Annotated in this window: 35 protein-coding genes and 1 pseudogene (2 of these 36 only partly in view); 29 read left to right on the top strand and 7 right to left on the bottom strand. The window is 65.9% G+C overall.

Annotated elements, in window-relative coordinates; all coding sequences use genetic code 11:
* The 4 genes from SB771_RS14880 to SB771_RS14865 all read left to right on the top strand — a co-directional run.
* A protein-coding gene (locus SB771_RS14880) for a (2Fe-2S)-binding protein (RefSeq protein ID WP_011658833.1) crosses the window boundary here: on the top strand, positions 1 to 322 show its 3' portion. The gene continues 134 nt to the left of window position 1, outside the view; the window shows 322 of its 456 coding nt (coding positions 135-456); the start codon falls outside the window, past its left edge; it ends in the stop codon at positions 320 to 322.
* A gap of 1 nt (position 323) precedes the next feature.
* The gene (locus SB771_RS14875; RefSeq protein ID WP_175659232.1) at positions 324 to 2,546 is read left to right on the top strand and encodes a xanthine dehydrogenase family protein molybdopterin-binding subunit; all 2,223 of its coding nucleotides are present in this window, start codon (positions 324 to 326) and stop codon (positions 2,544 to 2,546) included.
* Positions 2,547 to 2,561: 15 nt separating this feature from the next.
* Positions 2,562 to 3,899, top strand: coding sequence for a c-type cytochrome (locus tag SB771_RS14870; protein WP_244096717.1), 1,338 nt, complete (start codon positions 2,562 to 2,564; stop codon positions 3,897 to 3,899).
* 161 nt (positions 3,900 to 4,060) lie between these two features.
* Positions 4,061 to 5,506 carry an NAD-dependent succinate-semialdehyde dehydrogenase gene (locus tag SB771_RS14865; RefSeq protein ID WP_175659231.1) on the top strand — a complete coding sequence of 482 codons (1,446 nt, stop codon included), beginning with the start codon at positions 4,061 to 4,063 and terminating at the stop codon, positions 5,504 to 5,506.
* Between the two features lie 174 nt (positions 5,507 to 5,680).
* Here SB771_RS14865 and tagH read toward each other — a convergent pair whose 3' ends face one another.
* Both tagH and SB771_RS14855 read right to left on the bottom strand, forming a co-directional pair.
* A complete protein-coding gene (gene tagH, locus SB771_RS14860; RefSeq protein ID WP_175659230.1) occupies positions 5,681 to 7,096 on the bottom strand; it encodes a type VI secretion system-associated FHA domain protein TagH in 1,416 nt (471 codons plus the stop codon).
* A gap of 47 nt (positions 7,097 to 7,143) precedes the next feature.
* The gene (locus tag SB771_RS14855; RefSeq protein ID WP_175659229.1) at positions 7,144 to 7,530 is read right to left on the bottom strand and encodes a TssQ family T6SS-associated lipoprotein; all 387 of its coding nucleotides are present in this window, start codon (positions 7,528 to 7,530) and stop codon (positions 7,144 to 7,146) included.
* Between the two features lie 630 nt (positions 7,531 to 8,160).
* Here SB771_RS14855 and tssJ point away from each other — a divergent pair.
* From tssJ to SB771_RS14755, 20 genes and pseudogenes are all read left to right on the top strand, one after another.
* A complete protein-coding gene (tssJ, locus tag SB771_RS14850) occupies positions 8,161 to 8,676 on the top strand; it encodes a type VI secretion system lipoprotein TssJ (protein ID WP_175659228.1) in 516 nt (171 codons plus the stop codon).
* Complete coding sequence (tssK, locus tag SB771_RS14845) at positions 8,673 to 10,055, top strand: type VI secretion system baseplate subunit TssK (RefSeq protein ID WP_175659227.1); 1,383 nt, start codon at positions 8,673 to 8,675, stop codon at positions 10,053 to 10,055. Before tssJ ends, tssK begins: the two co-directional genes overlap by 4 nt.
* A 15-nt stretch (positions 10,056 to 10,070) precedes the next feature.
* The gene (locus tag SB771_RS14840; RefSeq protein WP_175659226.1) at positions 10,071 to 11,396 is read left to right on the top strand and encodes a DotU family type VI secretion system protein; all 1,326 of its coding nucleotides are present in this window, start codon (positions 10,071 to 10,073) and stop codon (positions 11,394 to 11,396) included.
* A gap of 1 nt (position 11,397) precedes the next feature.
* Positions 11,398 to 15,027 carry a type VI secretion system membrane subunit TssM gene (gene tssM / locus SB771_RS14835; protein WP_175659225.1) on the top strand — a complete coding sequence of 1,210 codons (3,630 nt, stop codon included), beginning with the start codon at positions 11,398 to 11,400 and terminating at the stop codon, positions 15,025 to 15,027.
* Positions 15,024 to 15,701, top strand: coding sequence for a type VI secretion system-associated protein TagF (tagF, locus tag SB771_RS14830; RefSeq protein ID WP_410721188.1), 678 nt, complete (start codon positions 15,024 to 15,026; stop codon positions 15,699 to 15,701). Before tssM ends, tagF begins: the two co-directional genes overlap by 4 nt.
* Positions 15,702 to 15,751: 50 nt before the next feature.
* A complete protein-coding gene (locus SB771_RS14825) occupies positions 15,752 to 17,833 on the top strand; it encodes a serine/threonine protein kinase (RefSeq protein ID WP_410721805.1) in 2,082 nt (693 codons plus the stop codon).
* Entirely contained in the window at positions 17,820 to 18,920 is a 1,101-nt protein-coding gene (tssA, locus tag SB771_RS14820) for a type VI secretion system protein TssA (protein WP_175659222.1), read from the top strand. Before SB771_RS14825 ends, tssA begins: the two co-directional genes overlap by 14 nt.
* Before the next feature lie 63 nt (positions 18,921 to 18,983).
* Positions 18,984 to 19,538 (top strand): type VI secretion system contractile sheath small subunit, encoded by a 555-nt coding sequence (gene tssB / locus SB771_RS14815; protein WP_175659221.1) that lies wholly within the window; start codon positions 18,984 to 18,986, stop codon positions 19,536 to 19,538.
* Positions 19,531 to 21,048 (top strand): type VI secretion system contractile sheath large subunit, encoded by a 1,518-nt coding sequence (gene tssC / locus SB771_RS14810; RefSeq protein ID WP_175659220.1) that lies wholly within the window; start codon positions 19,531 to 19,533, stop codon positions 21,046 to 21,048. Before tssB ends, tssC begins: the two co-directional genes overlap by 8 nt.
* A 59-nt stretch (positions 21,049 to 21,107) precedes the next feature.
* Positions 21,108 to 21,599 carry an Hcp family type VI secretion system effector gene (locus tag SB771_RS14805; protein ID WP_057927224.1) on the top strand — a complete coding sequence of 164 codons (492 nt, stop codon included), beginning with the start codon at positions 21,108 to 21,110 and terminating at the stop codon, positions 21,597 to 21,599.
* A gap of 16 nt (positions 21,600 to 21,615) precedes the next feature.
* Positions 21,616 to 22,164, top strand: coding sequence for a type VI secretion system baseplate subunit TssE (gene tssE / locus SB771_RS14800; protein ID WP_175659219.1), 549 nt, complete (start codon positions 21,616 to 21,618; stop codon positions 22,162 to 22,164).
* Between the two features lie 4 nt (positions 22,165 to 22,168).
* Entirely contained in the window at positions 22,169 to 24,040 is a 1,872-nt protein-coding gene (gene tssF, locus SB771_RS14795; RefSeq protein ID WP_175659218.1) for a type VI secretion system baseplate subunit TssF, read from the top strand.
* Entirely contained in the window at positions 24,037 to 25,170 is a 1,134-nt protein-coding gene (gene tssG, locus SB771_RS14790; protein ID WP_175659217.1) for a type VI secretion system baseplate subunit TssG, read from the top strand. The genes tssF and tssG overlap by 4 nt, the downstream gene beginning before the upstream one ends.
* A gap of 12 nt (positions 25,171 to 25,182) precedes the next feature.
* Positions 25,183 to 27,849, top strand: a complete 2,667-nt coding sequence (tssH, locus tag SB771_RS14785; RefSeq protein ID WP_175659216.1) for a type VI secretion system ATPase TssH — start codon at positions 25,183 to 25,185, stop codon at positions 27,847 to 27,849.
* Positions 27,846 to 30,050: a type VI secretion system tip protein TssI/VgrG gene (gene tssI, locus SB771_RS14780; RefSeq protein WP_175659215.1), complete on the top strand. Its 2,205-nt coding sequence runs from the start codon at positions 27,846 to 27,848 to the stop codon at positions 30,048 to 30,050. The genes tssH and tssI overlap by 4 nt, the downstream gene beginning before the upstream one ends.
* 15 nt (positions 30,051 to 30,065) lie before the next feature.
* Positions 30,066 to 31,331: a hypothetical protein gene (locus SB771_RS14775; RefSeq protein WP_175659214.1), complete on the top strand. Its 1,266-nt coding sequence runs from the start codon at positions 30,066 to 30,068 to the stop codon at positions 31,329 to 31,331.
* Between the two features lie 14 nt (positions 31,332 to 31,345).
* Positions 31,346 to 35,812, top strand: coding sequence for an RHS repeat-associated core domain-containing protein (locus SB771_RS14770; RefSeq protein ID WP_175659213.1), 4,467 nt, complete (start codon positions 31,346 to 31,348; stop codon positions 35,810 to 35,812).
* A 12-nt stretch (positions 35,813 to 35,824) separates the two neighbouring features.
* Positions 35,825 to 36,214: a DUF2750 domain-containing protein gene (locus SB771_RS14765; protein ID WP_175659212.1), complete on the top strand. Its 390-nt coding sequence runs from the start codon at positions 35,825 to 35,827 to the stop codon at positions 36,212 to 36,214.
* A gap of 87 nt (positions 36,215 to 36,301) precedes the next feature.
* Complete coding sequence (locus SB771_RS14760; protein WP_341770270.1) at positions 36,302 to 36,421, top strand: MbtH family NRPS accessory protein; 120 nt, start codon at positions 36,302 to 36,304, stop codon at positions 36,419 to 36,421.
* Positions 36,422 to 37,010: 589 nt separating this feature from the next.
* A pseudogene (locus SB771_RS14755) lies at positions 37,011 to 37,405 on the top strand (helix-turn-helix domain-containing protein); the annotation flags it as partial.
* A gap of 140 nt (positions 37,406 to 37,545) precedes the next feature.
* Here the strand turns inward: SB771_RS14755 and SB771_RS14750 are convergent.
* Positions 37,546 to 39,258 (bottom strand): YadA family autotransporter adhesin, encoded by a 1,713-nt coding sequence (locus tag SB771_RS14750; protein WP_175659211.1) that lies wholly within the window; start codon positions 39,256 to 39,258, stop codon positions 37,546 to 37,548.
* Positions 39,259 to 39,642: 384 nt separating this feature from the next.
* On the opposite strand from SB771_RS14750, the gene SB771_RS14745 reads away from it, so the two are divergent.
* Positions 39,643 to 40,089 carry a hypothetical protein gene (locus SB771_RS14745; RefSeq protein WP_244096715.1) on the top strand — a complete coding sequence of 149 codons (447 nt, stop codon included), beginning with the start codon at positions 39,643 to 39,645 and terminating at the stop codon, positions 40,087 to 40,089.
* A gap of 611 nt (positions 40,090 to 40,700) precedes the next feature.
* The gene (locus tag SB771_RS14740; RefSeq protein ID WP_175659210.1) at positions 40,701 to 42,398 is read left to right on the top strand and encodes a M4 family metallopeptidase; all 1,698 of its coding nucleotides are present in this window, start codon (positions 40,701 to 40,703) and stop codon (positions 42,396 to 42,398) included.
* Between the two features lie 207 nt (positions 42,399 to 42,605).
* Here the strand turns inward: SB771_RS14740 and SB771_RS14735 are convergent, their stop codons facing one another.
* On the bottom strand, positions 42,606 to 43,178 hold the full coding sequence (locus SB771_RS14735; protein WP_175659209.1) for a YbhB/YbcL family Raf kinase inhibitor-like protein: 573 nt from the start codon (positions 43,176 to 43,178) through the stop codon (positions 42,606 to 42,608).
* A gap of 734 nt (positions 43,179 to 43,912) precedes the next feature.
* Here SB771_RS14735 and SB771_RS14730 point away from each other — a divergent pair.
* Both SB771_RS14730 and SB771_RS14725 read left to right on the top strand, forming a co-directional pair.
* Complete coding sequence (locus SB771_RS14730) at positions 43,913 to 45,070, top strand: alkene reductase (protein ID WP_175659208.1); 1,158 nt, start codon at positions 43,913 to 43,915, stop codon at positions 45,068 to 45,070.
* A 66-nt stretch (positions 45,071 to 45,136) separates the two neighbouring features.
* Positions 45,137 to 45,886 carry an SDR family NAD(P)-dependent oxidoreductase gene (locus SB771_RS14725; protein ID WP_175659207.1) on the top strand — a complete coding sequence of 250 codons (750 nt, stop codon included), beginning with the start codon at positions 45,137 to 45,139 and terminating at the stop codon, positions 45,884 to 45,886.
* A 298-nt stretch (positions 45,887 to 46,184) separates the two neighbouring features.
* On the opposite strand, the gene SB771_RS14720 is transcribed toward SB771_RS14725, so the two are convergent.
* Both SB771_RS14720 and SB771_RS14715 read right to left on the bottom strand, forming a co-directional pair.
* Positions 46,185 to 46,847, bottom strand: coding sequence for a hypothetical protein (locus tag SB771_RS14720; RefSeq protein ID WP_175659750.1), 663 nt, complete (start codon positions 46,845 to 46,847; stop codon positions 46,185 to 46,187).
* A 736-nt stretch (positions 46,848 to 47,583) separates the two neighbouring features.
* Complete coding sequence (locus SB771_RS14715) at positions 47,584 to 49,671, bottom strand: hypothetical protein (RefSeq protein WP_175659206.1); 2,088 nt, start codon at positions 49,669 to 49,671, stop codon at positions 47,584 to 47,586.
* A 246-nt stretch (positions 49,672 to 49,917) separates the two neighbouring features.
* Here SB771_RS14715 and SB771_RS14710 point away from each other — a divergent pair, with 246 nt between their 5' ends.
* Positions 49,918 to 51,036 carry a helix-turn-helix transcriptional regulator gene (locus tag SB771_RS14710; RefSeq protein WP_175659205.1) on the top strand — a complete coding sequence of 373 codons (1,119 nt, stop codon included), beginning with the start codon at positions 49,918 to 49,920 and terminating at the stop codon, positions 51,034 to 51,036.
* A gap of 38 nt (positions 51,037 to 51,074) precedes the next feature.
* Here SB771_RS14710 and SB771_RS14705 read toward each other — a convergent pair whose 3' ends face one another.
* On the bottom strand, positions 51,075 to 57,671 hold the 3' portion of the coding sequence (locus tag SB771_RS14705; protein WP_175659204.1) for an LWXIA domain-containing protein. Its footprint extends 5,778 nt past the window's final position; the window shows 6,597 of its 12,375 coding nt (coding positions 5,779-12,375); the start codon falls outside the window, past its right edge; the stop codon is at positions 51,075 to 51,077.

Below are 57,671 nucleotides of genomic sequence, written 5' to 3'. Positions count from 1 at the left end.
GTGCACCGTGCATCTCGACGGCGTCGCCGCGCGCTCGTGCGTGCTGCCGGTCGCGGCCGTCGCGGGCCGCAAGATCACGACGATCGAAGCCGTCGGCGCGACGCCGGCCGGCCAGAAGGTTCAGGACGCGTGGCGCGAGCTCGACGTCGTCCAGTGCGGCTACTGCCAGTCCGGACAGGTGATGGCGGCCACGGCGCTGATCGCGTCGAACCCGAGCCCGAGCGATGCCGACATCGACGCGGCGATGGCCGGCAACATCTGCCGCTGCGGCACCTACAACCGGATTCGCGCGGCCGTGAAGCACGCCGCGAAGGGGAGCTGACATGTCGCGAGGACTGATCGAAGCAGGTCGGGCCGGCGCGGGCGTGTCGCGCCGTTCGTTTCTCAAGGTGGGCATGTCGCTCGGCGCGGCGGCGGGCGGCGGCCTGCTGCTCGGCTTCAGCATGCCGGCGGCCGGCGATGACGCGCGGCGGCGTTCGGTGATCGGCGGCGATGCGGACGAAAACGCGCGTGCCGGCGTATTCGCGCCGAACGCGTTCGTGCAGATCGACCGCAGCGGCAAGGTCACGCTGGTGATGCCGAAAGTGGAAATGGGCCAGGGCGTCTACACGGCGCTGCCGATGCTGATCGCCGAGGAACTCGAGGTGCCGCTGTCGAACGTCACGCTCGATCATGCGCCGCCGAACGAGAAGCTGTTCCTCGATCCGCTGCTCGGCGGCCAGCTGACGGGCGGCTCGACGTCGGTGCGCTACGCGTGGGAACCGCTGCGCCGCGCGGGCGCGACCGCGCGCACGCTGCTGGTTGCCGCGGCGGCCAAGCAATGGAACGTCGATCCGGCCACCTGCCGCGCGGAAAACGGCGAAGTGCAGCACGCGCCGAGCGGCCGGCGCGCATCGTACGGCCAGCTCGCCGATGCCGCGTCGAAGCTGCCGGTGCCGAAGGACGTCGCGTTGAAGCAGCCGGCCGATTTCAAGCTGATCGGCAAGCCGGTGAAGCGGCTCGATTCGCCGGAGAAGGTCGACGGCACCGCGCAGTTCGGGCTCGACGTGCGCCTGCCCGGCATGCTGTACGCGGTGATCGTGAACAGCCCGGTGTTCGGCGGCACGGTTGCGAGCGTCGACGATACGGCCGCGAGGAAGATTCCCGGCGTGCGTCAGGTGGTGCGCGTCGACAACGCGGTCGCGGTGGTCGGCGATCACACGTGGGCCGCGAAGCGCGGCGCGTCGGCGCTCGTCGTCAAATGGAACGAAGGCGCGGACGCGAAGGTGTCGACGAAGGACATCGTCGCCGATCTCGCGCAGGCCGCCGCGAACGGCAAGGGTGCCGTCGCGCGCAAGGAAGGCGACGTCGGCCGCGCGTTCGCGAACGCGAAGACGCGCGTCGATGCCGTCTATGAGCAGCCGTTCCTCGCGCACGCCACGATGGAACCGGTGAACTGCACGGTGCAGGTGCGCGCCGACGGCTGCGAGATCTGGGTCGGCACGCAGGTGCCGACGCGGGCGCGCGATACGGTGCAGCAACTCACGGGGCTCGCACCCGAGAAGATCGTCGTGCACAACCATTTGCTCGGCGGCGGCTTCGGCCGGCGGCTCGAGACGGACATGATCGGACAGGCCGTGAAGGTTGCCAAGCAGGTCAACGCGCCCGTGAAGGTCGTGTGGACGCGCGAGGAAGACATCCAGCACGACATGTACCGGCCGTACTACTACGACCGGATCTCGGCCGGCCTCGACGCGAACGGCAAGCCGGTCGCGTGGCAGCACCGGATCGTCGGCTCGTCGATCATCGCGCGTTTCGCGCCGCCTGCGTTCAAGAACGGCGTCGATCCCGACGCGGTCGAGGTTGCCGCCGAATTGCCGTACGACCTGCCGAACCAGCTCGTCGACTATGTGCGGCAGGAGCCGCGCCACATCCCGACCGCGTTCTGGCGCGGCGTCGGCCCGACGCGCAGCACGTTCGTCGTCGAGAGCTTCATCGACGAGCTGGCGGCGCAAACCAAGACCGATCCCGTCCAGTATCGCCGCGCGCTGCTCGACAAGACGCCGCGTGCGCGCAACGTGCTCGACGTCGCGACGAAGGCGGCCGGATGGGGCACGTCGCTGCCGAAGGGGCAAGGGCGCGGCGTATCGGTGATGCACGCGTTCGGCAGCTTCTTCTCGATCGTCATCGACGTCGCGGTGGAGGAGGGCGAAGTGCAGGTCAAGCGCGTCGTGTGCGCGGTCGACTGCGGGATGGCTGTGAATCCGAGCACGATCGAGGCGCAGGTGCAGGGCGGCATCATCTTCGGGATCACGGGCGCGCTGTATGGCGAAATCACGATCGAGGACGGCCGCGTCGTGCAGAGCAACTTCACCGACTACCGGATGATGCGCATCAACGAGACGCCACCGATCGAGGTTCATCTCGTGAAGAGCGCCGAGGCGCCGGGCGGCATCGGCGAACCGGGCACCGCTGCGACTGCGGCGGCCTTGTCGAATGCGATCTTCGCGGCGACCGGCAAGCGGCTGCGCAAGCTGCCGGTCGGCAGCCAACTGAAGACGGCCTGAGGGGAGGGACGAACCATGCGAAACCTGAACCTGAACCTGAACCTGAACCGGAACCACTCGAATCGCGTCGCGCGTACGTTCGGCGCATCGTTGATCGCGCTGTCCGCGCTGACGGCCGGCACCGCGGCGCATGCCGCGCAAACGGCGCCGGCCGATAGCGCGCTGGTCGCACGCGGAGCGTATCTCGCGAAGGCGGGCGACTGCGTGGCGTGCCACACCGCGCCGCGCGGCGCGCCGTTCGCCGGCGGCCTGAAGATGGTCACGCCGATGGGCGCGATCTATACGACCAACATCACGCCCGACCCCGAAACCGGCATCGGCGGCTATACGGAAGCCGAGTTCGCGGGCGCGTTGCGCGCGGGTGTTGCGAAGGACGGCCATCACCTGTATCCGGCGATGCCTTATCCGTCGTACGCAAAGCTGCGCGACGACGACGTGAAGGCGCTGTACGCGTACTTCATGCACGGCGTCGAGCCGGTGAAGCAGGCGAACCGTGCGTCCGAGATTCCGTGGCCGCTCGGCATGCGCTGGCCGCTGGCCCTGTGGAACGCGGTGTTCCTCGACACGAAGCCGTACGCCGACAAGCCGGCCAAGGACGCGGCGTGGAACCGCGGTGCGTATCTCGTGCAGGGGCTCGGGCATTGCGGGTCGTGCCATACGCCGCGCGGCGTCGGCTTCCAGGAGAAGGCGCTGGACGAAGGCGGCGCGGCGTTCCTGTCGGGCGCGCCGATCGACAACTGGTTCGCGTCGAACCTGACCGGCGAGCACAATACGGGGCTCGGCCGCTGGAGCGACGCGGAGCTCGCGCAGTTCCTGAAGACCGGCGCGAACCGCCATGCGACCGCGTTCGGCTCGATGGTCAGCGTGATCAACCACAGCACGCAGGAACTGACCGACGACGATCTGACGGCGATGTCCCGTTACCTGAAGTCGCTGCCGGCGGCGGGCGGCACGGGCGCGCCGCCTTACCGTTATGATCCGAAGGCGACGCAGGTCTCGCTTGGCCGGCCGGCGAACGATCCGGGCGCAAAGGTGTATAACGCTTACTGCCTGCATTGTCATGGCGTGGACGGCCGCGGCTACGCGCCGCTGCTCGCGCCGCTCGCCGGCAATCCGAACGTGCTCGAGGCCGATGCATCGTCGCTGATCAACGTGACGCTGAACGGCAGCGAGTCGCTCGTGATCGGCGGCGTGCCGTCCGCGTATCCGATGCCGGCGTTCTCGAACCAGTTGAACGACCGCCAGATCGCCGACGTGCTGACGTTCATGCGCGCCGGCTGGAACAACGGCGCGCCGGCCGTGCAGCCGGCGGACGTCGCGAAACTCCGCAAGGCGACGGCGGCCACGCGCTGAGCGCGGCCGACCGTGGCGGATGACGACGGGCATGCGTGCCGCTTGCCCGTCGTCGAACATTGCCGGGTGCATCGCGCCCGGCAACGCAGCGCTTTCTGTCAACCGGCGCGCGGCCATTCGCGGCAGCGCGCGTTTTATCGACGCAAAGTAGGGGTGTGTGGATGGCTAACGTGACTTATACGGATACGCAACTGCTGATCGACGGCGAGTGGGTCGACGCCGCGAGCGGCAAGACGATCGACGTCGTGAACCCGGCGACGGGCAAGGCGATCGGCAAGGTGGCCCACGCGGGCATCGCCGATCTCGATCGCGCGCTCGCTGCGGCGCAGCGCGGTTTCGAGGCATGGCGCAAGGTGCCCGCGAACGAGCGCGCGGCGACGATGCGCAAGGCCGCGGCGCTGGTGCGCGAGCGCGCCGACACGATCGCTCAGCTGATGACGCAGGAGCAGGGCAAGCCGCTGACGGAAGCGCGTGTCGAAGTGCTGTCGGCAGCCGACATCATCGAATGGTTCGCGGACGAAGGCCGCCGCGTGTACGGCCGGATCGTGCCGCCGCGCAATCTCGGCGCGCAGCAAATGGTCGTGAAGGAGCCCGTCGGCCCCGTCGCGGCATTTACGCCGTGGAATTTCCCGGTCAACCAGGTCGTGCGCAAGCTGAGCGCTGCGCTCGCGACCGGCTGCTCGTTCCTCGTGAAGGCGCCGGAAGAAACCCCGGCGTCGCCGGCCGCGCTGCTGCGCGCGTTCGCCGACGCGGGCGTACCGGCCGGCGTGATCGGCCTCGTGTACGGCGATCCGGCGGAAATCTCGTCGTATCTGATCGCGCACCCGGTGATCCGCAAGGTGACGTTCACGGGTTCGACGCCCGTCGGCAAGCAGCTCGCCGCGCTCGCCGGCCAGCACATGAAGCGCGCGACGATGGAATTGGGCGGCCACGCGCCGGTGATCGTCGCCGAGGATGCGGACGTCGCGCTGGCGGTGAAGGCCGCCGGTGGCGCGAAGTTCCGCAACGCGGGCCAGGTGTGCATTTCGCCGACGCGTTTTCTCGTGCACAACAGCATCCGCGACGAATTCACGCGCGCGCTGGTGCAGCACGCCGAGGGGCTGAAAATCGGCAACGGCCTCGAGGAGGGCACGACGCTCGGCGCGCTGGCGAACCCGCGCCGGCTGACCGCGATGGCGTCGGTCGTCGAGAACGCGCGCAAGGTCGGCGCGAGCATCGAGACCGGCGGCGAACGGATCGGCTCGGAAGGCAACTTCTTCGCGCCGACCGTGATCGCGAACGTGCCGCTCGAAGCGGACGTGTTCAACAACGAGCCGTTCGGTCCGGTCGCGGCGATCCGCGGCTTCGACAAGCTCGAGGACGCGATCGCCGAAGCGAACCGTCTGCCGTTCGGGCTGGCCGGCTATGCGTTCACGCGCTCGTTCGCGAACGTGCACCTGCTGACGCAGCGCCTCGAAGTCGGGATGCTGTGGATCAACCAGCCCGCGACGCCGTGGCCGGAAATGCCGTTCGGCGGCGTGAAGGATTCGGGCTACGGGTCGGAAGGCGGACCGGAAGCGCTGGAGCCGTATCTCGTCACGAAGTCGGTGACGGTGATGGCGGTCTGACGATCGTTCGAGCGCGTGCGTGCCGCTGGTTGTGCGGCGCGCATGCTGTGTTGGCGAAGGCCGGGCGTTTTGCCCGGCCTTGTTGTTTCCGGTCCTTTCTGCTTCGTGCGCTGTCGGTTTTGCCCGGCAATGGCGGTCGGTCCCGTCGAGCACGGGACATACGGCGCCCGCCGCTCAATGCCGGCTGCTGCCGCGATAGCTTTCCACTTCCGCGTCGTACGCCGCCAGAAACGCCTTGCCGAACACCGACGAGAAATCGTCTTCGATCGCGAACACCGTGTCGCGATGGGTCGCCGCGTAGCGATCCCACATCCTCGCCTTGTACAGCGCCGGCACGCGCTTCTCGTACCAGCGCATCGCATCGTCGCGTTCGCGCAGCCGTTGCGGCGAAAAGCGCGTCAACAGGTCCATCAGCGCGGCACGCATGCCGGCGACCATGCCGATCTGGTGCGCATGCAGATCCTGGAACGCGTCGCTGACCGCGCTCTGCGGCGACATGAAGCCCGGCAGCGGCAGCCCGAACATCTGGCGCAGCACGGCGCCGCCGTCCGGCAGCAGCTTCAGCGGATTGTTCTCGCGATCGAGCAGCATCGTCATGTGCGCCTTCACCTCCCGCTTCAGGATGCTGCGCGACGACAGCAGCTCGACCGTGCCGTGCGCGAACAACGCCAGCAACTGTCCCGCGATGTAAAGCTGTTCGGCCGACCACTGATGCGATTCGGCGGCCGTATCGAGTCCTGCGCCCTCGAAGAACGCGTTCAGCAATTCATCGGGCGTCGGCACGTGGTTCGGCCGCGGCGCAGGCTCGTCCGCCGGCCGCGGCTCGGTGTGCGTTGCCGCCGGTTGCACGCGCACGTGCTGCGTCCACTCGGGCGCGTGGTCGGCCTGCGTCTCGAACGACGCGCCGCGATCCGCATGGCCGGGTTCGGCCGGTGATGCCGAACCCGGCCGACCGATATCGGGCGACGACTGCGCGAACAGGTCGAGCGGATCGATCGACAGCTGATTCAGGTCGCGCTGCGACGGCACCGATGGCGCGGCCGGCGCGGTGCGGCTTGCCGGCTGCGCAGCGTCCCTGCGCGCCGTGCCGGGCCGGTTGCCGGCGTCCGCCGCCTTGCCGCGCGGGGCGAGGCGATCCTGCAGCAGGCTCCATAAGCGGTTGCCGGCGCCTTTCGTCTCGCCGGTTGCACGAGCAGCAGGCTCCGGCGCACGTCGCGGGTCGGCACTCGCGTTGGCAGCGGAGGGCATGTCGACGACCGGCGCCTCATGTCCGTCGTCACGTTCGGCGCGCAGCACGTACGGCCCGATGCGGATGATGTCGCCGCTATTGAGCGGCCGCTCCTGTGCATAGCCGACCGGCTCGCGATTCACCTCGATGGTCGACACACTGCTCAGGTTCTTCAGCAGGCACGCGTCGTCACCCACCTGCAGCAGGGCCTGCAGCCGGGAAATCTGCCGGCTGTCGTCGCGCAGCACGAGATGATTGTCGGTGGCCCGGCCAATGGTGCCGCCGGGCGGGTGGAACACGACAGCGTCGTAGGAGTCGCTTTCGACCGGCTCGCCGGCATGTTCGATCACGATCAGTTGCATGTCATACGTCGCTCGGTGGTGAAGCGCTCGCGGGGAAACCGGTTCGGTCAGGACGACGACGCATGTCTGCGGCGCGCCGATTCGAACGCGGGCCCCCAGATCGGATGCCCCTTCTCGGCGGGGGACAAGTCGAAGCGCGGGTTGAGGTCGAGACTCTTCGAGAACTCGGCGCGGCACTGCGCGATGCGGTTCGTCACGCAATAGCTGAACGCGAGCAGCTTGTGCGCGGCGACCTGCGTGTCGGTGTCGGCGCCGTCGATCTCCTTCGCCCGGTTCAGGATCGCGATCGTGCGGCCGTAGTCGCCCGCACCATAGGCCGCACGCGCGCTGTCGACCGCGGCGCGCGCCGCAGACTGCGTGGGGGACGTGCTGCACGCGCCGATTCCCAGCAACAAGGCGCCGAGAAAAATCACGATCAATGAACGGCCTTTCATTTTGGAATGAAATACTTGCGTAATTGGAAGGTGTCGCACAAGCGCTGTTGGATTCTAGTGCCAATCATGCCGGCCGATGTCGCCGTTACGTTTTGTTTCAATTGGGAAATTGCGTTCGAGTTACCACTCAAATCCATTCCCGGTTTTTGACTTGTTAATCCATAAAATCGATTCTATAGTTCGCTGTGCTTTTTGGATTCGTCAGTTGTTTGCCCGCCACCCGTCAATGGCCGGAAAAACGGGCCGTCCGTTCGGGCAACGCAAACAGCCTGGCACAACCCACAGGGCGGGACCGCCCACCGCCGACGGCTGGCAGGCTTGGGTTCAGCGTCCATACAGCAAGTGTCCATGCAATAGAACCGGGCCGCCGCGGCGAACCGGTCGGATTAACACGTCTTCTCGAAATGACCGAAATCAATTCAATTCATCGTCATCTCCCCAATTTCGATCCAGGCTCGTAATGGGCGATTTGACCCGGCTTTTTACCCGAATAAATTGCCGCATGAAATTTCAATGGAAGGGCATGCACGCCACACAATTACCGGTCAATTAATTGTCCCTTTTTAATCCTGAGCTCCGATTTCGCTTATGTAAATCGGCGGGGGAATCATTGCGCTGCGAGGGTGAAATATGCGTCGGAGGTCCAGCGGGTTCATCGTATTGGGATGTGCATTGCTGTTGCCCGGCTGCGGAGCCACGGAGCGTGCCGCCGCGGTGCCGTATGCGATCGCGGTCGACGTGGCGCCCGACGTCAACCCGGACCTCAACCGCAAGCCGTCGCCGATCGTGTTGAAGGTGTTCCAACTGCGCGCGGCGTCGGCGTTCGATGGCGCCGACTTCTTCTCGCTCCAGGACAAGCCCGAGAACATTCTCGGCGCAGACCTGCTCGGCACCGACCGCGTGATCCTGCGGCCGGGCGAGTCGCGCACGCTGCACTACCGCGGCAATGTCGAGGCCGGTGCGATCGGCGTGATCGCCGAGTACCGCATGCTCGACAGGAACCGCTGGCGCCTGACGGTGCCGCTGCCGCGCGCCAGGCAGCTCAACGTATACAAGTTCTGGCAGACGTCGCCCGGCGAGCTGAAGCTGTCGATCACGGTCAGGAACGGCGGTCTCGCATTGAATGACACGCGGGGGCGCCCATGACGGAACCGACGATGTCCGCGACGCCGGTCGCCGCATTGCGCCAGCGGGTGGTGTGGACCGAAGGGATGTTCCTGCGGCCGCAGCATTTCCAGCAACTCGAACGGCACTGGGAACGCTATGTCGCGCTGCGCTGCCTGCCGCTGCAGGGGTTCTACTGGGGCTTCGATACCCTTGAGATCGATCGTGAGCAGCTGGCGCTCGGCAAGGTCGCGCTACGTGCGGCGGCGGGCGTGATGCGCGACGGTACGCCGTTCGACCTGTCGCATCCGGACGATCTGCCCGAACCGCTCGACGTACCGGCCGATGCGAAGGACCGGCTCGTCGTGCTCGCGCTGCCGCTGTGGCGCGGCGGCGGCGAGGAGGTGGCGTTCGGCGCGGACGCGGGCGGCAGCGGCAACGCGGACGTCGCCCGCTACGTCGTGCGCGAATACGAAGTGGCCGATGCGAACGCGGTTGCGCTCGGGCCCGCGCTGCTGCAAACGGGGCGCCTGAACGTCCGGCTGATGCTCGACACCGAGCTGACCGGCGACTGGCATGCGCTCGGCGTCGTGCGGATCGTCGAGCGGCGTACCGACGCGCGGCTGCTCGTCGACGACGGCTACATTCCGCCGCGTCTGGTCGCGCAACGCGACTCGGCTTTGCTCGCGTACACGCGCGAACTGCATGGACTGCTCACGCAGCGCAGCGACGCGCTGGCCGAGCGCCTGTCGGAACCGGGGCGCGGCGGCGTATCGGAGGTCGCGGATTTCCTGCTGCTGCAGCTCGTGAACCGCTATCTGGCGCTGACCTGGCACGCGCAGCAGGACGTCGCGACGCATCCGGAGGCGCTGTTCCGCGACTGGCTGAAGCTCGCGTGCGACCTCAGCACCTTCACGGCGGCCGGCCGGCGCCCGCAATCGCTCGCGGTCTACGTGCACGACGACCTGCGCACGAGCTTCGCCGAGCTGATGACGGAGCTGCGCCGGTCGTTGTCGACGGTGCTGGAGCAGAACGCGATCCAGATCGAGCTGCGCGACGCGGGTAACGGCATCCGGGTCGCGACGCTCGCCGATCCCGCGCTGCGCGACACGGCCGGTTTCGTGCTCGCGGTGCGCGCGGACATACCGGCCGACAGCCTGCGCGCGCGGTTTCCCGCGCAGGCGAAGCTCGGGCCCGTCGAGCGGATCCGCGACCTGGTCCAGTTGCAGCTGCCGGGCATCACGATGCGCCAGTTGCCGGTCGCGCCGCGGCAGATCCCGTATCACGCGGGACATACGTACTTCGAGATCGACAAGGGCGGCGACCTGTGGAAGCAGCTGGCGCGCTCCGGCGGTCTGGCATTTCATTTCGCCGGCGAATTCCCCGGGCTCTCGATGGAGTTCTGGGCGATACGCGGGTGAGGGCGGGACAGCGCGATGAATTCTTCCTCCGATTCGATCTCCGCCGGCGCAGGCGGATTCGTGCCGCCGAATCCGGGCGGCATGCATCCGGCCGCGGCGTCCGCTGCGGCCGGCCCGACGGCCACGCAACCGCGCCCCGGCCGCTGGGCCGCGAGCGGCACGAACCCGCTTGTCGCGGCCGCGAACCCGCTGCTCAATCTCGTGCCGCAGATCCGTTCGACCGTCCATCATCCGAATCCGGCGTGGCTGCGCGAGCATCTCGTCGTCGAGATCCGCCAGTTCGAGGCGCGCGCGCAGGAAGCCGGTGTGCCGTCGGAGGCGATCATCGGCGCGCGCTACTGCCTGTGCACGGCGCTCGACGAAGCGGCCGCGCTGACGCCGTGGGGCGGCAGCGTGTGGTCGTCGCACAGCTTGCTCGTGTCGTTCCACAACGAAACCTGGGGTGGCGAGAAGTTCTTCCATCTGCTCGAAAGGCTGTCGCAGCAACCGCGTCAGCACCTCGATCTGCTGGAGCTGCTGTATTTCTGTCTCGCGCTCGGTTTCGAGGGCCGCTATCGCGTGCTCGACAACGGCCATGCGGAGCTCGACGCGCTGCGCTGGCAGCTGGCCCACACGATCCGTTCGGTGCGCGGCGAATTCGATCCCGCGCTGTCGCCGCACTGGCGCGACGTCGTCACGCGCGACGTGTCGCGCCGCTTCGTCGTGCCGCTGTGGGTCTGCGTGGCGCTCGCGCTGCTGGTCGGCTTCGGCGTGTTCGTCGGGCTGCGCCTCGCGCTGGCCGGGCATTCGGACCGGCTGTTCGCGTCGATCGATGGGCTGCACGTGCCGAGGCTGCAGCCCGCGCAGGCGCCGCCGCGCCCCGCGCCGGGGCCGCGGGTCGCGAAGTTCCTGGCCCCCGAGATCGCGGCCGGCCTCGTGTCGGTGCGCGACGACGCCGATCGCAGCGTGATCGTGCTACGCGGCGACGGGTTGTTCAAGTCAGGTTCGACGTCGGTGATCGACCGTTACGCGCCGGTGCTGGCGCGGGTCGCGGATGCGCTGAACCAGGTTCCCGGCAACGTGCGCGTGACCGGCTATACCGACGACACGCCGGTGCACACGGCACGTTTCGCGTCGAACTGGGATCTGTCGCGCGAACGTGCCGAGGCCGTGCGCAGCATGATCGCCGGGCGCCTCGATCATCCGGAGCGGCTCGCGGCCGAAGGGCGCGGCACGCTCGATCCGGTCGCGCCGAACGATACGCCCGCGAACCGCGCGCTGAATCGGCGCGTCGAGATCACGCTGCTGCCGGCGCCCGGCAGCGCCGCCGTCGGCGCGGGCGCGACGCAGGGGGCCAACTGACATGAACCAGGCTGTCGCGCGTTTCGTCCGGCCGTTGCCGTCGCGGGAGATCTGGACCTTTGCCGGTCTCGTCGTGCTCGCGTGCTTCGTGTGGCTTGCCGGGCCGCTGTTCGCGTTCGCCGAGGTCCGACCGCTCGAGAGCGGCTGGGCGCGCGCGGCGGCAATCGCGGTGCTGTTCGTCGCGTGGGGCGCACGCGTGGCGTGGCGCAGCTGGCACGCAAGCCGCCTGAACGCGCAGTTGCTGAACCAGCTGCGCGAAGCCGCGCCGGGGCCGGCCACCGCCGACGATCCGGCCAAGGCCCAGCTCGACGAGCTGCGCAGCCGCTTCGACGAGGCCGCGACGCTGCTGAAGAAAGTTCGCTTCGGCCAGGCGGACACCGCGCGCAAGGGGCCGGCGCGCTGGTTCGACCGGATGTCCCGCCAGTATCTGTACCAACTGCCGTGGTACGTGTTCATCGGTGCACCGGGCTCGGGCAAGACGACCGCGCTGGTCAATTCCGGGCTCAGTTTTCCGCTTGCCGAGCAGTTCGGTCGCGCGGCGATTCGCGGCGTGGGCGGCACCCGGCACTGCGACTGGTGGTTCACGAACGACGCCGTGCTGATCGATACGGCCGGCCGCTATACGACGCACGAGGGCAACCGCGCACTCGACGAAGCCGAGTGGAAGGGCTTCGTCGAGCTGCTGAAGAAGTACCGCACGCGCCAGCCGCTGAACGGCGCGATGCTGACGATCAGCGTCGCCGACCTGGTCGGTGCGTCGGAGCCCGAGCGCACGCAGCACGCGATGGTGCTGCGCAAGCGGTTGCTCGAGCTGCGCGCCCAGCTCGGCATCCGGTTTCCCGTCTACCTGCTCGTGACGAAGGCCGACCTGCTGGCCGGTTTCGCCGAGTATTTCGGCACCTTCGGCCGCGCGGAATGCGCGCAGGTGTGGGGCTTCACGTTTCCGCTCGCGCAGAGCGAGGCGCCCGGCTTCGACCTGCGCGCCGCATTCGACCGCGAATACCGGCTGCTGCACCAGCGGCTGAACGACGGGCTGCCCGAGCTGCTCGCGACGCAGACGGATGCGCGTCAGCGCGAGATGGCGTACCTGCTGCCGCAGCAGGTCGCCGACTTGCAGGACATGCTCGGCCAGTTCGTTGCCGAGGTGTTTTCCGTGTCGAGCTTCGAGCCGATGCCGATGCTGCGCGGCGTGTACCTGACGAGCGGCACACAGGAGGGCACCGCGTTCGACCGCGTGATGAGCGGCATCAAGCGCTTCCTGAAGATCGAGGGCGTGCCGCCCGTTGCCCAGGTCGGCTCGACCGGGCGGAGCTTCTTTTTGAAGTCGCTGCTGCAGGAGCACATCTTCCGCGAAGCCGCGCTCGCCGGCAGCGACCTGCGCTGGCATCAGAAGCGGCGCGTGCTGCAGATCGCCGGCTACGCGCTGCTCGCGATCGTGAGCGTGGTCGTGCTGGCCGCGTGGCTGCGCAGCTACTCAAACAATCGTGCGTATCTCGATCGGATCGCGCAGCGCGTGCCCGCCGTCGATGTGCAGATCGCCGGGGCGAGGTTCTCGGATGCGGCCGACATCGCGCGGCTGCTGCCGGTGCTCGATGCGCTCGGCGGGCTCGCGAATGCCGGCGGCGTCGACCGGTCGCATCCGCCGCTCGCGTACCGTTGGGGGCTCTTTCAGGGCGAGAAAATCGACGAGGCCGTCGACGCCGTGTACCGTCGCGCACTCGACGACGTGCTGCTGCCGATCGCCGCGCGCCGGATGGAGGCCGCGCTGAGCGATGCACGGCCCGACGAAACCGACTACGCGTATGCGGCGCTGAAGGCCTATCTGATGCTGTACGACAGCGCGCACTATGATCCCGCGTTCGTGCAGGCCGTCGTCGACCTGGAAATGGAGCGCGCGTTGCCGTCCGATTTCTCGCCGGCCGAACGCTCGGCGCTGCGCGCGCATCTTGCCGCGTTGTTCGGCAACCGGGTGGCCGTGTCGCCGTATCCGATGAACGAGCGGCTCGTGGCCGACGTGCGCGACCGGCTGCGCCAGGTGCCGTTCTCGCAGCGGCTGTACCGCCAGCTCACGCGCACGCTGCGGCCGGCGACTTCCGCGTTCGATTTCAGCGTCGCGCGCGCGGTCGGGCCCGACGCATCGCTGGTGTTCCGCCGCCAGAGCGGCAAGCCGCTGTCGGAAGGCGTGCCGGGCCTGTATACGCGCAACGGCTATCGCAACGTGTTCTCGCCGCGCGTTGCCGGCGAGGTCGACGCGTACGGGCGCGAGGAGGTGTGGGTGCTGAACCTCGGGCTGTCCGAGATTCCCGGGCCGAACGATGCCGCCGCATGGGCGCGAGACATCCGCCAGCTGTACCTGAACGACTACCTGAAGATCTGGGACGACCATCTCGCCGACATCAAGCTGCAGCGCACCGCGACGCTCGCGCAGAGCATCCAGGTCGCGCGTGCGCTGTCGTCGGCGGATTCGCCGCTCACCCGCCTGATGATCGCGCTGGCGCGTGACACGGCGCTCGGCGATACGCCGGGCGGCGCGCGCAATCTCGCGTCGCGCGCACAGGACAAGGTCGACGAGGCGCGCAGCTCGCTGTCGCAGATCTTCGCGGGGCAGCGCGCAAGCGACGCGAATCCGTCCGCGGCGACGCCCGCGAGCCCAGAGCAGGTGGTCGACAGTCACTTCGCCGGGCTGCGCGCATTTGCGCCGGGCAGCGGCGATCAGGCGCAGGCATTCGATGCGGTACTGAAGTCGATCGACGCGCTTTATACGTACCTGACAGCCACCGACGATGCGCTGAGGAGCGGCGCGCAGCCGCCGCCGTCCGACGCGCCCGCGCGGCTGCGCGCGCAGGCCGGCCGGCTGCCGACGCCGTTCCGCGAGGTGCTCGACGACCTGTCGAACGTCGCGAACGGCAGCGTCGCGACCGTCGAGCAGCGCAGCGTCACGACGCGGGCCGGCGCGAACGTCGGCGACTTCTGCCGGCAGGCGATCGCGGGCCGCTATCCGTTCACGCGCGGATCGTCGCGCGACGTCGCGCCGGCGGACTTCGCGCAGATGTTCGCGCCGGGCGGCCTGATGGACGATTTCTTCCAGAAGAACCTGCAGTCGATCGTCGATACGACGTCGCACCCGTGGCGTTTCGCGAACCGCAACGCGGACGCCGATCCGGCGGCGGCCGCGATGCTTTCGTCGTTCGAGAAGGCCGCGGTGATCCGCGACGTCTATTTCGGCGGCGGCGCGCGCACCGCGCAACTGAAGGTGCAGGTCCAGCCGCTCGAAATGGATCCGTCGATCACGGAGATGGTGCTCGACGTCGACGGTCAGATCGTCCGCTATGCGCACGGCCCGCTCGTGCAGAGCGCGGTGGACTGGCCGGGCCCGCGCGGCAGCAGCCAGGTGCGGCTGCAGGTGTCGGGGCAGGCCGGCGCGACCGACGGCTTCACGACCGGCGGCCCGTGGGCACTGCACCGGCTGTTCGACCGCGCGGCCGTGTCGGCCGGACGCGGCTCGGACCAGATGGTCGCGCGCTTCACCGTCGATGGCAAACCGCTCGTGCTGCAAGTGAACGCGGGCAGCGTCCGCAACCCGTTCCGGCTGCCCCAGATGGAGTCCTTTACATGCCCTCCGAAGCAATGAGTCGCATCCCGCCGCTCACGCGCGCCGATGGCGACGCACCGGCCTGGTACGGAAAGATTCCCGGCGCCGGCGACTTCGTGAACAGCCGGCTGCCGCATGCGCTCGCGCTGTGGTGGGAACGCTGGCTTCAGCAGGGGTTGGCCGCGATGCGCCAGCGCGGCCCGGACGAGATCACGCGCCACTACACGGTCGCGCCGGTCTGGAATTTCCTGGTGCCGGCGGGCGCCGGCGCGTCGTGCGTGCAGGCAGGCTGTCTCGCGCCGAGCTGCGATCGCGTCGGGCGTTACTACCCGGTGATCGTCACGCTGCCGATGCCGGCGGCCGATTACTGGAACGGGCTGCCGGACGCGGCCGACGCGTTCTACTGGCAGATCGGCCATGCACTGCTCGACGCGATCCGGCATGCCCGCGCGCCGGTCGATCTCGAGCAGACGCTCGACCGCGTGAGGCTCGCGCCGGGCGGCGAGCTGCCTGCCGAAGGCGTCGACGGGATCCCGGCGACGCTGCCGGACCGGCCGGCGCTCGCGGCATGGCCCGGGCTGTCCGGCTATTTCGATCCGCACGGCGGGACGAGCTTCTGGTGGACCAACCGTGCCGACGGCTCGCCGCTGCGCACGCATGCGCATACGGGCGCCCCCGACAACGCGCTGTTCCTGACGCTGTTCGGCGGCTAGCGAGCGACGGCGGGCGGCAGGCAACACGGATGGGGTATCGCGAGGTAGACATGAAGGACCCTGCAACGAGAGACAACGAGCACGACACGGCAACCCGCGGCGACGCGCCGGAATTCACCGTGCGGCCGCTGCCGCTCGGTCATCGCCTGGGCGAGCTGCAGCTCGACGAGGTGCTGGGCATCGGCGGTTTCGGCATCGTCTATCGCGCGTTCGACCGCACGTTGCGGCGCGCGGTCGCGATCAAGGAATACATGCCGTCGATGCTCGCGACGCGTGGCGGCGACTACACGGTGTCGCTGCGCTCCGAGCGGTTCGCCCAGGCGTTCGACGCGGGACGCGGTGCGTTCCTCAACGAGGCGCGCCTGCTCGCGCAATTCGACCACCCGGGGCTCGTCAAGGTGCTGCACTTCTGGGAGAGCCACGGCACCGCGTACATGGTGATGCCGTTCTACGAAGGGCGCACGCTCAAGCAGCTGCTCGACGGCGGCATGCGCATGAGCGAGACGCAATTGCGCAACATTGTCGGCGCGCTGCTCGGCGCACTCGACACGCTGCATCGCGCGCAGTGCTTCCATCGCGACGTCGCGCTCGACAACGTGCTGATCCGCCCGAACGGCAGCGCGATCCTGCTCGACTTCGGCGCGGCGCGCAAACGGATCGGCGATCTCGTCGACGACGGCGCGATGATGATCAAGCCCGGCTACGCGCCGATCGAGCAGTACACCGACGATCCCGCGTTCAGCCAGGGGCCGTGGACCGATCTCTATGCGCTCGGCGCAGTGATGCACGCGATGATCACCGGCGAATTGCCGCCCGCGGCCGTCGTGCGCAGCATCAAGGACACGTACCGGCCGCTCGCATCGCGCGAGCTGCCGGCCGGCGAGGTGTACAGCCCGGCATTCCTCGCGGCGGTCGATCATGCGCTGCAGCTGCGGATTCCGGACCGGCCGGAGTCGGTCGCGGCGTTCGCGGCCGAACTCGGGTTGTGGGATGGCGACCGTGCGTATGGCGCGGCCGTTGCGCCACCGGTGGTCTCGCCATCCGGATTGCACGCATCGTCGCCGTCCGGGGAAACGGAGCGCCCCGAAGGGCGTGAAGGCGATGGCCAGCGCGCGGCGGACATCCGGCAGGCCGACCCCGCGGCGGCGGCGACTGAAGCGCGGGACGACGCCCGCACACGATCGGCAAGCGCCGCGGCGGACATCGGGCAGCACGGTGCGACGGCTACCGGGAACCTGAACGGAACGGCAGAGCCGATTGCTGGTGCTGCTGGTGCTGCTGGTGCTGCTGGTGCCGCGACATCCGCATCCTCGTCACACGCGCCACCACCGCGCGCCCCGCGTCGCCTGGCGTTCATCCCGGCGGGCAACCAGCGCATGCCGGCCTACGTGGGTGGCGCGCTGGTCGCGCTGATCGCAGTCGGCATTGCCGCGACGTATCTGTCGCGCCCGGCGCGGATCGCCGGTGAAGCCGAAGCCGGTGCGAGCGCGCCGCTGGCCAACACGGCTTCCTCGGCCAGCGCGCCGGATGCGATGGTCACGCAGCGCGGTCCCACGCCGATCGTCGTGCCGCCGTCGAGCCTGCCGGCCGGCTCGTCAGCACAGGTGCCGCCGCCTGCGCTGGCCGCCGCGCCGGCCAGCGCACCCGCCGTCGCGGCCACCGTTCCCGCGCCGCCGGTAGTGACGGCCGCCACGGACGTCGCCGGCGCCACGCCGCCGCGCTCCGGTTCGGGTTCGACGATCGCGCCGACCGCCAGCCTCGACGCATCGGAGCGCGTCGTCAACGTGCCGCCATCGGAGGCCGCCGCATCGCCGTCCGCCCACGCGTCCGTTCCGGCGCGGCCGTCGCCGTCGGAAGCCGACATGGCCGTCGCCGCGGTCAGCGCGCCGGCCACCGTCGAGCAGCGCCAGCCGAAGCAGGAAACCGTCCAGGTGCGCTTCAACGTCCGCCCGTGGGGCGACGTGTACGTGAACGGCGCACGGCGCGGCGCGAGCCCGCCGCTGCGCTCGGTGTCGCTGACACCGGGCGTCTATCAGATCGAGATCCGCAACGGCTCGCTGCCGCCGTTGCACCGCACCGTGGCGATCGACTTCGGCAGCAAACCGGTCAACATTGACTATGCATTCGAATGACGTCAGCCAGGCGGCGCTCGCCGCCGCGTTGTCCTCGCCGTCGCCCGGCCTGCCGGCGGAGACGCCGCGCGCCGACCTGATCGTCCGGCTGCTCGCGGAAGTCGCGCCCGATGCGCCGTGCGGCCCGAACCTCGAATACGACGCCGATTTCCTGCAGCTTCAGGAGCGCGCGACGCCGCGCGCCGAGCAGCAGTACGGCGACACCGTGATTCCGGCCGAGCCGCCCGACTGGCGCGCGGTCGAACGCCTTGCACTGGCGCTGGGCGAGCGGACGAAGGACCTGCGCGTCGCCGCCTATCTCGCGCGCAGTTGGACCGAGCAGCACGGCATTCCCGGCTACGCGGACGGGCTCGCGGTCGTGGAGGGCCTGATCCAGCGCTGGTGGGACGATCTGCATCCGCGTCTCGACGCCGACGGCGAACCGGACCCGACACCGCGGATGAACGCGCTCGCCGATGTCGTCGGCGCGCACGAGTGTGCACGCGCGGCACGGCGTCAGCCGCTGTTTGACGACGGTCCGAGCGTGCGCGACGCCGAACGCGTGCTCGACGGTCGCGACGAAGCGGGCGGCCCGGCTGCAGGCAGCCGCGACGGCCTGATCGCCGCGCTGTCGACCGCAGGCGACGACGGCCGCGTGCCGATCGATGCGGTGCATGCCGCGCTGCGCGCACTGGACACGATCCGCGCGCGCGTGACGGACCGGCTCGGCAGCGAATGGTCGCCCGACGCGAGCGATACGGAGAAGGCGTTGCAACGCATCGCGCGCGCCATGCCGACGCCGGCACCGGCGGTACGGCAGTCCGCACCCGACGGTTCGATTCCGGCCACGCCGGCCGCATCCGCGCCGGCCGTTTTATCGAACGGACCGGCCTGGCGCGATGCCGAGGTGACGAGCCGCGACGACGTGCGGCTCGGCCTCGACAAGATGTGCCGCTATTTCGAATTGCATGAGCCGAGCCACCCGGCGCCGCTGCTGCTGCGGCGCGCGCAGCGGCTGCTCGCGCTCGACTTCTACGAAATCATCCGGGATCTCGCTCCCGAGAGTCTGCCGAAGCTGGACCTGCTGAGCGGCGAGCGGAGCGAATGAAGCAGGCCGCCGTCCACGCGGCGGCAACGTACACGCAACCTGATCGATGTGAAGGAGTGGGCGATGACGGACAGAACCAAGGCGGCAGGCAGCGGACAGAAGTTCATCGCGCGCAATCGGGCGCCGCGCGTGCAGATCGAGTACGACGTCGAGACCTATGGCGCCGAGCGCAAGGTGCAGTTGCCGTTCGTGATGGGCGTCATCGCGGACCTGGCCGGCAAGCGCGCCGAACCGCTGCCGGACCTGCCGGAGCGCAAGTTCCTCGAGATCGACGTCGACAACTTCGACGAGCGGATGAAGTCGGTCGCACCGCGCGTCGCGTTCCAGGTGCCGAACACGCTGACCGGCGAAGGGATGCTCAGCGTCGACATGACGTTCGAGCAGATCGACGATTTCTCGCCGGCGGCGATCGCGCGCAACGTCGACGCGCTGCGCCGGCTGCTGGATGCGCGCACCGAGCTGTCGAACCTGCTGTCGTACATGGACGGCAAGCACGGCGCCGAACAGCTGATCGAGCGTGCGATCAACGATCCCGACCTGCTGAAGACGCTCGTGCGCGACCCGGGTGCCGACGCGCCGCGCGGCGCAGCGACCCAACCGGAGGCCCGCGATGAATGACCCTGTCCAGTCCCGCGCCGATACCCGCGACGCACGCAACGCCGCGCAACCGTCCGCCGCGCCCGGCGAGTTCGCCGCGCTGCTGCAGAAGGAGTTCAAGCCGAAGACCGCCGAGGCGCGCGAGTCGGTCGAGCGCGCGGTGCGCACGCTCGCGCAGCAGGCGCTCGAACATACGGTCGGCATGACGACCGACGCCTACGGCAGCGTGAAGCAGATCATCGCGGAGATCGACCGGAAGCTGTCCGAGCAGATCAACCAGATCCTGCATCACGACGAATTCCAGGCGCTCGAAGGCGCGTGGCGCGGCCTGCATTACCTCGTCACGCACACCGAGACCGACGAGTTGCTGAAGATCAAGGCCTTGCCGGCGTCGCGCAACGAGGTCGGGAGGATGCTCAAGCGCTACAAAGGCGTCGCGTGGGACCAGAGCCCGTTGTTCCGCAAGATCTACGAGGAGGAATACGGGCAGTTCGGCGGCGAGCCGTTCGGCTGCCTCGTCGGCGACTTCTACTTCAATCACAGCCCGCCGGATGTCGAGATGCTCGGCGAGCTGTCGAAGATCGCGGCGGCCGCGCACGCGCCGTTCATCGCGGGCGCGTCGCCGGAGCTGATGCAGATGGATTCGTGGCAGGAGCTGTCGAACCCGCGCGACCTGACGAAGATCTTCCAGAACACCGAATACGCGGCGTGGCGCAGCCTGCGGCAATCGGAGGATTCCCGCTACGTCGGCCTCGCGATGCCACGTTTTCTCGCGCGGCTGCCGTATGGCGCGCGCACCAATCCGGTCGACGAATTCGACTTCGAGGAAGACACCGACGCCGCGAATCACGACCGCTACACGTGGGCGAATTCGGCTTACGCGATGGCCGCCAACATCAACCGCTCGTTCAAGCAGTTCGGCTGGTGCTCGTCGATCCGCGGCGTCGAGTCGGGCGGGGCGGTGGAAGGGCTGCCAAGCCACACGTTCCCGACCGACGACGGCGGCGTCGACCAGAAATGCCCGACCGAGATCGCGATCAGCGACCGCCGCGAGGCCGAGCTCGCGAAGAACGGCTTCATGCCGTTCGTGCACCGGAAGAACTCGGATTTCGCGGCGTTCATCGGCGCGCAGTCGCTGTACCAGCCGGCCGAGTATCACGACCCCGACGCGACCGCGAACGCGCGGCTGTCCGGCCGCCTGCCTTACCTGTTCGCGTGCTGCCGGTTCGCGCACTACCTGAAGTGCATCGTGCGCGACAAGATCGGCTCGTTCCGCGAACGCGACGACATGGAGCGCTGGCTCAACGACTGGATCATGAACTACGTCGACGGCGACCCCGTGAATTCATCCCAGGAAACCAAGGCGCGCAAGCCGCTGGCGGCCGCGCAGGTGGTCGTCGACGAGGTCGAGGACAACCCCGGCTACTACACGTCGAAGTTTTTCCTGAGGCCGCACTACCAGCTCGAAGGGCTCACCGTGTCGCTGCGGCTCATTTCGCGACTGCCGTCCGCGAAGGCGGCGAACGAATGAGCGGCAAGCGGCATTCAACCCGGCATTCAACCTGATTTCGCACCGAAACGGAGACGGCAATGGGCGTGGCAATGTTTATGAAGGTGGACGGCGTGACCGGCGAATCGGCGGACGCGCAGCACAAGGGCTGGACCGACATCGAATCGTTCACGTGGGGCGCGAGCCAGCCGGGTGCGATGGCGAGCGGCAGCGGCGGCAACGCGGGCAAGGCGAGCTTCAACGATCTCGTCGTGGCCGCATACATGGACAAGGGCGCGCCCGCGATCATCAAGAACTGCGCGAGCGGCAAGCACTTGCCGAAAGTCGAAATCTCCGCGTGCAAGACCGGCGGCTCGCAGATCGAGTTCATGCGCGTGACGCTGCAGGAAGTGCTCGTCACGTCCGCGCAGGTCGCGGGCATCGACCCCGGCGACGCGGCTGACCGGCTGATGATGCACTACGGCTTCCAGGCCGCGAAGGTAAAGAAGCAGTACTGGCAGCAGAACGACAACGGCGGCAAGGGCGCCGAGGTGTCGGTCGGCTGGAACATCAAGGAAAACACCGAGATGTGACCGCGGAGCGATGACGATGGACGACCCGAATGCCCGCGACGGCCGGCACGGCGGCATGCGTGACCGGCTGCAACCCGCGCTGCTCGACCGGCTGACCGACGACGCGCCGCAGCGCACGACCGATCTGCCCGGCACGCAATGGATCGGTGCCGAGCGCCTGCGCGCGGCCGTGCTGCGCGATCTCGCATGGCTGCTCAATACGCGCAACGCGGAGGACGGCTTCGTCGACTGGGCCGCGTTCGCGCACGCGCGGGCATCGGTGCTCAACTACGGGATGCGGCCGTTCGTCGGCAAGCCGATGTCGGGCGTCGAGCGGATGTCGGTCGAGGCGTCGATCCGCGACGCGATTGTCCGCTTCGAGCCGCGCATCGCGCCCGACAGCGTCGAGGTCCGCAGCATCGCCGATGCATCGGACGGGCGCGCCGGCGAACGGCGTCACAACGTGCTGCTGTTCGAGATCCGCGGCACGCTGTGGTCGATCCCGCATCCGGTCGACTTCGTGCTGCGCTCCGACCTCGATCTCGAGACGGGTGCGATGTCGCTGCAGTCGTCAGCGGGAAAGTGACACGATGGATACGCGCCTGCTCGACTACTACAACCGCGAACTCGCTTACCTGCGCGAACTCGGCGACGAATTCGCGCAGCAGTTCCCGAAGGTGGCCGCACGGTTGCGGCTCAACGAACCGGGGCCGCCCGATCCGTACGTCGAACGGTTGCTCGAAGGCTTCAGCTTCCTTACCGCGCGTGTGCAGCTGAAGATGGACGCCGAGTTTCCGCGCTTCACCCAGGCGCTCCTCGATGCCGTATATCCGGGTTACCTCGCGCCGTTGCCGTCGATGGCGATCGTGCGGTTCGCGCCGATGCTGAACGAAGGCAGCCTCGCGCAGGGCTGGCGGCTGCCGGCCGGCACCGCGCTGCGCGCGCGGCCGGCCGCGTCCGAGCAGACCGCGTGCGAATTCCGCACCGCGCACGATCTGACGCTGTGGCCGCTCGAACTGACCGATGCGGCCGTCACCGGTGCGCCGTCGTGGCTGCCGCGCGGCGCCGTGCCGGCGCGCCAGGACGTGCGCGGTGCGTTGCGCATCCGGCTGAAGGCGCGCGGGGGCGCCAGACTCTCGCAACTGCCGCTCGAGCGGCTGACCTTTCATCTCGCGGGCCCCGAGCGCGACGCGCTGCACCTGCTCGAACTGATCGCCGCGCATGCGCTCGGCGTCGTCTGCCACGATCCCGGGCAACCGCCGCGCTGGCTGCACGCGCTCGACGCCGATGCGATCGTCCACGAGGGTTTCGATCCGGCGCAGGCAATCCTGCCCGATGACGGACGCAGCTTCCACGGCTATCGGCTGTTACGCGAGTACTTCGCGTTTCCGGCGCGTTTCCTGTTCTTCAGCATCGGCGGGCTGCGCGCCGCGCTTGCGCGCGCCACCGGCGACGATTGCGAGCTGACCGTGTTGTTCGACCGGCACGATGCGGCGCTCGAGGCGGCCGTCGATGCGCGGCATCTGGCGCTGAACTGCACGCCGGCCGTGAACCTGTTCGCGCGTCGCAGCGATCGCATCGGGGTGCAACCCGGCGCGCGCGAGCATCATGTCGTCGTCGACCGCAGCCGGCCGCTCGATCACGAGATCTATGCGGTGCAGCGGCTCGCGAGCGAGCAGCGCGACGACGGCCAGTCGCGCGAATTCCGACCGTTTCACGCGTCGTTCGCGAGCGACGACGGCAACTACGGCGCGTACTACACGGTGCGGCGCGAGCCTCGGCTGGTATCCGCGCAGGCACGCGCGAACGGCACACGCACGGGCTACGTCGGCAGCGAAACCTACGTGTCGCTCGTCGACAGCCAGTGCGCGCCGTACGACGAGACGATGCGCTACCTGTCGGTCGACACGCTGTGCACGAACCGCGATCTCGCGCTGCTGCTGCCGCCGGGCGATGCGAATGCGTTCACGCTGCGCATCTCGGCGCCCGTCGAGCGCGTCGTCGCGATTCGCGGCCCGTCGCGGCCGCGCCCGCCGATCGCCGACTCGCAGACGGCCTGGCGACTGATCCGCCATCTGGGGCTGGCCCGGCAGACGCTGACCGATCTCGACGACGAGGAGGGCGCGCATGCGCTGCGTGCGCTGCTTGGCCTGCACGCGGACCCGGCCGATGCCGCGATGCGCCGGCAGATCGACGGCGTGCGACGCGTCGCGTTCTCGCCCGTGTTCCGGCGGCTGCCGGCGCTCGGGCCGCTGATGTTCGGGCGCGGTGTGCAGGTCGACGTGACCGTCGACGACCATGCGTTCTCCGGCGACAGCCCGTTCCTGCTCGGCGCCGTGCTCGAACAGTTCTTCGCGCGGCACGTCTCGATCAACGCGTTCGCCGAATGCGTGCTGACCAGCGCGCAGCGCGGCATGCTCGCGCACTGGCCGGCGCGCATCGGCAGGCGGCCCGCGATATGAAACACGGCACGCCGCCCGGCGCTCGGCCGGCCACCGAAGCCGCACGCCGCGATGCGTGGTGGGCGCGGTTGCGCGCCGCGCCGCATGGCTATGACCTGTTCCAGGCATTGCGCTGGCTCGACGCGCTCTCCGCCGGCCGCGCACCGCTCGGCCATGCCGCGCGGCCGCGCGACGAACCGGTGCGGCTCGGGCAGCGGCCGTCGCTCGCGTTTGCGGCGTCGATGCTGGCCGCCGTGCCCGACGATGGCGGTGATGGCGGCGGCACCGCGCGGCCGCGCATCGCGATCCACGGTTTCGGGTTGTTCGGACCCAACGGACCGCTGCCGACCCACCTGACCGAATACGCACACGAGCGCGCGGCCCAGCACGACGACTCGACCTTCACCGCATTCGCGGACCTGTTCCATCACCGGCTGATCCTGCTGTTCTACCGGGCATGGGCCGACGCGCAGCCGACGGTGAGCCTCGATCGCCCGGGGCGGGCGCGATTCGACGCGTATGTCGCGAGCCTGGTCGGGCGCGCCGCGCATGGCGACGGACCGGCCGCGCCGGCCGATGCCGGACCCACGGATGCCGACACGCTCGCGCCGCATGCGCTCTATTTTCATGCGAGTCATCTCGTCCGGCACACGCGCAACCCGGAGGGGCTCGTGCAGATCCTGCGGCGCCATTTCGGTGTCGACGCGCACATCGTCGAGCATGTGCCGCGCTGGGTCGCGATCGAACGCGCGCAGCGCTGCGTGATCCGGGCGACGCGGCCGACCCTGCGCGTCGGCGGCGTCGCGCTCGGCATCGCGGTGCGCGATGCGCAATCGCATTTCCGGATCGTGCTCGGGCCGCTGTCGCTCGACGCGTACCGGCGCTTCCTGCCGGGCGGCCCGCACGCGCGGCAGCTCGCGCACTGGGTGCGCGAATACGTCGGCATCGAGTTCGACTGGGACGTGCAGCTCGAACTGGCAGCCGATGCGGTGCCGGCGATCGCACTCGGCGCACCGCATGGCCTCGGCCGTACCGCGTGGCTCGGGCAGCGGCTCGAAGCGGGGCCCGCGCGCGATCTCGTCGTCCGTTACGACGCGCGCCGTGGCGGCCCGCCGCGCACCGGCGCCGCCCTTCATCGCGAAACCGCTTAAACGGGAACCGTCATGTCCGATATTGGCCGCGTCAACCTGTTCGGAAAGCTCGATCCGCTTCTCTACGAGACGCTCGAGCACGCGACCGGATTCTGCCGGCTGCGCGGCAATCCGTACGTCGAACTCGCGCACTGGCTCAAGCAGATGCTGCAGCGGCCCGACGGCGACCTCCAGCGCGTGCTGCGGCGGTTCGAGATCGACGAGGCCGCCATCGAGCGCGGGTTGGTGAGTGCCCTCGACAAGCTGCCGCGGGGCGCGGGATCGGTGTCGGACCTGTCCGTGCACATCGACGACGCGGTCGAGCGTGCGTGGGTCTATGCCACCCTGAAATACGACGCGACGCGGATTCGCGGCGCGGTCCTGCTGCTCGCGATCCTGAAGACGCCGCAGTTGCGCAACGTGCTGTACGCGATCGCACGCGAGTTCGAGCGCATCGTGCCCGACGTGCTTGCGGACGAACTCGCATCGATCGTCGACGGCTCGCCCGAAACGCCGTCGTCCGGGCAGGTCGGCGTGGGTGGCGATTCTCCGGCGCGCGGCGCAGCCGCCGCGTCAGCCGCCGACGGTTCGGCGCTCGCACGCTTCGCCGTCGACCTCACGGCCCGCGCACGCGCCGGCGAAATCGACCCCGTCGTCGGGCGCGACGCGGAGATCCGCCAGATCGTCGACATCCTGCTGCGGCGCCGGCAGAACAACCCGCTGCTGGTCGGTGAAGCGGGTGTCGGCAAGACGGCCGTCGCGGAAGGCTTCGCGCTGCGGATCGCCGCAGGCGACGTGCCGCCGTCGCTGCGCGACGTCGCGCTGTACCTGCTCGACATCGGGCTGCTGCAGGCCGGCGCGAGCGTGAAGGGCGAGTTCGAGAGCCGGCTGCGCGGTGTGATTGACGAAGCGATGTCGTCAGAGCGGCCGGCGATCCTGTTCATCGACGAAGTCCATACGCTCGTCGGCGCGGGCGGGGCGGCCGGCACCGGCGACGCCGCGAACCTGCTGAAGCCCGCGCTCGCGCGCGGCCTGCTGCGCACGATCGGCGCGACCACCTGGTCCGAGTACAAGCAGTACATCGAAAAGGATCCCGCGCTGACGCGGCGCTTCCAGCTCGTGCACGTGCTCGAGCCCGAAGAGGCGGCCGCCGTGACGATGCTGCGCGGCCTCGCCGCGAAGCTCGAAGCGCACCATCGCGTGCTCGTGCTCGACGACGCGCTGCAGGCCGCCGTCACGCTGTCGCACCGGTATATCCCCGCGCGGCAGCTGCCGGACAAGGCGATCAGCCTGCTCGATACGGCTTGCGCGCGCGTCGCCGTCAGCCAGCACGCAGTGCCCGCGCCGATCGAGGACGCGCGCCGGCGTATCGACGGCTTGCGCGTCGAGCGCGAACGGATCGGGCGCGAGTGTGCGCTCGGCAGCGGCGACACCGCTCGGCGCGACGCGATCGATGCCGAGCTTGCCGCCGTGCAGACGGAACTCGACCGGCTCGACACGCGCTGGCAAGCCGAGCGCGATGCGTTGACGGCGATCGTCGAGTCGCGCGCCGCGCTCCTCGACGACGAGCCCTCGCATGAGGTCACCGCGGCCGCACGCGCCGACATTCAGGCGCGTCTGGCCGCCGCGCAGCAGGCGCTGGCCGAGATGCAGGGCGACGCTCCGCTCGTACTGCCCGCCGTCGACACGCATGCGGTCGCCGCCGTCGTCGCCGACTGGACCGGCATCCCGCTCGGCCGGATGGTGCGCGACGAGACGCAGGCCGTGCTGAAGCTTGCCGAGACGCTAGGCGAACGCGTGGTCGGCCAGCGCCATGCGGTCGAGCTGATCGCCGAACGGATTCAGACCGCGCGCGCGAAGCTCGATGATCCGACCAAGCCGCACGGCGTGTTCCTGCTGTGCGGGCCGTCCGGTGTCGGCAAGACCGAGACCGCGCTCGCGCTGGCCGACACCCTGTACGGCGGCGAGCGCAACGCGATCACGATCAACATGAGCGAGTTCCAGGAGGCGCACACGGTATCGACGCTGAAGGGCGCGCCGCCCGGGTACGTCGGCTACGGACAGGGCGGCGTGCTCACCGAGGCCGTGCGCCGGCGGCCATACAGCGTCCTGCTGCTCGACGAGATCGAGAAGGCGCATCGCGACGTGCACGAGATTTTCTTCCAGGTGTTCGACAAGGGCTGGATGGAGGATGGAGAGGGGCGCGACATCGACTTCCGGCATACGGTGATCCTGCTGACCTCGAACGTCGGCGCCGATCGCGTGATGCAGCTGTGTCGCGATCCCGAGCGTCTGCCCGACATGCAGACGCTCGCCGATGCGCTGCGCGCGCCGCTGCTCGACGTGTTCCCGGCCGCGCTGCTCGGCCGGCTGACCGTCGTGCCGTACTACCCGCTGACCGATGCGACGCTCGCGCGCATCGTCGAACTGCAGTTGCGGCGTTTCGAGAAGCGGATCGACCTGCATCACGGGATCCGGCTGCGCTGCACCGACGCGGCGACCGCGCTGATCGTCGAGCGCTGTCGGACGATCGAATCCGGCGGCCGGATGGTCGACGCGATTCTCACGCATACCGTGATGCCGCGCATCGGCCGCGCGATTCTCGAGGCCACGCTCGAAGGGCGCGCGCTGGCGGCGATCGAGCTGAGCGCGACCGACGGCGAATTCGCGTACCGGTTCGACGAGGAGGAGGCGACTTGAATCGCGTATTCACACTCGACAGCCCGCACGGCGACGACCTGAAATTCCATACGCTCGACGGCAGCGACGAACTCGGCCGCCTGTTCGAATTCCGGATCGAAGCGCTGGCGGATAGCCACAGCCTGTCGCTGAAGGACATGCTCGGCAAGCCCGTGACCGTGCGGATCGAGCAGCAGGACCTGTCGACGCGCTACCTGAACGGGATTGTCGCGCGCGCGACGCTGGCTGGCCGGCGCGCCGAACGGCACTACGGTTACGAGCTGATCGTGCGGCCGTGGCTGTGGCTCGCGACGCGCCGCTCGGACTGCCGGATCTTCCAGAACCGCACCGTCCCCGACATCGTGCAGGAGGTGCTGGCGCCGTATGGCTTTCCGATCGAGAACAAGCTGACTGAATCCTATGTACCTCGCGAGTACTGTGTGCAGTACAACGAGACCGATGCCGCGTTCGTGTCGCGGCTGATGGAATTCGAGGGCATCTATTTCCATTTCCGGCACTCGGCCGACAGTCACACGCTCGTGCTGTGCGATGCGATGTCGTCACACGTCGCGTTGCCCGGTTACGAAACGATTCCGTACATCGCCCAGGATCGCACGGCAATCGGCGACGAGGAGCACATCGACGCGTGGCTGCCCGCGCAGGAAGTGAGCGTCGGCAAGCATCAGACCACCGACTACGACTATACGAAGCCGCGCGCCGATCTATCGACGCAGAAAGTCGGCCCGCGTGGTCACGAGCACGACAGCTTCGCGTCGTTCGAATGGCCCGGCGGGTATCGCGACGATGCGCCGGGTGCGCATTACAGCCGCGTGCGGCTCGAGGAACAGCAGGCCGAGCATGAGCGCGCGAGTGCCGAGACAGACGTGCGGGGAGCGGCGCCCGGGTATCTGTTCACGCTCGAGCATTGTCCACGTGCTGACCAGAATCGCGAGCATTTGATCGTGCGGTGCCAGTACCGCTTTCAGGAGAACGCTTACGCGAGTGATCAGGGCGCGGAGGCCGTCGTGCATCAAACGATGATGATCGTGCAGCCGTCGAGCCTGCCGTATCGGTCGCCACGCGACACGCCACGGCCGCGGACCAATGGGCCGCAAACGGCTACCGTCGTCGGGCCGCCGGGTGAAGAAATCTGGACCGATCAGTATGGGCGCGTGAAGCTACAGTTCCGCTGGGATCGGTATGGGCAGGGCAACCAGGATTCGTCGTGCTGGGTGCGGGTATCGAGCCCTTGGGCTGGCGGTGGGTTCGGCGGGGTGCAGATTCCGCGTGTGGGCGACGAGGTCGTGGTCGATTTTCTCAACGGCGATCCGGACGAGCCGATCGTGACCGGGCGGGTTTTCAACGGCGAGAAGATGCCGCCGTGGGGGCTGCCGGGCAGTGCGACGCAAAGCGGGTTGCTGTCGAGGTCGTCGCCGGGCGGGACGACCGACCATGCGAACGCATTCCGGTTCGAGGACAAGAAGGGCGCCGAGCAGCTGTGGATGCACGCGGAACGGAATTTCGATGCGGAGACGGAGGCCGATCACACGCTTTCCGTCGGGAACAACCATACGCATACGGTCGGAAACGACGAGACGATGCAGGTGAAACACAACCGGCAACGGAGTGTGGGGCAGAACGAGTCGGTGAATATCGGGCAGAACAGGACGGCACAGATTGGCGGAAACGAGACGCATGGCGTCACGGGAAGCCGCACGCGAACCGTCGGACAGAACGAAACCGTGACGATTTCCGCGAACCGCGATGCAACCATCGGCGGCACGCACAGCGAGACCGTCGCGAAAAGCAAGACGGAAACGATCGGCGAAGGCAAGACACTGAACGTGACGCAGCTATATCACACGACGTCGCAGGACATGAAGACGCAGGTTGCGTCGACGCATACGGAAGAGATCGGCGCGCGCACGTCGACGATCGCGAACGCGCACACGCTCACGGTCGGTGCGGACCACACCGTCAACGTCGGCTCGAACCACACGACCAGCGTGCAGCATCAGGTGCTGGTCGCGGCCGGCGACCAGCTGGTGCTGATGTGCGGTGCATCGAGCATCGTGATGAAGCGCGACGGCACGATCGCGATCCAGGGGATCAACGTGACGTCGACCGGCAAGGAAAGCCACACCGTGAACGGCAAGACGGTGACGTCATCGGCGACCGGCGAGCACACGGTGGAAGGCACCGTTTTGAAACTGAATCCGTGACGGAGGTTCGCCCCGATGCAGAACTGGCAGCCGACCAATCCGGTGGAGCGCAGGTTCATGGATGCGCATGCGGACTGGATGAGTTTCGCGCGGGAGCGGGACGCGCGATTGATGATCTGGCAAACCGACGAGACGGATGCGGAGCTCGTGCGGCTGTATTTCCAGGTGCAGGACGAGACGTCGTGTGCGGTCAGGACGATGCGGGCGTCGTTCGTCGACGAGTCCGGTTACGCGAAGGCGCTGATCGACGAACTGATTGCGTTCTACGACAGCCGCAGAGAAGGTTCAGCTGCGCATGGTGTGCGTGCAGATTGGCGAGCGCCGCGAGACGATGGCAAGGACCCGTTGCCGTATCTGCTGACGGTCGCCGACAGCCTGATCCAGCATCATCCGGATGTGTTTCCGTCGCTCGTGTTCGTGCTGCAACCAGGGAAAGTGCGCGATGAAGCGGCATGGGTGCGATGGATCGATCGCTTATTGTCGATCGTCGCCGTAGCGCCGAATCGAGGCGAGCGCGTGCGTTTCGTCGTGCCGCGCACGGCGGTCGAGCCGTTCGCAATGCTGATGCAACGACATCGTGCCGCGGTGCGCGTCGTGCACGGCAAATACTCGATGGCGAGCGTGCCGCGCGAATTGCTGGCGGAGTCGGGTGAGCGCGGGCCGGGCGGCGAATTCCGCCGGCACTTCGTGATGCTGACCGAGACGATCGACGTCGGTGATCCGGCACGACTCGAGCAATTGCGGGCGGCGGCGCTGAACGTCGCGGAGCGTGAGCAGTGGTTCGATCAATGCGTCGTCGTTCATCTGATTGCCGGGGCCGCTTATCTGAAATGGCGCGACCGCGAGCATGCGATCGACGCGTACCGGTGCGCCGCCGAGAGCGGCAAGCGTGCGGTCGAAGCAGGTCATCCGGCGGGGCACAAGCTCGTCGCGAACGGGCTGTTCGGGCAGGCGAGCGTGCATCTGATGCACAAGGATTATCCGCACGCGGCGTATTGCTACGAACGCGCGGCGGCGTCGACTACCGCCGCTCAGGACGGGCTGATGACGGTCGAGGCGTGGCGCATGAGCGCCGTGTGCTGGGAGCGGGCCGGGGAGCGCGAGCATGCGCTGGAGGCCGGGTTCAATGCGCTCGATGCGGGGTTGATGATCGATGAGCCGATGCGGGCTAACAGTAATCTGCCGATGGTTGTCGAGTGGATGGTGTCACAGCTGGGTGTACAGGACCGGCGGCGCAACGCGCTGAGCGAGAAGGTCGCGGCGTTGCGTGGCGGGCGCTGAGCAGGGAGGGCTGAATGGGATTGCTGGCGGTCAAGCATCTGGATCCCGTTGTCGGTATCGACGTTCATTCGGTCCTGGTTGCACCGAGTCCGACGCCCGTGTTTCTGCCGCACCCGCATGTCGGGTTCATGCTCGATCTTCGGGAGTACATCGAGGCGGCGAAGGGCGTGGTCGGAAGCATCGCGATGGCGATTGCACAGGAGAAGGCGGCCGAGTATCTCGAAGACCATCCCGATGTGGCAAAGACGCTCGACGACGCGGCCGAGTTTGCATCGGGAAAACTGACTGATATCGAGGAAAACTCGATCGTCGCGGAGGGGCTGAAACTCGAGCAGCAAGCCGCAGCGCTCCAGAGCCGCATTGGAAACATGTTCGGCGCAGGTGTCGGAATGGGCGGCGCCGCTGGACGGCCGATCTTCGTGAATGGCTTGATGCGGGCAACCGCCGGGACGCATTCATACCATGTCCCAGGGCTGCATTTTCCGCTCGGCGAGTCGTTTGCCCCGCCGCCGGAGCCGGATCCTATCCCTTCGGACGATGCGGAATCGTACATGGGCAGCCGGACGGTGCTCGCCAATAACGATCCGATGTCGTTCATGGCGCTGCCGGCGTTGAGCTGCTGGTCTATTGGCCTGGAACCGCCTGGCCACAACAGCGCGCATACCGATCGTACCTATCCGTCGATGCCGAGCTCCGTGATGCTGCCGATTCCGGCAGGGCGACCGGTGATGGTCGGCGGGCCGCCGATCATGAATATGGCTGCGGCAGCGAAGGGATTGTTCAAGGCGTTTCAGGGGTCCAAGTGGGCGCATGCGCTGGCGGATAAGCTGCATTTGAAATCGGGGTTCTTGCGATGCAACGTGCTAAAGGCAGAACCGGTCGACGTTACGACAGGGCAAGTGGTCGTGCAGCAACGCGACTTCACGATATCCGGACGATTGCCGCTCGTATGGGAACGGCATTATGCGAGCAATCCCCCCTATGAAGGAGTGGCCGGTACAGGCTGGCAAACACCGGCCGACATACGACTCGAGTTGATCTGGCACGAAGGCGCAGTGGGCGCAGTCGCGAATTTTCCGGACCATTCAACTGCCTTCGACGTGCTTCCGGCAAGCCACGGCTGGCCAGTGCGTGTGTACGACTGGCAACGTGGATACGCGTTGTACCAATACGAAGATGAGTTGACGCTGCGCACGCGCGAGGGGATCGAATACGATTTCGCGCTGCCGCCGCAATGGCGTCAAACGGTTCGTGCGCTACCAAGCAATGCCCGCCTGACTTTGCAAATCGAACGTATAGCCGATTTAAACGGCAACGCCTGGGTCTTCGAACGAGATGCACTCGGATGCCTTGAGCGTATCTCCGAATGGACACGGGACGGGCCAACAGCCCGCACACTCGAATGCAGCCTGAGAAACATAACGAATGCGGATCCGGATGTGCGTTCGGCGGCTTGTTTGGCCTCGCTGGCTTTGCGCGACGGTACTGGCCGCACACACTTTCTCGTCACTTACGAGCATGACGACTGTCGTGATCTGCGAGCCGCAGTGGACGCGATGACTCAGCCACATCGCTTCGACTACACAGACGCGCATCTGATGGTCGGTCACACCAGCGCCCGGGGCGTGTCGTTTTACTACAGCTATCGCAATTGTGACGACGGTAAGCAACGTGTTGAGCGAGCGTGGGGCGACGATGGATTGTTCGACTATCACTTCTCGTACGATCCAGCCCGGAGGGAGGCAAGGTTCATCGATTCGCGCGGATACACCACGATCATGCAATTGAACGCGCGAAACATGCCGGTTGCAGAAATCGACCCGTTGAACGGCGTCACGAGCTATCAGTACGACCCGCAGGGGCGGACAAATCGTGAAACTGATCCAGAAGGACATTCCACGACGTGGTGCTATGACACATACGGAAATTTCCTGTCCGAGATACACCCCAACGGCGATACCCGACAGACCGAATACGATAAAAATCACCGCCCTATATGCCTGACTACGCCTGGAGGCAAAACGTGGCGCTACGAATGGGACCACTATGGCAACCTGGTCGCGCAGATGACCCCGTCGCGTGCCATTTCTCGCTATACATACGATGCATACGGGCAACTGACTTCATTTACGGATCCCCGCGGAGCGACAACCCGGATCGAATTCGATAGCGACGGAAATCTTGCCTTCTTGACCGATCCTCTGGGTTATCGCATCGGATATACGCACGACGGACGCGGCAATATCGTCCAAGTGATTGACCCTCTCGGGCAGGTTTATCGCTACGAATACGATCGCAACGACAACCTGATCCGTGCGGTGGAGCCGGATGCCAAGGCCAGTTCCTTCAGCTACGACGCGGACGGGAATCTCACGTGTCACCGGGACCCAGCCGGAAATGCCACGTGGTTCCAGTACACAATGCTTGGCCAGATAAGCAAGCGGTTGGCTGCCGATGGAACCGTCGTCGAATATCTGTACGATTCTGAAGAGGATTTGGTGGGCGTTGTCAACGAACGCGGCGAGCATCACACGTTGAAACGTGATCCCTTGGCCCGTATCGTTGAAGAGATCGACTATTGGGGGCAATCGTGGAAGTATCAATATCACCCCAATGGAGCACTCTTTCGCAGCACCGATCCCCGCGGACAGGAAATCGAGTACGTCAGCGATGCCCGCGGGCGAGTTGTAGAGAAGCGCATAGCCGACTCTCGTCGGGCCTCCGGGGTACGATCAGAGACGTTTCGATACGATCAGGACAGCAATCTCGTCCAAGCCCATTCCCCTGATTGTTCAGTCTATCTGGAGTACGACCTGGATGGGCGCGTTCTTTCCGAAAAACAGGGGGATGATTTCTGCATCTCGTTCGCTTACGATCCGGCAGGAAACCGTATCGAGCGTCGTACTTCATGCCGGTCGCGTGCGAGTTCAAACAGCGTGCGTTACACCTACGATGCACTTAACTCCATTTCATCGGTGCAAATCAACGACGCCGCGCCGATCCTGATCGAGCGCGACGGACTCGGGCAAATCGTTCGCGAACAACTCGGAGCACACCAATGTCGGGAGTTGACTTACGGACCGGATGGGCTGCTCACGACACAAAAGCTGCTTACTGACACTGGCCCGCTCTTTGTAAACGAGTATGCCTACGACGCAAACGGAGAACTCGTCGAGAAACGCGATTCCCTGCGCGGTACGGAGCGAATCGAATACGACCCGCTAGGCAGGGTAACCAGCCACATCGATCCTGCCGGCAAGCTTCATCGCTTCATCCACGATAAAGCGGGTGACTTGCTGCGGACCCGCGCCGGAGTCGAAGCGACCCACTTATCGAACCGTATAAAAAATACTACGTTCGCCCGGGAAGGTGAATATGGAGACTGTAGATATACATTTGACCGTGCGGGTAACCTGGTGCGCAGGCAGGATAGCGTTCAGGATTCGCAATTCTATTGGGATGGTGATGGACTCCTGATCGAAGCTCGCACAGTTCAACGAACGATCGACGAAGTCCTGAGCACTTCCACACAATATACGTACGATGCTTTCCATCGAAGAGTGGGGAAGTTCACCCGGAAGGATGTCCTTGTGCCATCCGGGCAGCGATCAGGCACCGCGACGTCATCAACGATACAAAGTCGATTTATGTGGGATGGCGACGCCCTGGCCGCAGAAATTGAAGACCGCATTGACGATCCCGACATGACTGGCACCGGGGATATGCGCGAATTAAAAAATCTGGAATGGATCTACTTTCCAGGGACGTTTAATCCACTTGCCGTCACATATAATACATCCGAAGAGCTATATTTTTTTCATCTGGATGCAAACGGCGCACCGACGAGAATGACCGATGTATCAGGGTCAATCGTGTGGAATGCGAGCTATACCATCCTTGGGCAAGCCAACAAAAACAACGGCAACTCAATCTATCAGCCACTGCGTCTTTTTGGTCAGTATCATGATATTGAAAGCGGCTTGCACTACAATCGATATCGTTACTTCGATCCGGAAGTCGGGATATATATATCACAAGACCCGATCGGCCTGGATGGCGGGATCAATCCCTATGAACTTGCTGTCAATCTGTATGGCTGGAATGACCCGCTGGGGCTCAGACGCAGAAGCAGGCGATCGTATGCCGGAAAGCAACCTCGACTCAAAGCGCTTGCAGATGATGACAAGCAACCCAGTTACATACGAGGATGGATACGGCAAGAGACGTATGCCATAGAAAAGAAGAGTCGCAACCAACTAGGCAATGAGAAGAAAACCGTTCGCGTGCCATATGGTTTCGACATGGCCCACTGGAGAGGTTACGAATCGGCAAAGGGGTTCGACTACCTGCACACAGATCTGAACACCACCCAGCTGCATCAGCGGCAACACAAGTATGATGATCATGGCAGCAAGAACAAGAAACAAACAACCAACCGCGGGACGAGCAAGTGCAAGAAATGCATTAATAATACCCATTGATCGGAGACCAAAATGTTGACTTTGACTCGTATCCAGATCGAAAAATTGACCAAGGCGGAAGGGCGAAGGAGATATGAATACTCGGTAAAGAAAATTGTCGACTGGGAGGTTGCATGGGGTCTATACGACGATGGATGGATAATGGGAGCGGACGATAATGAAAATCCGATATTTCCACTGTGGCCGGCACGCCAACTCGCCGAATTATGCGCAATTGGAGATTGGAAAAACTGTCTCCCAAGGGAGATTGATCTCGACTACCTTATGGACGATCTTCTTCCGAATCTGATTGATGACGAAATAAACTTAGGAATATTCGGAGTACTTGATCGGACAGATACGCCTGTTGTCAAACCTGCAGATTTTTTAAGAGATTTGACTGCGGAATGCGATCGATATTAATCGGGCACTCAGGATAAACACAACATCGGAGATTCTCACCCGTTGTTTTTCCGGCCGGCGGCGAGCGATAGAGCCCATTTGGAATGTGTGCCGGAAGGCTGGCGGGCGGTGGGTCCGCCGGGAACCCGGGACGTCTGTCTCGAATGGATCAGCGTCAATTGGACCGACATGCGGCCATTGAGCGCGCGGGCCGCGCTGTCGGCCTGATTGTCGACGCGTCGCGCCACCAGGCGCAAGAAACGATAAAGGAACGATGCGGCATTTCGCGGCCCGGTGACAGCGCGCGCGGGAACACGCTGCGTTTCTCCGAGAGAAGCTTCGCGCGCGCATGATGACCTAGGCGCCGTTCCTGGCCACGCGGTTCGATCCGGTTTCGGTGGCGACCGGCGGCTGCATCGCGAGCCGGGCTGCAACAGCCGGATGTCGCGGCGGATGCCTCGCAAACGGTGGCGACCATCGGGCAGATGCCACTCGATCAACAGGCGGCGGTCGAAGAGGCTCGCCGCATCGAGGCAGGTGGAACGGCCGCTGGTTCGGAATTGGCGGTCGAGCGCTGGCACAGGCTCTCGCAGTCGTAATCGAGGAGGCCGCACGTCGACGATGACGCGCGCGACACGGCGGTGCGGCACGGCGGGTTCATGATCGTCGTGATGATTATAATTTTACATAACGTGAATTATCAAAGTTGAATTTTGTAGTGGCTAGATTGAAATGTCCGCTTTTGGCTACATAGAAATGTCCGCTTTCGTGCCGCGTAAGCTGAACGGTCGCCGGGTGTCCGGCGCCGGACGCTGCGATGGCTGCAACGGAGCGGATCACGATGACGATGCGCGAGCTGGACCGATTCAAGGTCATTCAGGACGTGGCGGACGGCAAGCTCAAGCCATGGCGTGCGGCAGAACGGCTGGAATTGACGACGCGGCAAGTTCGCCGGCTGGTCGCCCGGCTGCGTGAGCACGGCCCGGCAGGTTTGGTGTCGGGACACCGATCGAAGCCCGGCAACCGTCGCCTGGACCCAGGAGCCGTCGACCGGGTGCTCTCGATCATCCGCGACCGCTACGCCGATTTCGGGCCGACGCTGGCCTGCGAGAAGCTCTGGGAGTGTCACGGCATTCGACTGGCCAAGGAGACGGTCAGGAAGCTGATGACACACGCTGGTTATGGATTCCGCGCCGGCAACGACCGCCGAAGACCAGCCTCGCTGTATCACGATCGGAATTGCCGACCTCTATTCGTCGATGCCCGCTGCAGCAAGTACACCACAGCGGGCTGTGCGACTGACGACCTAGACCAACTACCTAACCTAAGCAGTTAGCAGTAGAGACCGAGCCTTACCAGACATACCCGGCGCTACCCCCAACAGCCACCGTACCGCGCGTGTTTGTCGAGCCACCGCCTTTGAAAATCCAGCTACCGCCAGGCAGATAAGTCGACACGCCGACAGCGAAACCCGTCTGACCAGCGTAATTGCCTACCGCCACGCCGACGACCGACTTACCGGGCGCGGGTGCTTGCGGGAGCATCGACAGCGCGACGGCCGAAGCCGAACCGGCGTTCGAATCCTTGCGATACTTTTGGAGGTCGTCCCGAACGCTGTTAACTGCGCTGTTGAACTGGCGTACGTTCACGGCATCGGTCGGAGCCGTACCGTCCGCAACGTTGGTAATCTGACGCTCGGCTCCCGGCGCGCCGACCGAAACCGTGTTGTCCCTGTCTGCAATTGAATTGGCACCCAGGGCAACCGAATTGTTCGCGGTCACTCGAGAGTTCGCGCCAATTGCAGTCCCGTTCGTGCCCGTGACGTTCGAACCGTCACCAATTGCGGTTCCGTTCGTGCCTGTCACCTTGGAACCCGAGCCAATGGCTGTTGCGCGATCAGCCGTAACAGTCGAGTTGGTTCCGATTGCCGTGCCATCTTGACCCGAAACGCTTGCACCGTTGCCAACAGCGGTCCCGTTGGGGACCGACACGACCGAATTGTTCCCTACCGCGGTGCCGGTTTGGTCTGCAACCGTGCCATTCGAACCGGAAGTGGAAATTGTGTCGACCTTCGCTGTGAGAGACGTAAGGTTGTTCGAGAGAACGGAAACTTGACTTGCGACAGCGAAAAGCTGCGAGCCGTTGACCGCGTCCGTACTCGTTGCGCTGATTTCACCGGCGGCGACATTCACGATCTGGCGCTCGGCGCCTGCGCTGCCCACGCTCACCACGCCGACGGGTGTGCCCGCGAAGCCGCTGTAGTTGACGCCGTTCAGCGCCGCGCTGCTGACCGTGGTAAACGCGCGCGTCACTGCGCCGGAGCCCAATGCCACGGAATTTGCATCGGCTGCCGAAGCATTTTCGCCAATCGCGATCGCGTTCTGGGCAGTGGCCTGTGCGCGGGAAATTGCAACGCTACCGATCCCGCTTGCGACAGAATCCACACCGATTGCGGTCGCGTCAGACGCGTTCGCGCTCGCCTGAAAACCCACCGCCGTTCCGCCAGCGGCTGAACTATTAGTACCGACCGCCGTTGAGAACTCCGAAGTAGTATGTGCCAGCGCACCAATCGCAGTCGAGTCGCCATTCGCTGCGCTCGACCCGCCGCCGTACGCCACTGCCCTGGTGCCGTTTGCCACCGAATTAGAGCCGACCGCCGTCGCATTCCGGCCATTTGCCGTAACCGTATCACCCAATGCCGTTGCCGCCCCGCCCTGCGCCGACACAAAGACGCCGACTGCAGTGTTCTGGCTCGAACCATCGGCACCGGCAACTGCGGGATACGTTCCCCCCGTGGTCGCCGGGGGTGCCGCCGCAGCACCGCCGATCGTCTCGTTGATACCACCGTTCTGGCCGCCGACTGCCAGGTTATCTGCGTATGCCCGCCCCACAGGCAGCAGCATCAGCGCCGTTACCGCTGCCAGCGAAACCCGCAATTTGAGCGGGATGCCAGCCGCCGTCATATTCGCTCTCCCCGACTCGCCGTGTACGCCGCGCGTCTCGGCTGCCTTTGCTAGCACACCTAATCCTCGATTCGAGGCCACCCTGTATTGACTCTTGTTCATTGCGCTTTCCGTTCTGACTTCCCTAGTGGACAAAAGGGAGTTTTCCTTTTGCTCTCTTCGTAGCCGCGCCTCAGACAAGCTCGCGCACCGCCCCTCGGATATGCAGCGTCCGCCGCATTTTTTACCGCTACGATCAAAGCCCCTGCCTTACCGGCACCCCGTGTAACGGATGGAAATCCCGTGTAAGGTCTGCGGAATTATGGGAAACGCCTCTCGCCCCTATGTTTGCCAAATAGGTGAATTTGTTTGCCGCGGGGGAATTCTTTATTTATTGGTCAGTGACCTGGTCTGGTTAGAAATGTCCACTTTCGTGCCGCGTACGCTGACGGGCCGCCAGGTGCCCCGCGCCGGAGGCTGCGATGGCTGCAACGGAACGGGTCACGCATGACGATGCGCGAGCTGGACAGGTTCAAGGTCACTCAGGACGTGGCGGCCGGCAAGCTCAAGCCATCGCGTGCGGCGGAACGACTGGAATTGACGACGTGGCAGGTTCGCCGGCTGGTCGCCCGACTGCGTGAACACGGTCCGGCGAGTTGGGTGTCGGGACACCGAACGAAGTCCGGCAACCGTCGCCCGGCCCCACGACCCTCCGACCAGGCGCTCTCGATCATCCGCGATCGCTACGCCGATTTCGGACCGACGTCGGCCTGCGAGAAGCTGTGGGAATGCCACGGCTTCCGGTCCGCCAAGGAGCTGACTCGGACGAGCGGTCCAAGGCACGCTGACGAACGTAAGCGCCCTGCCGCTCCCGGCTTGTTCCTTCAACGCTGCACGACGGAACGACCGATGAGACATGCGACATCTGTATTTAGCTGGCGCTACGAGATCTGAATCCGGGCATGACACGATAAAAAACAGCGTCCGCTCACGCCGGAAACCATTTAAATTATTTACAAATAGAAGTCAATAGACTTTGCTGCAAATCATCTTAGTTTGATTGCATTCCCGCTGCGCAGCGAAAGCCAAATAATCTTAAACTCAAGCAGATAACAATCCAGATCATTGCTAGAAAATATGAAAACCAACGGAATGGAGTCCGCTTTTTCGATTAAATTCATAATCGACATAATTGTTTGTAATTTCGCGTAGCCAGTTTTATCTTCTCGTGCCGGTGACCACACGTTGCTGAGCGCCGCCGGGCAGCATGACTGGGTGCGCACGTCGCAGCAATTCGCCCTCGGGCATCGCAACATTCTCAAATCACGCAGCGTCGATGCAACTTCATCGACGCCTCTGGAGCGGCCAACCGAATCATTTCATATTCCTCACCAAATCATGACTTGATTAACGACTCCGACATGAAAAATTAATCTATCTGAAAATATCTTGTAATTATAAAAACGACCTCCTAGCATGCCTCTGCGGTTCGCGACATGTCTTATATCAACGTCTTCACTGGATTCATTCCTCGAACATTACCCATTCATAATCTGGGGGATTACATGAAGAAATTGTCTCGTCTGCTGCCCATCGCCGCGATTACCATCGCGAGTCTCAGCGCTTTTGCCCAGGCCGGTGACCCGTCGGCCACGGTCGACAAGGCGCTGCAACTGATCCAGCAGAATCCGTCCGCCTTCAGTCTGGCTACCGGCGGCACAGCACGCACGTTGAAGTTCGCGGGGCCGCAGGCAAGCGCGCCGACGGACGGAGATCAGTTCCAGGTACGCGACGTGATCGTCGATCCCGATGGCACCGAGCACGTGCGCTTCGACCGCTTCCATGCGGGCCTGCCGGTGATAGGCGGTGACGTCGTCGTCCATTCGAACCGAGGGCAGTTGAAGCAGGCGAGCCAGACGCAGCTCGCACCGATCAATCTCGCCGGCACGATCGGCAAGGTCGGAAACCGCTCCGTGGTACGCAACGCGCCCGACATAGGCGCGGCCAGGGCCAAGCACATCGCGGCCGCGCGTTTCGACTCGAACGTGCGTCGCGTCGATGACGCGGAACTCGTCGTGTTCGCACGCGACGTCACGCCGACACTGGCCTACGCGGTGCGCGTATACGGCAACGCGACCGGTGCGCACGGCGATGCCGTGCTGTACTACATCGATGCGCGCACCGGCACCGTGCTGGACGCACAGGACCTGATCAAGACCGCCGCCGCGACCGGCACCGGCCGCTCGCTGTACTACGGCAACCTGTCGCTCACGACGGACCAGACCGGCGCGAACGCCTACCGGATGCTCGATCCGAGCCGCGGCGGCGGCTCGGTCTACGATGGCCGCGGCCTGAGCTCGGACGACGTCGAGCAAGCCACCGACCTGCCGATATTCACGAGCAGCACGAACGTGTGGGGCAACAACACGACGACCGACCGGCAGACGGTCGCCGCAGACATCGACTACGGGCTCGCGTTGACTTGGGACTACTACAGGACGACGCACAACCGCAACGGCATCTTCAACGACGGCCGCGGCGTGAGGAGCTACGCTCACGTCGTATTCAACACGGGCAGCGGCACGACCGGCGCGAACGCCGCGTGGCTGTCGTCGCGCGTGATGGTGTACGGCGACGGCGATCCAGGCACCCGCCTGCCGAAACCTGTCGTTTCGGTCGACGTCGCCGGGCACGAGATGAGTCACGGCGTGACCGAGGCCACCGCCAACCTGAACTATTCGGGCGACGCGGGCGGCCTGAACGAATCGACGTCCGACATTTTCGGCACGCTCGTGAAGTTCTACGCGAACAACCCGAACGACCCGGGCAATTACGTGATCGGTGCGCGCGTGACGAGCGGCGGCCTGCGCAAGATGTACAAGCAGGATCTCGACGGCCGGTCGTTCAGCTGCTACCCGTCCGGCGGCTTCTCGTGGTCGAATCCGCGCCACGATCCGCATTTCACGTCGGGTGTCGGCAACCGCTTCTTCTACCTGCTGTCGGAAGGCCCGGTGGTACCGTCGACCGATACCGGCCTGTCGAGGACGCAGCTGGTGTGCAACGGCGACACGACCTTCAGTGGCCTGGGCCGAGAGAAAGCCGGCAAGATCTGGTACCGGACACTGACCGTGTACCTGAACGCCAACTCGAGCTACCCGAACGCACGGCGTGCGTCGATCCAGGCAACGAACGACCTGTATGGCGCGAACTCGGTTGAAAGCGCAACGGTCGCGCGTGCCTGGAGTGCGGTCGGGGTGAATTGACCGCGCTTGTGTGCGAGCGTTGAGCGCCCGGAGATCGCGTGGTGGTATGTCGCTTCGAGGTCACGCGTGCCCGGGCGAATGACGGGCAGGTATCGATCGACTGCCTGCGCTTGCAGGCGGTCGACCGGCCGACCATGCTTTCTTGCCGAGGGGACGATGCTTCCAGGTCGAGTGTCGATCAGATATGCGCTCGACCGGCGCTGACAGTCAATTCAGCGATCGGTGGTAGGTCGCGATATATCGTGCCTGCCCAAGGATGTTTCCATGCATCTGATATGCAACGACCGCCGGACTCGATGTCGATTTCACATCGACACTCGGGATGGACAGCGCAGACACCGTCACGACATATCGATGCGACTCACCCTTCGGCGGGCATGGCCCGCCGTACTTGGATTCGCCAAAATCCGTCAGCGTCTCGAGCGCACCCGCCGGCATTCGTCCCACATCTCCTGACGCCCCCTTCTGAATCGACGTTTCCGAAGGCGGAATATTGACGACTTCCCAATGCGTCCATCCGAGCCCTCCAGTCGGGGCATCAGGATCGTACATGGTGACGACGATGCTTCTTGTTCCGGGCGGAACGTGCGCCCACGAGACTTGAGGCGAGACGTTATCGCCACGACATCCAAAGCCGTTGTAGACCTGCGCATTCGCAAACTGGCCATGGTCGAGACCGTCAACCTTGACAGTAAGCGGATCAGCAAAAGCCACTGCTGGCACGACTGTGAAAAGTATCGTGGAGCAAATCCTCGATCGCAGAAAGAAACCAAATCGCATGGCGCACTCCTAAGACAGGTTCAGTGTGACGTTTCGTACGACCGGATTGACACACTCGAGATACAGCGTATGTAACGATCATCGACGCGGATTCTAGACTCGAGCTGCAAACATAAGTAGCACCACGGACGTTCTCACCATATTGCTCGGGCGACAACAATCCGCGACGTACAGAAATGTGGATTCACGTCGAGACGAATACAACGACAACCAGATTCGCCCCGATAGTGACGCGCTGAGTCGCGTCGCAAACTCCGCTTGGTCGGGCCGTTGGTGCATTTCGCGCACGACTGTATTGCCCCGTGACTCCATCGACCATGAAACGGTCGCACTCGATAATGGTCACCAGCAACGTCAACCGGGCGCAGACTTCCGCGCTCGACACGCGACCTTTTCGCGGCTGGATCACTGACTGCTAATGAAACCCGACATGTCGAAACCCCGTGAAGGTCAGCGCGTGACTAAACCATGTGGCACCCGACGCGCTGTGTCCCGACCGGATTGTGGTGTTCTCCAAGGTCGGCTGCCCTTACTGCGAAGGCGAAAACAATTGCTGTTTGACCGCGAGATGGATTACGTCGACATACCACTCGATCACAAAATCCGCGGAAAAGTACTGAGCGCGGTATCGGGCAGCATGACCCGCCGCACGTGTTCATCAACGGCCGGTACATCGGCGGAACCGAAGCACTCGAACCATACCTGCAGGGCCAAGTTGCCATACAAGGACAAACATGACTCAACTTTTCAAGCCGTTCGATCTCAACGACATTCCGCTCGCGAATCGCATCGTCATGGCGCCAATGACTCGATCCCGTGCGGCAAACAATATTGCCGATGAACGCACCGCCCTCTATTACGCACAACGCGCGACCGCTGGCCTCATCGTGACCGAAGGAAGCCCTATCTCCCGCGAGGGCCAGGGCTATCTCTTCAATCCGAGCATCTATTCAGACGAACAGGTAGCCGGGTGGAGGTTAACCACGGACTCGGTTCATGCCGTCGGCGGCAAGATTTTCGCGCAACTGTGGCACGTGGGTCGTGTATCGCACACCAGCCTCCAGCCTGATGGTGGTGCGCCACGCAGCGCCACGTCACGGCTTGCAAAAGACTCGATCGTGTTTGCCTATGACGAGAATGGGAAGCCGGGGTTCGTCCCGACGTCAACGCCGTCCGCATTGTCGACGATGGAGGTCGAGCGCGTGGTCGAGGACTTCGTTTCCGCTGCGGCCAACGCCATCGAGGCCGGATTCGACGGCGTGGAAATCCACGCGGCAAACGGATATCTGTTCGAGCAGTTTCTGAATCCGCTGGTCAACGATCGCACTGACCGCTATTCAGCGACGACGCGCGAAAATCAGTTGCGCTTCGCGCTGGAAGTCGTTGACGGCATCGCCGAGCGTATCGGCGCCGGCAAGATAGGCATCCGGATTTCACCGTATGGGCAGCTATTCGATATGCCGCACTACCCGGGCATTCTCGATACCTATGGCTCGCTTGCGTTCGAGCTCGGCATGCGGCGCATCGCATACGTCCACGTCATGGATCAGTCGAACGTCTCGGTGGCGCCCAAAGACGACACCGCGTCGGACGATCGCACGATCGAACTGCTGTCCCGCATCAAGCGCGAGGCAGACAACACGCCGATCATCCTCGCAGGAGGGATGACGATCAACCGTGCGCAGGCACTTCTCGATGATGGTCTGATCGATCTCGCTGCATTCGGACAGCCATTCATCGCCAATCCGGATCTCGTGCACCGACTCAAAACCGGATTGCCGCTCGCTACCGCCGATCGAGCAACGTATTACGGTGGCGGCCTGAAGGGCTATGTCGATTACCCGCCGTTCGGTGCGCAATTTGCAGCGGAACCGCTCGAAAACGTCACGTGAACAACGCTGCTGTTCGAACGCCGTCCAAACCAACTTTGTGATGCACCCACTCTGACCCACTACATCATGAACACGCTTGCAGGAAAGGTTGCAGTCGTCACCGGCGCAAATAGCGGTATCGGATTTGCTATAGCCTCACGTTTCACCGAAGAGGGAGCCAGGGTCGTTATCGTCGGACGCCGAGCTAGCGCCGTGGACGACGCGGTTGCACGACTCGGTGAGAATGCCACGGGTGTTACCGGTGACCTCTCCGACCTCACGACACACGAACGTGTTGCGTCACTCGTTGCCGAGCGCTTCGGCAAGGCCGATATCTACGTAGCGAATGCCGGTATGAACGTGATCACGCCATCTGATCAAGTCTCGGTTGAAGAATATGACAGACAGTTTGCAACCAATACCAGGGCAGCCTTTTTTGGTGTGCAGAAGATTGCACCACTACTTAACAACAACGGTTCAATCGTGCTGATCAGCTCGATCGCGAGCAGCAAGGTGCTGGACGGGCATGCCGTCTATGCGGGAAGCAAGGCGGCGCTCGAAGCTTTCGCCCGTAACTGGGCTCTGGAGTTCAAGGAACGTCGCATCCGCGTGAATGTCATCAGTCCCGGTCCGACGGACACCCCGATCCTCGGCAAGCTTGGCATTACGGCAACGGATCGCCCTGCTTTCGAAGCCGTCATGGCGGGCGCTATTCCGTTTGGCCGACTCGGGCGCGCAGAAGAAATTGCCAATGCCGCGCTGTTCCTCGCAGGAGACGAAGGCAGCTTCATTACCGGCGTCAACCTGCGAGTTGACGGGGGAATTTCACTCGTCTGATGCCAAGGCCGGTCTGGATGAATACCGCTGACATTGAGCCATCTCTTCGCCATTGTCTAGGACAACGAAGTGAGTGCAACACGATCCCTCGAGTACATGCAAGCGCCGGCCCGGCAACGCTAGCTGCGTGCCGGGCAGTAGCGCCCATTCACTGCGCGCAGCCAGCCGCGCGAGGCCAGCCATTCGAGCGACCACCGCGCTGCCGGTGCCAAGCGAATACGCCACCAGCACGCTGCGCTTGCCGCGATAACGCTCGACGAGAGCGCAAATGTTCTGCACTCGAATCGACGCGTCCCGCTCAGGCCGGCAGCACGAGCAGCGTGTTGCCGGCCTGCTGGTTCCAGTTGTCGAGCGCCTGCAGATAATCGCCCGCCGGATTCACCTTGAACGCGAGCTTCGCGGACGCCACCGTCACCACGCCCGCCTCCGACAGATTGAAGCCCCACTCCACGCCGCCCAGATAGGCGCTGTGCTGCACATCCACAGCGATCGTCACGAGCCGGACCTGCACCAGCTCGCCGACGCGCGCCGCCATGTGTCGGGGCGTATCGACGATCCATGCGCGCTGATAGCCCTTGCCGCGTCGCGAGCCCGCGCCTGACAAGGTCTGTACGCCGCTCTGCTTGATCCAGTCACGCAATTGCGGCGTGATGTTCGGCGTCAGATCGCGGATGGGCCGGGGCGCGCCAAGATCATTGGTGCCGTACCAGGGCGACACACTGTTGGAATCGAGCGACCAGCCGTTCGCCGCGCGCTCCCGTTCGCGATCGTTGATCCACTGTCCCTGCGGCCGGATCAGCTGGACCAGCCGCACGTTGTCGCTGTCCCGGTCGGCGCGGAACCAGAGTGTCGTATCGACGCCCACGGTGATGCGCCCGCCCACGGGTTCGTCCGGGCTCGAGTTGTAAGGGGCATACACGGCGAACTCGAATTCGCCGCCCGAGGTGGAAATTGTCGTCATCGATTTCTCCTGGATGAATTGAGCCTGCACTGAGTTGGACGTGAGCGCGCCGCGCGCGTGAATGGCGTTGTTGGATAAATTTGGTGGCACGCGGTGAGGTTTGCGCTCGACCGCCGATTGGGCGCCCCGCTCAACAATTCGGGTTCAGGTGAGTCGTCGGGCTGCGCTTCGCAGTTGTCGCCCTTCCCTTGAATTCGTCGTGCTGCGACGAAACGGGCGAGGGCCGGCGACGTGTCAAGAAGGCAGCGGGGTATGGAGCGCCGCGACGGAAACGGCAGAATCCGCGCAGCTACGATCGGAGAGACGGAAGACGAACGAGGGGAACGAAGGTGTCGGTAGCGCCAAATGCTCGACGAGGCAGAACGCCCCGCGCGGCAATCGCGCTATCCAAGCGGAACGCTGACGGTATGCCGCGAGGCTGGCGCGGATGGGCACGCGATGCGCGTCGTATCGCAAGCCGCGCGAGCTCGTGTGGATCTTCCGCTGCGCGATCTTCCTGTGCCTGACGCGGTCCCAAGAGCATGACCGTAGTGATCGCGCATGCGTTACGCGACGTCCTGACCGTGCCGCCGCTTTCCGACGATATCGGTACAGAGGAAGTGGTGATTCGCGCACCCTCACCCTCACCCTCACCCTCACCCTCACCCTCACCCTCACCCTGACAACAACGACCCGGCGGAACGGCGAACCGTTCCGCCGGACGACTACTTACCGGCCGTACCCGGCGCGATGCCCGTCACCGGTCGTATTCGAGCGATTCGGAGAAGAGCATGTCGCCCGTATCCGACCAGCTCAGGTTCACGAACGAGAAGTCGGTGCTCCCCGTCCAGCCGGCCACCGACGGAAACGCCGCGCCCTGATCAGCCGGCACGTCGAGCTTGATCGCGGCGCCCGGCTGCACCGGCAACGCGCGCGCGGAGCCATTGACGAACATCGGCGACGGCTGCCCTGCCGCGGTCGCGCGAATCTGCACGTTGCCCCGCTTGACGAACGGCACCCCCGCTTTCGACGTCCAGCTCAACGGGAACGTCGCGCCGCCTGCAAAGGTGCCGGCGGCGCTGCCGGGCGTCAGCGCGTCGCGGGTCGACTGCGCCACGTCGTGCCATGCGTACTGACGCAACGCATCGGGCAACGGCGACGGCGTGCGCAACCGGACCGTATAGTGCAACTTCGGCGCCGCGGTGTCGCCGTTCTGGTAAACGTCGATCGTGTACGCGCTGAACGGCTTGATGTCGGCGAGCTCGGCGGCGCTCAATTGCGGCTTCGCCCATGCGGTATTGTTGCGCGGCGCATCGCCCGGCCACGAAAGCAGGCCCGCGTTGGCCGGATCTTGTGCGACGCCTGCCAGGCGGTAATTATTGCGGCACTGGGGCGACTTCAACAGCGCGGCAAGCTGAGCCGGTGTCTGTCCGCTCGCAATCTGTGCGCGGATGTTCAGCGTATCGCAGGTGCCGCTCGACGGCTGCAGGAACACGCCATGGCGCAACCCGGGGCCGTTGACGATCGCGAAGTCCACCGGGGTGCCCGCCGCATCGACGGTTCCTACCTGCAGGTTCAGCGAATCGATGAACGCGTTGGTACCCGTCATCGGGTTGGCCGGATTCAGCCAGTCCCACTTCTGCGCGTTCGCGTTCACCTTGCTCAGTACCGCGCGCTGATTGCCGACGACGCGCCACCCCGTATCGCCGCTCGCGAGACTGGCCGCCCGGACGGCGAGCTGCACATGCTGCTGCATGCCGTCGCGAATACCGTCGGTGCGCGTCCACGCGAGCTTCACCCACATCGTATCGCCGGCGACGACGCGGATCACTTCCGGCAGGCTGAAGCTTGCGTTGTTCATCGCATCGTCGGCGACGATGCCGGGTGCGCCGCCGCCGGACGGTGCGCCGAACTCCTGGTCGACCGACATGCCGTTGTTCAGATAGGCCGTGGGCACGCCGGTGTTCAACGCGCCCGACGCGACATCATCGACGAAGATCAGCCCGCACGCCGGCACCTTGCCGTCCGCGCGCGCGGCGCCGGTCGAGCCGGCGAAGCACTGGTTGAGCGCGCTCTGCAATCCAGCCAGCGCGCTCGCGCTCGGCAGATTCGACACCGCCACGCCACCGATCGTCGCGACGGCCGGCAGGCTCGCCTTGTCGCTGGCCTGCGGCGCGACGCCGGGAGCGAGCTCGAGCTGCACGGGCGTATCACTCGATGCGCCCGCGACCGAACTGATCTGCACGCCGCCGTTCGGCAATACGTTGATCTTCACCTGGTCGAGCAGCCGGTCGAGCCCCGGTGCACCGGCGGTCAACGGCCCGGAAATCAGGTCGACGCCGGTGTTGCCGGTCGCGGCCAGCAGGTCGGCCAGCACCGCCGAATAGGCCTGCACCGTGCCGGCGACGGCCTGAGCGGTGACCTTGCTTTGCAGCAGCCCGGTGTCGCCGAGCAGCTTCGTCGGGTTGTCGCCGACGATGGTCGCGGCGATCGCGTTCGTGATCGGCGTGATGTTGATCGTCTGCGTGCCGCCGGTCGCGCTGAGCGCGATCAGGGTCGCTTGCGAATCGGCGACGTTGCCATAGGCGGACAATGCAAAAGGCGCGGTCAAGCCGGTCACGGCGCAGTGAAACGCACCGGTCGCGGCATCGGCCGGACAGTCCACCGATTTGCCGGTCGCGTCGAACAGTTTCACGGTCGCGCCCTGCATCGCCGCGCCAGCCGCCGCGACACCGCTGACCGTCTGCGCGGCAGGTTCGGGAGGCGACGAGGACGAACTGCCTCCGCCTCCGCAAGCTGACAGCACGAGCGCTGCAATACCGGACACGACAGGTTTGAGTTTCATTGCTTTTCCCCGAGAGTCTTCTGGTTGTCAGGTGCGCTACGCACCGCGCATGCACGCTGGTCGACGGGGATTCTCGCAAAGGCGTTTTTTGTGTTCATCATTCAAGTGAATGAAAATCGCGAAACAATGCGACCCTGAATGCAATTCAGCTGTGTTAGCCTGAAAAAAATTCGGTATTCGAATGGATATCGTCATACAAAAACGCCATATACGAAGACCAAAATCGCGATTCGCCGGGGGGCACGCATGTTACGGGACCAACTAATCGGGGACCTCTACGAGGCCGCGCTGCATCCAGATGGTTTTCTCGAGATATTCCATCAGGTATCCGAATCACTCGGCGCAAACGTTTTTCACATGTTCAGCTGGGATACCGCGCGCAACGCGCCGAAGCTCTCGATCTATTCGCCGCGCGCGGAGCTGGACGGCCTCGTCGCCCTCTACGACCAGTACTATGGCGCGCTCGACCCGCGTCGCGGTTTTGTCGAAAATGCGCCGCTCGGCGAATTCGTGTGCTGCCAGGATCATCTGAGCGAGCGCGACGTCGAACGCAGCGAGTTCTTCCAGGACTATCAGATTCCGTCGGGCATTCGCTATCTGATGGGCGTGCGTCTCGCGCGTCCAGGCAGCGACGACATTCTGCTCGGCTTGCTACGCGCCAATGGCCGACCGCCCTATTCGTCCGACGAACGCGCGACGCTCTCGAGCATGGCGGGACATCTGCAACGCTCGATCAACCTGTGGCAGGACGCGCGCATACTGCATCGCGATGCGATGCTCGGCGCCGAACTGATGGAGGAACTGGGCTTGTCCGTGTTCGCGCTGGACCGGCATTCGCACGTGGTATTCGTCAACCGTGCGGCCGAAGCGATGCTGCGCGCGACCACCTGCCTGAAGCTCGAGCACGGATGCCTCAGCGCCGCGGGAGCGCCGCAGAACGATGCGCTGAAGGCGGCGCTGGCCCGCGTCGCGAAGACGCGCAAGAGCGAAAGCCTTGCACTGTCCAGCACGCTGAGCGATGCGCATGAAATCTTTCTCGGCATCGCGCCATTGTCGGGGCAGGCGCTACAGGCGACCTTCGGCGACGCGACGATGCTGATCACGGTCAGGCAACGCGGCGCGGCGCCGCTCGTCGTCGCGCAACAGTTGCGACAGGCATTCGGCTTGTCGAGCGCCGAAGCGGCCGTTGCGGAAGCATTGCTCTGCGGCAAGACGCCGGACGAATGCGCGGCGAGTACCGGCGTTGCGCTCACGACCATTCGCACGCAGTTGCGCGCGATCTACGAAAAGACTCATTCGCGCAACCAGGCCGAGGCCGTAGGACGCATGCTCTGGGTGCTCCCGCAGCGCAAGCGCGAAGGCTGACCCGCCGATGCCGCGGGTCGGCCTTCGCCGCGCCGGGCTCACCCGACAATGACCTGCTGCCCCGGCGCGATCTCGCCCGGATTGCCCGCCAGATTCCGGTTGAGCTGCAGGATCTCGTTGAGCGCGACGTTGATCCGCTGACCGTCGGACATCCGCTGCTGTTCGTCGGCCGGCACATGGGCCGCGGCAAGCAGCGATCCTTCGTGACGTTCGGCGATCGTCCACAACGAATCGCCGGCCACCACGTTCACCGTCAGCGGTGTCGGCGTCGGGCTCGGCGAGTTCGTCGGGGCCTGCGTCGGTTGTGACGGCGCACTCGACGGCTGCGCGCCGGCCGTTGAAGTCGCCGATGCCGATGGCGATGCAGATGCCGACGGCGACGGGGCCGCGGACGCACTCGGCTGCGCCGGCGCACTCGTCGCGCCCGGCGACGGCGCGAACGATGCACCCGGCGCCGGTGTCCCCGCATTCGAACCCGACGGTTGCGACGACGAACCCGGCGGCTTGTGCTTGTCGTCCGGCGCGGTCGCCGACGTGTACAGGTTGATCCCCTGCATGATCCCGAAGATTGCCACCGGGGCCAGCGCGATGCCGGTCGGCAGACGCTCCATCCACGGCGTCGCATTCGGGAAATGCGAATGCAGCCGCCCGGCGCCGAGCAGCGCGCCGGACGTCGCGATCAGCGAGCCGGTCATCGGATCTCCGGTCAGCGCGGTATGGGCCCCGGTTGCGATACTGACCGCCGACGTCAGGTAGTCGCCGGTCGCGCTCGCGATCCGCGCGAGTTGACTGCGGTTCTCGGCGTTCACGCCGCGCACGCTGCCCTTGTAGACGATGCCGGTATAGACGGCGCTGAACGCGCCGCCGATCGCCTGTCCGCCAGCGAGCAGGTCGCCGTGCCAGATCGCCCGGCTCGCATTCATCATGATCGAGCCACCGTAGCCGCCCAACGCCAGCACGCGACCGATCCGCCCAATCGAATGCCGCGGGCTGCCGTGGTGCAGCAGCTTCAGCGACGTCCCGCCGACCACGCCCTGCATCTGCGCGAGCATGTCGGCGGCGATCGCCTTCGTATGCGCGACGGTGTCGTCGAACGACAGCATCCCGTCGTTGTTCAGCGCGCGAAGCTGCGCGGCCATCGCCTTGCCTTCGTGCGCGATCTGCTCCAGCTGCGTGCCGCGCGCGGTCACGTCGAAGCCGTTCGCCTTCAGTTGCGCCTGCAGCCCGCGCACGAGCCGGTCGACGACGCGGTCGAACACGCGCGGATCGCCATTCTTCAGGCTGGCCACCGCGCCGTGATGCAGCGCCTGGAACACCCGACCGACCCGCAGCCCCGCGTACAGCGAATTCGTCGCGGTGCGCACCGACTCCCGCCCGGCCCAGACGAGCACGCCCGCGCCGGCGCCGCCGGTCAACGTGGCCGCGGTGATGTCGCCGGCGATCCGCCGTGCCGAAGGCGGCGGCGTGTTCTCGCCGATCGGTTCGTCGTGCACCCTCAGCGCATGCAGTTCCGCCTGCGCGCGTTTGTCATCGGGAATGTCGATCTTCCCGAGCTGGGCCGCTTCGCGGCGGCTCGCACCGATCGGCTTGGTGCCGTCGTTGATCAGCACCGGATCGCGCACGACCGCGTCCCAATGTTCGCGCGGGTCGGCGGCGGACGGCCGCTTGCCGGTCGTCACGCGGTCGGGCACGTTGCCGCCGTACGCGTCCAGCCAGCGCGCGCCGAACGTGCGGGCGCCCTTGTCCGTCTTGGTGCGCGGCGCGTTGCCGTCGGCCTCCCACAGCTTCGTCGCATGCTCGATCGTCGCCTTGCGCGCCTGGTTCAGCCACACGGTCGTGTTGCCTTCATAGATCTTCTGGCGCAGCGCGGCCACCTCGGCGGGCGTCATCCCGTCCGCGATGCCGATCCGCTCGACTTCCGCGAACAGCAGCTGATGCTGGTTCGCGAGCGTCTGCCGGTCGACGCGCTCGAACACGCGCGTCAGCGCGTCGGCGCCATGCAGGCGGTTGATGATGTCGGGCCGGTTGCGGTTTTCGACGATCAGCTTCGCGAGCGCGCCGGTGAGATCCTGGTTGCCGACGAAGTCGGCGCCGTGCGTGCCGTACGACAGCCCCATGTGCACCCATTCGAGCCCCTTGCGCTCGAGCACCGCGCGCAGCAGCTTCTCGTGGCCGCCGCCCGGCACCGATTCCGGCACTGCATCCCAGCCGTGGAACGTGACCATCACGTTCGGCGCCGTCGTATCGGGATGCGCGTTCGACCAGCTTTCGAGCGCGCTCATGACCCGCACGTAGTCGTGATACGTGTCGTTGGTGCCCGACTGGAACCGGTAGTCGGCGCCGGACACGAGCGCGCGCGACGGCGCGGTCTCGAGCCGGATCGCGAAGCCGGTGCGCGCGGCCTCGTCGAGCCAGCGATGCAGATGCGCGAGATCGTCGAGCGCGAGCGCCGTGCCGTCCGAGTCGGGGGCGGGATGGATCATCCCGTTCTCGCCGTCGAACACCGCATTCTTCTGGTCGCCGAGCGCACGCACCGCGCGCAGGAAGTCGGGATCGTGCGCCTTGCCGAGCACCGCGGCGAGCGAATGCGGATCGATCACGAGCGTGACGACCGGCATCACGCCGCCGTACCGCTCGACGAGCGCACCCATCAGCGCCGGATCGTCGCTCAGCGAGAACGAGCGCGCCATCGGCACCATGCGGTCCTGCAACGCCTCGTCCGAGCGCGTGAAGAACTGCCGGATCCGCTTATCTGCGACAGTCGCAGCACCCAGGTTGCGCGTCCGTGCGCGTACCTTGCCCGGCACCGGCAGGAAGCGCGACGCCGACGTCGACACGTCGCGCGCGACAAACAGCTTGTTGAGCAGCGTGCGCCACATGCCCACGTCGACCATCACGGCCTGCGGCTCGCCCTTCAGCACGAGGTTCACGTTGCCCGGCCGCTGCGCCTGCTTGTTGTACGCCTCGATCTGCTCATGCGTCGCGAAATACTGCTCGGGCTTCGCCGCGCCGTTGCGCAGGCCGAACTGGACGACGGTGGCCGCCGACAGGCCCGGCTGATACGGTTCGATCGACAGCGGCGCGGGCGCGGCGCCGTTGCGCCGCAAGCGCCGCAGATCGCCGAGCACCTCGTTGTAGCCATGCCGCGTGCGGGCCGCGAGCGCACGGAACGGCGCCGAGTTCAGGCTGCGCGCTTCCGCATCCTTCCATTGATCGTGCAGCGCCTTCGCGCGCGCTTCGAGCGCGGCGACGCGGGTCGGCCGCGCGCTGTTCAGGAAATCGCGCGGCGACAGTTGCGTGAGCAGGAAATGCACGTCCGTCCCGAAGCGATCGTTGCCGATCGGCATTTCGTCGAGCGGCACGCCCCGATGGTGCAGGTTGTTGACCTGCGGGATCTTGTCGAACCAGCGCATCTCGCCGTTGCGCTCGGCGATCACGCCGAGCGGGTCGCCGAGCGCCTCGGCCACCGCCCCGTCGGTCCTGAACACGTAGATCACGTGACGGCCGCCGTCGAGCGCGCCGTTGCGGATCGCGCTCAGCAGGTGCGACACGCTGTTGCCGCTGAAGTCAACCGCGTTGAGCGCGGACTTGTCCGACGGCAACAAGTGCGGATCGACCGGCGGCGGCGGCGTAGCGTTCGCGGCGTTCGCGTCGTCACCCTCTTCCGCGCGCGAGAGCGGCCGGCGCACCGGCACGATCGACTGGAACAGGTCGCCGGCCGAGCGGAACGGCTTCTTCTCGACGGCGGGTGCCTCCTTCGCCGGCCGGAAACCGCCGATGCGCTCGACGGTCGCGGGCGTCACGTCGCTGACGACGAAGCGGATGCCGCGGCGCGGCGACCGGCCGACCGGAATGCCGCCCCGGCGGCGACGTCGGAACACCGTGCGCAAATTCTGCTCGGGAATCTCGGTATCGCCGACCGACGCCTTCTCGAAGTACTTCCACTCGTGGTTCGTGTTGCGTTCCGCATGGCCGAGCACCTTGCCCGTCTCGTCGTCGACCACGTGAATCCAGCGTTGCTCGCCGGACACCGCGCGCACGGCCTGGCGCGGCCGCTTGAAGACGGGCGCGTCCTGCAGCTTCGACACGTCGGCGGCGAGCGTCTGCTCGACGGGATGGCCCGACGTCGTCACCGGCCACGACGTCTTGCCGTCCGGCGTCTCGATCTTCGACGGGCCGCCGAACCGCACGAGTTCGTCGTGCGCGACCGGCGATACGTAGAAATCGTACTTGCCGCGTGCGCGTCGGCCGCCGCTGCCGGCGTTCTCCAGCGCCTTGTTCAGCGCGGCTGGCACGCGCTTGCCGTCCAGCATCCGCACCGGGCCGAGTGCGCCGTTCGCGTCTGTTTCGAGCACGGCGACGAATGTCGGTGCCGGATGTTCGTCACTCCCGGCAGGCGGCTCGGCATGCGACGTGATCAGCACATGCGCGTTGGGGCCGAGCTGACGAGCGAGCCCGTCCAGCGTCGGCGCATGCCGGCCGTCGACGCGCGTGAGCGTGCGGCGGCCGAGCGTGTCGAGCCATGACGCGGCACGCGCCTGCTGCGTGTCGGCCACGGCGGTACTTTCCGGTGTGGCTGGCACGCCCGACCGACCGGGCACGGCGGGAGGCGTCGAGCCGGACGGGTCGCCCGCGGCGCTCGCGAGACGGCTGCCCGGCCCTGCCGGCCCGATCATCGGCCAGGTCGGGCTGCCGTCGACCGCGCCGACCGCACGCGTTCCGCCGGCATGCACGGCCGTATAGCCTTCCGGCAAACCGGAACGATCGACGCCGGCGAGCCGGTACGACACGTCGCCGGTCGCCGGATCGCGGGTTCGCACGACATACATGTCGACGCCGGCCGGCTTGTACAGCTCGCCGCCGTCGGGCGTGGTGATGCGCAGCGCGCTCGCCGGATCGTGACCGAGCGCCGACAGCAGCACGACGTCGGTCGGTGCGGCTGCGTCGACGGCAGCCAGGTTCGCGGTGGCGCTGGCCGCGACGCGTTCCTGCGGCGTCAGATCGCCCAGTGCGAACGCGGTGCCGTCCGGCAACGCTTCGGTCGGCACGTATGCGTGATTGCGCGGCCCGGTTTGCGCGGCATCGAGTGCGTGCCCGAGTTCGTCGTGCGCGACCGTCCGCGCGCCTTCCGGCAACGCGAGCGGCGCATCGGCATCCGCGCGGCCCGGCGCGTGTGTGGCGGCCGCCGCCGGTGCGTCGGGCACCTTCCCGCTGAACCGGAACCAGCCCGCCTCGGGATCGAGCGCGCCGAAATCGGTACCGCTGCCGAGTTCGATACTGCCGTCGCGCGTCACGAATTCGACGCGCAGGTCGGTCAGCCCGGCCGCGTCGAACGCCTGCATCACGTCGTCGATCACGCGGGTCGGTTCGGGGCCGTCGAGGAAATAGCTCGGCCAGTGCTGGCTCACGGTGCCGCCGGGTTGCGTGACGCGCGCGGCATCGCCGACCACGCCCGGCCGGTCGGCCAGCGCGGTGCGGAACGGATGGTCGAGCGTGACCGATTCGAACGTGTCGTCCGGAATCGCGGTGAAGTCGTAGTCGGGATCGGCAAACGTCGGATCGGCGACGCGCGGCACCGTGGGACGCGGCGGCGGATCCGCAATCGGGCGCGACGCGGTGCGGGTGGTCGTCGGCGCCGGTTCCGCGTGCGGCCCTGCGGGAAGCGCCGCGCGGCCCGCGCGTGCCGGGTCGCCGCGGAAGCTCTGCATCGGCAGACGATCCCTGTCGACCTGGCCGGTCAGTCGCGTTCCACGCACGGTGGCCGAACCGTCGCGTTCCACGAGCAGGATGTCCGGCGGCGCCCAGACGGTTATCGGCCGCCCTGTGAGCTCGGACAGACGCTGGGCCAGCGCCGCCGCGAACGTCGTGCTCGCGGCCCGCACCTGGCCCGGCGCCACGCGCAGCGGATCGTGCTTGTTCGATCCGCCGAAGCACGAATACAGCGTGACGTCCTGCCCCGGCTCGAGATGCGGCGCGACGCGCTCGGCCACCTGGTCCGGCGTGAGCGGCCGGCCGTCCGGGCCCAGCATCGCGTCGGCCGACATCCCGTGTCCGAACACCACGTGATGACCGGGCGGCGACATCAGCCCGCGCGCGCCGATCGGATGCAGCGGATCGTCGGGCGGCATCAGCAGCGTGTCGGCCGGACGCAGGAATTCGGGATGCTGCGTCGCGTCGACGCCGGTCACGTCGTCGAACCCCGGCTGCAGCACCGACTTGCCATGGATCGTCGTCGTGACCACGCCACCGTTGGCGATCTTGCGGTCCGTATAGACGCGGCTGGTCGGCGGATAGATTTTCTCGGTTTTCCCGGACAGGCCATCGTCGGCCTCGGCTTCGGCGATCTGCTCGGTGCGCGCGGCCCATTCGTCCGCGGTGAATATCTGCCCCGGCTCGACCTCCACGAGCGGGGTCGGCTGGTAGACCGGCGGTTCGCCCGCGTCCGGCTCGGGCGCGAGCCGCGGATGCACGGGCTCGCCGGGCGTCACGCTCCGCCGGCCGGCATCGCCCGGCGCACCGCCTGCGCTGCGCCGCCCGCTGTCCCCGTCCGGATCGATCTGCGTGTCGATCGGACGCACCGGCTCGACCGGCGCATCGTCATGCGCGAGCGGGCGCGGCGGCGGTCCGCCGCGCTG

The sequence above is a fragment of the Burkholderia sp. SIMBA_051 genome (assembly GCF_046534915.1).
Lineage (GTDB): Bacteria > Pseudomonadota > Gammaproteobacteria > Burkholderiales > Burkholderiaceae > Burkholderia > Burkholderia ambifaria.
The sequence above is the reverse complement of the archived record's forward strand: the minus strand, read 5'-3'. Positions and strand labels throughout refer to the sequence as shown.

What these genes read in the sequence shown, in the direction of transcription:
- tssM (WP_175659225.1), top strand. Translation starts at nt 11,398, where the DNA reads ATGAACCAGGCTGTCGCGCGTTTCGTCCGGCCGTTGCCGTCGCGGGAG.
- SB771_RS14775 (WP_175659214.1), top strand. Translation starts at nt 30,066, where the DNA reads ATGCAGAACTGGCAGCCGACCAATCCGGTGGAGCGCAGGTTCATGGAT.
- SB771_RS14765 (WP_175659212.1), top strand. Translation starts at nt 35,825, where the DNA reads ATGTTGACTTTGACTCGTATCCAGATCGAAAAATTGACCAAGGCGGAA.
- tssC (WP_175659220.1), top strand. Translation starts at nt 19,531, where the DNA reads ATGAATGACCCTGTCCAGTCCCGCGCCGATACCCGCGACGCACGCAAC.
- SB771_RS14855 (WP_175659229.1), bottom strand. Translation starts at nt 7,530, where the DNA reads ATGAAAGGCCGTTCATTGATCGTGATTTTTCTCGGCGCCTTGTTGCTG.
- tagF (WP_410721188.1), top strand. Translation starts at nt 15,024, where the DNA reads ATGAGTCGCATCCCGCCGCTCACGCGCGCCGATGGCGACGCACCGGCC.
- SB771_RS14740 (WP_175659210.1), top strand. Translation starts at nt 40,701, where the DNA reads ATGAAGAAATTGTCTCGTCTGCTGCCCATCGCCGCGATTACCATCGCG.
- SB771_RS14840 (WP_175659226.1), top strand. Translation starts at nt 10,071, where the DNA reads ATGAATTCTTCCTCCGATTCGATCTCCGCCGGCGCAGGCGGATTCGTG.
- SB771_RS14770 (WP_175659213.1), top strand. Translation starts at nt 31,346, where the DNA reads ATGGGATTGCTGGCGGTCAAGCATCTGGATCCCGTTGTCGGTATCGAC.
- SB771_RS14725 (WP_175659207.1), top strand. Translation starts at nt 45,137, where the DNA reads ATGAACACGCTTGCAGGAAAGGTTGCAGTCGTCACCGGCGCAAATAGC.
- SB771_RS14735 (WP_175659209.1), bottom strand. Translation starts at nt 43,178, where the DNA reads ATGCGATTTGGTTTCTTTCTGCGATCGAGGATTTGCTCCACGATACTT.
- SB771_RS14730 (WP_175659208.1), top strand. Translation starts at nt 43,913, where the DNA reads ATGACTCAACTTTTCAAGCCGTTCGATCTCAACGACATTCCGCTCGCG.
- SB771_RS14875 (WP_175659232.1), top strand. Translation starts at nt 324, where the DNA reads ATGTCGCGAGGACTGATCGAAGCAGGTCGGGCCGGCGCGGGCGTGTCG.
- tssA (WP_175659222.1), top strand. Translation starts at nt 17,820, where the DNA reads ATGCATTCGAATGACGTCAGCCAGGCGGCGCTCGCCGCCGCGTTGTCC.
- tagH (WP_175659230.1), bottom strand. Translation starts at nt 7,096, where the DNA reads ATGCAACTGATCGTGATCGAACATGCCGGCGAGCCGGTCGAAAGCGAC.
- SB771_RS14720 (WP_175659750.1), bottom strand. Translation starts at nt 46,847, where the DNA reads ATGACGACAATTTCCACCTCGGGCGGCGAATTCGAGTTCGCCGTGTAT.
- SB771_RS14745 (WP_244096715.1), top strand. Translation starts at nt 39,643, where the DNA reads ATGACGATGCGCGAGCTGGACAGGTTCAAGGTCACTCAGGACGTGGCG.
- tssK (WP_175659227.1), top strand. Translation starts at nt 8,673, where the DNA reads ATGACGGAACCGACGATGTCCGCGACGCCGGTCGCCGCATTGCGCCAG.
- tssG (WP_175659217.1), top strand. Translation starts at nt 24,037, where the DNA reads ATGAAACACGGCACGCCGCCCGGCGCTCGGCCGGCCACCGAAGCCGCA.
- tssJ (WP_175659228.1), top strand. Translation starts at nt 8,161, where the DNA reads ATGCGTCGGAGGTCCAGCGGGTTCATCGTATTGGGATGTGCATTGCTG.
- SB771_RS14710 (WP_175659205.1), top strand. Translation starts at nt 49,918, where the DNA reads ATGTTACGGGACCAACTAATCGGGGACCTCTACGAGGCCGCGCTGCAT.
- SB771_RS14870 (WP_244096717.1), top strand. Translation starts at nt 2,562, where the DNA reads ATGCGAAACCTGAACCTGAACCTGAACCTGAACCGGAACCACTCGAAT.
- SB771_RS14825 (WP_410721805.1), top strand. Translation starts at nt 15,752, where the DNA reads ATGAAGGACCCTGCAACGAGAGACAACGAGCACGACACGGCAACCCGC.
- tssH (WP_175659216.1), top strand. Translation starts at nt 25,183, where the DNA reads ATGTCCGATATTGGCCGCGTCAACCTGTTCGGAAAGCTCGATCCGCTT.
- SB771_RS14805 (WP_057927224.1), top strand. Translation starts at nt 21,108, where the DNA reads ATGGGCGTGGCAATGTTTATGAAGGTGGACGGCGTGACCGGCGAATCG.
- SB771_RS14715 (WP_175659206.1), bottom strand. Translation starts at nt 49,671, where the DNA reads ATGAAACTCAAACCTGTCGTGTCCGGTATTGCAGCGCTCGTGCTGTCA.
- SB771_RS14865 (WP_175659231.1), top strand. Translation starts at nt 4,061, where the DNA reads ATGGCTAACGTGACTTATACGGATACGCAACTGCTGATCGACGGCGAG.
- SB771_RS14750 (WP_175659211.1), bottom strand. Translation starts at nt 39,258, where the DNA reads ATGAACAAGAGTCAATACAGGGTGGCCTCGAATCGAGGATTAGGTGTG.
- tssF (WP_175659218.1), top strand. Translation starts at nt 22,169, where the DNA reads ATGGATACGCGCCTGCTCGACTACTACAACCGCGAACTCGCTTACCTG.
- tssB (WP_175659221.1), top strand. Translation starts at nt 18,984, where the DNA reads ATGACGGACAGAACCAAGGCGGCAGGCAGCGGACAGAAGTTCATCGCG.
- tssE (WP_175659219.1), top strand. Translation starts at nt 21,616, where the DNA reads ATGGACGACCCGAATGCCCGCGACGGCCGGCACGGCGGCATGCGTGAC.